The sequence below is a fragment of the Agromyces solani genome (genome assembly GCF_058349925.1).
Genome location: NZ_JBYRER010000003.1, coordinates 111,564 through 168,927 on the forward strand (window position 1 = coordinate 111,564; position 57,364 = coordinate 168,927).

Annotated in this window: 48 protein-coding genes (2 of these 48 only partly in view); 21 read left to right on the top strand and 27 right to left on the bottom strand. The window is 72.0% G+C overall.

Translation table 11 applies throughout. From position 1 onward, the window contains the following. Positions 1–497, top strand: partial view of a hypothetical protein gene (locus AC3RJ7_RS13005; RefSeq protein ID WP_491456277.1) — the end only. It extends 703 nt beyond the left edge of the window; only the last 497 of its 1,200 coding nucleotides appear in the window; the start codon falls outside the window, past its left edge; the stop codon is at positions 495–497. Positions 498–658: 161 nt separating this feature from the next. On the opposite strand, the gene AC3RJ7_RS13010 is transcribed toward AC3RJ7_RS13005, so the two are convergent. The 7 genes from AC3RJ7_RS13010 to AC3RJ7_RS13040 all read right to left on the bottom strand — a co-directional run bounded on the left by AC3RJ7_RS13010 (position 659) and on the right by AC3RJ7_RS13040 (position 8,737). After that, positions 659–1,153 (bottom strand): FBP domain-containing protein, encoded by a 495-nt coding sequence (locus tag AC3RJ7_RS13010; protein ID WP_491456278.1) that lies wholly within the window; start codon positions 1,151–1,153, stop codon positions 659–661. 39 nt (positions 1,154–1,192) lie between these two features. Further along, complete coding sequence (locus AC3RJ7_RS13015) at positions 1,193–2,011, bottom strand: hypothetical protein (RefSeq protein ID WP_491456279.1); 819 nt, start codon at positions 2,009–2,011, stop codon at positions 1,193–1,195. Positions 2,012–2,076: 65 nt separating this feature from the next. Continuing rightward, complete coding sequence (locus tag AC3RJ7_RS13020) at positions 2,077–3,444, bottom strand: aminotransferase class V-fold PLP-dependent enzyme (RefSeq protein WP_491456280.1); 1,368 nt, start codon at positions 3,442–3,444, stop codon at positions 2,077–2,079. A gap of 110 nt (positions 3,445–3,554) precedes the next feature. Continuing rightward, on the bottom strand, positions 3,555–4,979 hold the full coding sequence (locus AC3RJ7_RS13025) for an NtaA/DmoA family FMN-dependent monooxygenase (RefSeq protein ID WP_491456281.1): 1,425 nt from the start codon (positions 4,977–4,979) through the stop codon (positions 3,555–3,557). A 416-nt stretch (positions 4,980–5,395) separates the two neighbouring features. Continuing rightward, positions 5,396–7,366 carry a DEAD/DEAH box helicase gene (locus tag AC3RJ7_RS13030; protein ID WP_491456282.1) on the bottom strand — a complete coding sequence of 657 codons (1,971 nt, stop codon included), beginning with the start codon at positions 7,364–7,366 and terminating at the stop codon, positions 5,396–5,398. 99 nt (positions 7,367–7,465) lie between these two features. After that, positions 7,466–8,110 (bottom strand): hypothetical protein, encoded by a 645-nt coding sequence (locus AC3RJ7_RS13035; RefSeq protein ID WP_491456283.1) that lies wholly within the window; start codon positions 8,108–8,110, stop codon positions 7,466–7,468. 207 nt (positions 8,111–8,317) lie between these two features. After that, entirely contained in the window at positions 8,318–8,737 is a 420-nt protein-coding gene (locus AC3RJ7_RS13040; RefSeq protein ID WP_491456284.1) for a hypothetical protein, read from the bottom strand. Between the two features lie 105 nt (positions 8,738–8,842). Here AC3RJ7_RS13040 and AC3RJ7_RS13045 point away from each other — a divergent pair, with 105 nt between their 5' ends. The 4 genes from AC3RJ7_RS13045 to AC3RJ7_RS13060 all read left to right on the top strand — a co-directional run bounded on the left by AC3RJ7_RS13045 (position 8,843) and on the right by AC3RJ7_RS13060 (position 14,343). Next, entirely contained in the window at positions 8,843–10,168 is a 1,326-nt protein-coding gene (locus AC3RJ7_RS13045) for an MFS transporter (protein WP_491456285.1), read from the top strand. Further along, positions 10,165–12,129, top strand: coding sequence for a glycoside hydrolase family 2 protein (locus AC3RJ7_RS13050; RefSeq protein WP_491456286.1), 1,965 nt, complete (start codon positions 10,165–10,167; stop codon positions 12,127–12,129). The genes AC3RJ7_RS13045 and AC3RJ7_RS13050 overlap by 4 nt, the downstream gene beginning before the upstream one ends. A gap of 67 nt (positions 12,130–12,196) precedes the next feature. Beyond that, positions 12,197–13,231: a DUF2804 domain-containing protein gene (locus AC3RJ7_RS13055; RefSeq protein WP_491456287.1), complete on the top strand. Its 1,035-nt coding sequence runs from the start codon at positions 12,197–12,199 to the stop codon at positions 13,229–13,231. Further along, the gene (locus AC3RJ7_RS13060) at positions 13,228–14,343 is read left to right on the top strand and encodes a LacI family DNA-binding transcriptional regulator (RefSeq protein WP_491456288.1); all 1,116 of its coding nucleotides are present in this window, start codon (positions 13,228–13,230) and stop codon (positions 14,341–14,343) included. The genes AC3RJ7_RS13055 and AC3RJ7_RS13060 overlap by 4 nt, the downstream gene beginning before the upstream one ends. An 82-nt stretch (positions 14,344–14,425) precedes the next feature. Here the strand turns inward: AC3RJ7_RS13060 and AC3RJ7_RS13065 are convergent, their stop codons facing one another. Genes AC3RJ7_RS13065 through AC3RJ7_RS13075 form a run of 3 tightly spaced genes read right to left on the bottom strand, consistent with a single transcriptional unit; the run spans position 14,426 to position 17,735 of the window. Next, complete coding sequence (locus tag AC3RJ7_RS13065; RefSeq protein WP_491456289.1) at positions 14,426–15,559, bottom strand: DmpA family aminopeptidase; 1,134 nt, start codon at positions 15,557–15,559, stop codon at positions 14,426–14,428. Next, a complete protein-coding gene (locus tag AC3RJ7_RS13070; RefSeq protein ID WP_491456290.1) occupies positions 15,556–16,233 on the bottom strand; it encodes a TetR/AcrR family transcriptional regulator in 678 nt (225 codons plus the stop codon). Before AC3RJ7_RS13070 ends, AC3RJ7_RS13065 begins: the two co-directional genes overlap by 4 nt. Beyond that, positions 16,233–17,735: an APC family permease gene (locus tag AC3RJ7_RS13075; protein WP_491456291.1), complete on the bottom strand. Its 1,503-nt coding sequence runs from the start codon at positions 17,733–17,735 to the stop codon at positions 16,233–16,235. The genes AC3RJ7_RS13070 and AC3RJ7_RS13075 overlap by 1 nt, the downstream gene beginning before the upstream one ends. A gap of 313 nt (positions 17,736–18,048) precedes the next feature. Between AC3RJ7_RS13075 and AC3RJ7_RS13080 the strand changes: the two genes are divergently transcribed. Together AC3RJ7_RS13080 and AC3RJ7_RS13085 are read left to right on the top strand one after the other, a co-directional pair. Next, entirely contained in the window at positions 18,049–19,560 is a 1,512-nt protein-coding gene (locus AC3RJ7_RS13080) for an APC family permease (protein ID WP_491456292.1), read from the top strand. Beyond that, positions 19,557–21,602: a primary-amine oxidase gene (locus AC3RJ7_RS13085; protein ID WP_491456293.1), complete on the top strand. Its 2,046-nt coding sequence runs from the start codon at positions 19,557–19,559 to the stop codon at positions 21,600–21,602. Before AC3RJ7_RS13080 ends, AC3RJ7_RS13085 begins: the two co-directional genes overlap by 4 nt. 714 nt (positions 21,603–22,316) lie before the next feature. On the opposite strand, the gene AC3RJ7_RS13090 is transcribed toward AC3RJ7_RS13085, so the two are convergent. Continuing rightward, a complete protein-coding gene (locus AC3RJ7_RS13090) occupies positions 22,317–23,240 on the bottom strand; it encodes a LysR substrate-binding domain-containing protein (protein ID WP_491456294.1) in 924 nt (307 codons plus the stop codon). 119 nt (positions 23,241–23,359) lie between these two features. Between AC3RJ7_RS13090 and AC3RJ7_RS13095 the strand changes: the two genes are divergently transcribed. The 9 genes from AC3RJ7_RS13095 to AC3RJ7_RS13135 all read left to right on the top strand — a co-directional run bounded on the left by AC3RJ7_RS13095 (position 23,360) and on the right by AC3RJ7_RS13135 (position 32,983). Continuing rightward, positions 23,360–24,751, top strand: coding sequence for a flavin-containing monooxygenase (locus tag AC3RJ7_RS13095; protein ID WP_491456295.1), 1,392 nt, complete (start codon positions 23,360–23,362; stop codon positions 24,749–24,751). Next, entirely contained in the window at positions 24,748–25,212 is a 465-nt protein-coding gene (locus tag AC3RJ7_RS13100) for a RidA family protein (protein WP_491456296.1), read from the top strand. The genes AC3RJ7_RS13095 and AC3RJ7_RS13100 overlap by 4 nt, the downstream gene beginning before the upstream one ends. Next, positions 25,209–25,895, top strand: a complete 687-nt coding sequence (locus AC3RJ7_RS13105; protein ID WP_491456297.1) for a DUF1028 domain-containing protein — start codon at positions 25,209–25,211, stop codon at positions 25,893–25,895. The genes AC3RJ7_RS13100 and AC3RJ7_RS13105 overlap by 4 nt, the downstream gene beginning before the upstream one ends. Next, positions 25,888–27,078, top strand: a complete 1,191-nt coding sequence (locus tag AC3RJ7_RS13110; RefSeq protein ID WP_491456298.1) for a M20 family metallopeptidase — start codon at positions 25,888–25,890, stop codon at positions 27,076–27,078. The genes AC3RJ7_RS13105 and AC3RJ7_RS13110 overlap by 8 nt, the downstream gene beginning before the upstream one ends. Continuing rightward, entirely contained in the window at positions 27,075–28,568 is a 1,494-nt protein-coding gene (locus AC3RJ7_RS13115; RefSeq protein WP_491456299.1) for an aldehyde dehydrogenase family protein, read from the top strand. Before AC3RJ7_RS13110 ends, AC3RJ7_RS13115 begins: the two co-directional genes overlap by 4 nt. Positions 28,569–28,687: 119 nt before the next feature. Continuing rightward, complete coding sequence (locus tag AC3RJ7_RS13120; RefSeq protein ID WP_491456300.1) at positions 28,688–29,245, top strand: hypothetical protein; 558 nt, start codon at positions 28,688–28,690, stop codon at positions 29,243–29,245. A gap of 32 nt (positions 29,246–29,277) precedes the next feature. Next, entirely contained in the window at positions 29,278–31,347 is a 2,070-nt protein-coding gene (locus AC3RJ7_RS13125; RefSeq protein WP_491456301.1) for a sensor histidine kinase, read from the top strand. After that, complete coding sequence (locus AC3RJ7_RS13130) at positions 31,340–31,999, top strand: response regulator transcription factor (protein ID WP_491456302.1); 660 nt, start codon at positions 31,340–31,342, stop codon at positions 31,997–31,999. The genes AC3RJ7_RS13125 and AC3RJ7_RS13130 overlap by 8 nt, the downstream gene beginning before the upstream one ends. A gap of 231 nt (positions 32,000–32,230) precedes the next feature. After that, positions 32,231–32,983 (top strand): hypothetical protein, encoded by a 753-nt coding sequence (locus AC3RJ7_RS13135; protein WP_491456303.1) that lies wholly within the window; start codon positions 32,231–32,233, stop codon positions 32,981–32,983. Positions 32,984–33,138: 155 nt separating this feature from the next. Here the strand turns inward: AC3RJ7_RS13135 and AC3RJ7_RS13140 are convergent, their stop codons facing one another. From AC3RJ7_RS13140 to AC3RJ7_RS13180, 9 genes are all read right to left on the bottom strand, one after another. After that, positions 33,139–34,647 carry an agmatine deiminase family protein gene (locus AC3RJ7_RS13140; RefSeq protein WP_491456304.1) on the bottom strand — a complete coding sequence of 503 codons (1,509 nt, stop codon included), beginning with the start codon at positions 34,645–34,647 and terminating at the stop codon, positions 33,139–33,141. 54 nt (positions 34,648–34,701) lie between these two features. Next, complete coding sequence (locus AC3RJ7_RS13145) at positions 34,702–35,730, bottom strand: agmatine deiminase family protein (protein ID WP_491456305.1); 1,029 nt, start codon at positions 35,728–35,730, stop codon at positions 34,702–34,704. Between the two features lie 205 nt (positions 35,731–35,935). Next, positions 35,936–36,568 (bottom strand): TetR/AcrR family transcriptional regulator, encoded by a 633-nt coding sequence (locus AC3RJ7_RS13150; RefSeq protein WP_491456306.1) that lies wholly within the window; start codon positions 36,566–36,568, stop codon positions 35,936–35,938. An 11-nt stretch (positions 36,569–36,579) separates the two neighbouring features. Continuing rightward, the gene (locus AC3RJ7_RS13155; protein ID WP_491456307.1) at positions 36,580–37,425 is read right to left on the bottom strand and encodes an ATP-binding cassette domain-containing protein; all 846 of its coding nucleotides are present in this window, start codon (positions 37,423–37,425) and stop codon (positions 36,580–36,582) included. Beyond that, on the bottom strand, positions 37,422–38,408 hold the full coding sequence (locus tag AC3RJ7_RS13160) for an ABC transporter ATP-binding protein (RefSeq protein ID WP_491456308.1): 987 nt from the start codon (positions 38,406–38,408) through the stop codon (positions 37,422–37,424). Before AC3RJ7_RS13160 ends, AC3RJ7_RS13155 begins: the two co-directional genes overlap by 4 nt. Next, positions 38,405–39,274, bottom strand: a complete 870-nt coding sequence (locus tag AC3RJ7_RS13165; RefSeq protein WP_491456309.1) for an ABC transporter permease — start codon at positions 39,272–39,274, stop codon at positions 38,405–38,407. Before AC3RJ7_RS13165 ends, AC3RJ7_RS13160 begins: the two co-directional genes overlap by 4 nt. Beyond that, positions 39,271–40,215, bottom strand: a complete 945-nt coding sequence (locus AC3RJ7_RS13170) for an ABC transporter permease (RefSeq protein ID WP_491456310.1) — start codon at positions 40,213–40,215, stop codon at positions 39,271–39,273. Before AC3RJ7_RS13170 ends, AC3RJ7_RS13165 begins: the two co-directional genes overlap by 4 nt. 3 nt (positions 40,216–40,218) lie before the next feature. Then, complete coding sequence (locus tag AC3RJ7_RS13175) at positions 40,219–41,739, bottom strand: ABC transporter substrate-binding protein (protein WP_491456311.1); 1,521 nt, start codon at positions 41,737–41,739, stop codon at positions 40,219–40,221. A 180-nt stretch (positions 41,740–41,919) separates the two neighbouring features. Beyond that, on the bottom strand, positions 41,920–42,966 hold the full coding sequence (locus AC3RJ7_RS13180) for an aldo/keto reductase (RefSeq protein WP_491456312.1): 1,047 nt from the start codon (positions 42,964–42,966) through the stop codon (positions 41,920–41,922). A 117-nt stretch (positions 42,967–43,083) separates the two neighbouring features. Between AC3RJ7_RS13180 and AC3RJ7_RS13185 the strand changes: the two genes are divergently transcribed. After that, positions 43,084–43,500 (top strand): DUF7882 family protein, encoded by a 417-nt coding sequence (locus AC3RJ7_RS13185; RefSeq protein ID WP_491456313.1) that lies wholly within the window; start codon positions 43,084–43,086, stop codon positions 43,498–43,500. 42 nt (positions 43,501–43,542) lie between these two features. On the opposite strand, the gene AC3RJ7_RS13190 is transcribed toward AC3RJ7_RS13185, so the two are convergent. From AC3RJ7_RS13190 to AC3RJ7_RS13205, 4 genes are all read right to left on the bottom strand, one after another. Further along, complete coding sequence (locus tag AC3RJ7_RS13190) at positions 43,543–43,911, bottom strand: putative quinol monooxygenase (protein WP_491456314.1); 369 nt, start codon at positions 43,909–43,911, stop codon at positions 43,543–43,545. Then, on the bottom strand, positions 43,908–44,702 hold the full coding sequence (locus AC3RJ7_RS13195; protein WP_491456315.1) for an ATP-binding cassette domain-containing protein: 795 nt from the start codon (positions 44,700–44,702) through the stop codon (positions 43,908–43,910). The genes AC3RJ7_RS13190 and AC3RJ7_RS13195 overlap by 4 nt, the downstream gene beginning before the upstream one ends. Beyond that, complete coding sequence (locus AC3RJ7_RS13200; RefSeq protein ID WP_491456316.1) at positions 44,699–45,775, bottom strand: ABC transporter permease; 1,077 nt, start codon at positions 45,773–45,775, stop codon at positions 44,699–44,701. The genes AC3RJ7_RS13195 and AC3RJ7_RS13200 overlap by 4 nt, the downstream gene beginning before the upstream one ends. Positions 45,776–45,889: 114 nt before the next feature. Next, positions 45,890–46,984, bottom strand: coding sequence for a substrate-binding domain-containing protein (locus AC3RJ7_RS13205; protein ID WP_491456317.1), 1,095 nt, complete (start codon positions 46,982–46,984; stop codon positions 45,890–45,892). Positions 46,985–47,125: 141 nt separating this feature from the next. Between AC3RJ7_RS13205 and AC3RJ7_RS13210 the strand changes: the two genes are divergently transcribed. The 4 genes from AC3RJ7_RS13210 (at position 47,126) to AC3RJ7_RS13225 (ending at position 53,356) form a co-directional block, all read left to right on the top strand. Continuing rightward, the gene (locus AC3RJ7_RS13210) at positions 47,126–48,157 is read left to right on the top strand and encodes a LacI family DNA-binding transcriptional regulator (protein ID WP_491456318.1); all 1,032 of its coding nucleotides are present in this window, start codon (positions 47,126–47,128) and stop codon (positions 48,155–48,157) included. 3 nt (positions 48,158–48,160) lie between these two features. Beyond that, the gene (locus tag AC3RJ7_RS13215; protein ID WP_491456319.1) at positions 48,161–49,165 is read left to right on the top strand and encodes a PfkB family carbohydrate kinase; all 1,005 of its coding nucleotides are present in this window, start codon (positions 48,161–48,163) and stop codon (positions 49,163–49,165) included. A 333-nt stretch (positions 49,166–49,498) separates the two neighbouring features. Then, entirely contained in the window at positions 49,499–52,426 is a 2,928-nt protein-coding gene (locus AC3RJ7_RS13220; RefSeq protein ID WP_491456320.1) for a GH32 C-terminal domain-containing protein, read from the top strand. Between the two features lie 132 nt (positions 52,427–52,558). After that, positions 52,559–53,356, top strand: coding sequence for a DeoR/GlpR family DNA-binding transcription regulator (locus tag AC3RJ7_RS13225; RefSeq protein ID WP_491456321.1), 798 nt, complete (start codon positions 52,559–52,561; stop codon positions 53,354–53,356). Between the two features lie 11 nt (positions 53,357–53,367). On the opposite strand, the gene AC3RJ7_RS13230 is transcribed toward AC3RJ7_RS13225, so the two are convergent. The 3 genes in view from AC3RJ7_RS13230 to AC3RJ7_RS13240 are tightly spaced (at most 28 nt apart) and all read right to left on the bottom strand, a layout consistent with a single transcriptional unit that may run on beyond the window. Then, the gene (locus AC3RJ7_RS13230; protein ID WP_491456322.1) at positions 53,368–55,002 is read right to left on the bottom strand and encodes a fucose isomerase; all 1,635 of its coding nucleotides are present in this window, start codon (positions 55,000–55,002) and stop codon (positions 53,368–53,370) included. A 28-nt stretch (positions 55,003–55,030) separates the two neighbouring features. Beyond that, a complete protein-coding gene (locus AC3RJ7_RS13235) occupies positions 55,031–56,530 on the bottom strand; it encodes an FGGY-family carbohydrate kinase (protein WP_491456323.1) in 1,500 nt (499 codons plus the stop codon). A 17-nt stretch (positions 56,531–56,547) separates the two neighbouring features. Continuing rightward, positions 56,548–57,364: the 3' portion of a class II fructose-bisphosphate aldolase gene (locus tag AC3RJ7_RS13240; protein WP_491456324.1), read on the bottom strand. Its footprint extends 143 nt past the window's final position; the window shows 817 of its 960 coding nt (coding positions 144–960); the start codon falls outside the window, past its right edge; it ends in the stop codon at positions 56,548–56,550.

The following is a 57,364-nucleotide window of genomic DNA, read 5'->3' on the forward strand; positions in this document are numbered from 1 at the left end:
CCGACCTGCAGGGCCGGCTCGACGACGCGAACGCCCAGCTCGACGAGGTGAAGGCCGACCTTGCCGAGGTCTCGGCGGACCTGATCCCGGTGCAGAACCAGGTCATCGACCTCCTGCTGAAGAACCTCGCCCTGCAGAGCGAGGTCACCTCGCTCAAGGGCCAGATCAGCACGCTCAAGGCGCAGGTCGCCTCGCTCACGAACTACAAGAACACGCACCACACGGCGGACGGCACGTACATCGGCTGGTCGCGTGCGCTGCTCTCGTCGGACCCGGTCGCGGGCAAGACCGTCGGCGTGACGAAGCTCGGCACGCTCGCCACGGCGACCTCGGTGAAGTACCAGTGGTACCTCGGCGGCAAGGCCGTCTCGGGTGCGACGAAGTCGACCTACCTGGTGCCGTCGACGGCGAAGGGCAAGTCGGTCTCGGTGAAGGTCTGGGGCACGACCAAGTACATCTCGTACTCGGTGCAGTCGAACACGATCAACGCGCGATAACCCGACGCAGTCGAACGGTGGGCGGTCCTTCGGGGCCGCCCACCGTCGTTTCCCCGGAACGACGCACCGGCGGGAGGAGTCCGCACGATCGGGAGGATGGTTCGGGCGGAACGACCTCCGATCGTGCGATCTCCGCCGATCCACGCGACGGCTCGGCCGGCCTACCCGCCGAGCACGTCGGCGACGAACGCCTTGGTGCGCCGCGCGAGTCCCTCGATGCGCTCGAGCTCATGGGCGCTCGGCAGCACCTCCGAGGGTGCCGGGGGGCGGCCGAGCCGCACCGTCTCCTGGCACGCGAGGTCGCTGCAGATGTAGGTGCCGACGCTGTCGCCGCGCTCACCCGCCTCGCCCGCGCGCCGCGCCGAGAACAACGCAACCTGATCGCCGGGCTGATGGGTGTGGCAGAGGTTGCACACGGCCGCACGATGGCGGGAGCCCGTGCGCGCGGACGCGCGGAGCACGACGCCGGCGACCTCGCCGTCGAGTTCCGTGACGAGGTAGCCCCGCTCGGCGATGCGCGGGTCGCGCCACGCGAACGCGTCGAGGTGCGCCCACTCGGCCACGAAGAACTTCACCGGCAACGACAACTGGGCGAGCTCCACCTGGCTGGCGTTGCCGAGCGCGGCCTTGACCTCGGACTCGACCAGTGGCTGCATCGGTCTCCCCTCGTGCGACTCCCCCAGTCTACGAACGGCTCATTCCCCGCGGTCCGACGACCACTCCTCGTACGTCATCCGGTTGTCCTCGGGCGGGTCGATCATGACGAGCTCCCACTCGACGCCCTCGGCGTCGGGCAGCCACGACACGATGACGACGTCGCGCTCGCCCGACCCGCCCGGCCGGTGCCCGCCGAGCTCCGTCGCCGCGTACTGCACCGCGATGCCGTGTTCGGCGAAGCGCTCGCGCGACGCGCACTCGCCGCGTTCGACGAGGTTCGTCCCGCCGATCGGGATCACCGAGAGGCAGACCTGGTCGGCGCCGTTGAGGTACACCCAGAACCCGCGACCGAACAGCTCGTCGAGCTTCCGCACGGTGTCGGCCTGGGCGCCGAGGGCGACGACGAGGCTCTCGTCCTCCGGCTCCTGCGGGCGGTCGAACACCGCGAGGCCGCGCGGCGGCGTGAGCGCCCCGACGAGCGCGCCGGCTCCTGCCGCGACGAACGCGCCGAGCACGCCCGCGATCGCGAGTGCGGCGGGCCATCGCGGTCGCCGCCGTGCGGACCCGGCCGTCGCCGCAGCGGAACCGCCCGCGCCGTCCGGCGCGTCGCCCGGATCGCCGGCGTTCGGCACCGACCCGGCGACGACCGCAGGCACTCCAGCGCCCGACCGCGGGGCTGCGTCATCGACCTCCGCGCGGGATGCCTCGGCGCGCCGCTCCTCGGCCCGCCGCGCGAGCTCCGCCTCGACCCGTTCGAGTTCGGTCGCGGCATCCGTCTCGTAGCCGCCCGGCGTGCCGTAGACGACGCGCCGAAGCACGTCGGCGCGCCCCTCGAGTTCAGCATCGTCGCCCGTCACGGGAGCCTCCGCTCCCGACGCTAGCCCCAGGCGAACGACGCGGCCAGCCCCCGTTGACGGGCGGCTCAGGCGAGGTCGAACACGGGGCGCGGACGGTCGTCGACGAGGGGGTGCCAGCCCTCGGGTCCGCGGTCGTACGCGTGCGCCGGCCCGTCGGCGACGAGCTTCGCGAGGGCGGCCAGGAACCGGTCGACGTCATCGGCCGTCGACCCGGCGCCGAGGCTCGCGCGCAGCCCGTTCGCGCGGCTGCCGACCCGGTCGAAGAACGGGTGGGCGCAGAACCGGCCGGCGCGCACGGAGATGCCGTGCTCGGCGCCGAGGGCGGCCGCGAGCAGGCCGACCGAGCCGTGCTCGAGCTCGATCGTGGCGATGCCGAGGCGGTCGTCGATGTCGTCGAACCCGCGCACGACGCGGATGCCGCGCTGCGCGGCGAGCCCCGCGTGCAGGCGGTCGGTGAGCGCGCGCTCGTGCGCCTCCCGGGCCGGCTCGCCGAGTCGCTCGAACTCGGTCAGCGCCCGCGCGATCGCGACGATGCCGACGACGTTCGGCGTGCCGGCCTCGTGGCGGGCGGCACCGTGCTTCCATTCGACGCCGTCGAGTCGAACGGTCTCGACGGCGCCGCCGCCCGCGAGATGGGCCGGCGCCGCATCGAGCCAGTCGGCGCGACCCACGAGGGCCCCGGCGCCGAACGGCGCGTAGGCCTTGTGACCCGAGAAGGCCAGATAGTCGATGCCGGATGCCTCGAGCGAGACCCGGCGGTGGGGCAGCAGTTGCGCCGCGTCGACGGCGATGCGGGCACCGTGCGCGTGAGCGAGCCGTGCGAGCCGGTCGATCGGCAGCACCTCGCCCGTGACATTCGACGCGCCCGTCACGGTGAGGAGCGCCGCCGGACATCGGGCGAGCTCGGCGTCGAGTGCGTCGAGGGTCGCGGCGATCGTCGGGCGGGCGACGACGACGCGGCGGGCGTCCTCGCGCCACGGGAGGAGGTTGGCGTGGTGCTCGAGGTCGAGCACGACCGTGTCGCCGGGCACCGCGGCGGCGAGCAGGTTGAGCGCGTCGGTCGTGTTGCGCGTGAAGACGACCTGGTCGTCGTCACGGGCGCCGACGTGGCGGGCGACGGTCGCGCGGGCGCTCTCGACGAGCGCGGTGGTCTGCTGCGAGGGGTAGCCGGTGCCGCGGTGCACGCTCGCGTAGTACGGCAGCACGCGGGCGACCTGCTCGGCGACGACGGTGAGCGCAGGTGCCGAGGCGGCGACGTCGAGGTTGACGTGCCGCACCGTGCGGCCGCCGAGCACGGGCACCTCGAGTCCGGCGTCGGCGAGCGGGGCGAGCGGGGCGAAGCCGTCGGGAAGCGCGGGTTCCGGGCCGGCCAGCATGCTCGCCGCCTCCGACGTGCGCGCGGGGCGGACGGCGGCCTGGTCGGTGGCGATCACTGGACTCTCCTCGGTGCGATGGTGGGTCGAGGCTACGAGCCGCCCGTGACCGCCTCAACCCTCGATGTCGCGGGCCGTCACGGCGCGCAACATTCGGACACATGGCTCGGTCAGATCATCCAGGCGTACGAGGGATCGACCGGACGATCGAGACGCGGCGCCCCCGAGAGGTGGACGTTCGCGGGCCGATCGATCCCGAGGTGCTCGCGCAGCGTCGTGCCCTCGTACTCGGTCGGGAACGCCCCGCGCCGCTGGAGTTCGGGCACGACCCCCAGTGCGAACGCCTCGAACTGCGCCGGCTGGATCGCGGAGAGGACGTTGAACCCGTCGACCGCTCCGGCGTCGGCCCACGCCTCGAACTCGGTCGCGATGTCGTCGGCCGTGCCCACGACCATCGACGCGTTCACCGATGCCGCAACGACGAGGTGCCTGAGCGTCGGCGGTCGCTCGCCGGAGGGGCTGCGACCCGTGCGTTCGGCGACGATCTCGACGAGCTCCTGACCGAGCTCGCTGAACTCCGCGACGAGCAGTGGCGTGACCCCGCGGTCGGGCGAGAGCCCCGACACGTCGACGCCGAGCAGCGTCGACAGCTGCGCGAGCGACCGGTTCGCGGGGAACGCGGCGGGCGGGCCGTCGGGCCAGTCCTCGGCGATCTGCACGAGCTCGCTCAGCTCGTCGGCGATCGTCTGCGCGTGCTCGCGCGTCTCGCCGACGATCGGGAGCACGGGCGCGATGACCTTGAGCGTGCGGTCGTCGCGACCCGACTCGAACGCGAGGGCCCGCAGCTCCTCGCGGACCTGCACGGCGTGGCCGAGGTCGCCGACCGCGACGAGCGCGACGTCGGCGTTCTGGGCGGCGAACAGCCTCGAGCGAGGCGACGTTCCGGCGTGCACGATCGGCAGATGCCCCTGCACCGGGCGGGTCACGTTGAGCGGGCCGCTCACGCTCAGGTGGTGTCCGTTGAAGTCGGTCGCGTGCAGCTTCGACGGGTCGAGGAACACGCCCGACGCGGCATCCGCGATGATGGTGTCGTCTTCGAACGAGTCCCACAGGCGGCGCAGCACGTGCTCGAACTCGACCGCGCGGTCGTAGCGCGACTCGCTGGCGGTGTGGAAGTCTCGCCCGTGGTTCGCGGCGGCGCGGGGCTCGGCCCCGGTGACGAGGTTGAGACCCGCCCGGCCGGCGCTCAGCAGGTCGAGCGACGCGGTCGCCCGCGCGAGCGTGTACGGGTCGGAGTAGCTCGTGTTCGCCGTCGCGATGAGTCCGATGCGCTCGGTGACGCCGGCGAGGTAGGTGACCGCCGAGAGCGGGTCGACGCGCGCGACGAGGTACGGGTCGCGGTACTCGAGGTCGTGCCCCGTCGCGAGCCAGTCGCCGAAGAAGAGGTAGTCGAGCCGGGCCCGCTCGGCGACCTCCGCCGCTCGGCGCAGCACCGCGGCATCCCCCCGCGGGTCGCGATGCGCCCCCGGATAGCGCCAGCCCGACGGGTACGCGCCGATCGCGCGCACCATGGCGCCGATGATGAGCCGTGTCATGTTCGACCTCCCGGATCCGACGCTAGGGAGGGCGGCCGGTGCACCGCGAGCCCGCCCGTCACACGGGGGAACCGGGTGTCACACGAGGTCACGGGGACCCGCGCGGGCGAGGTCGGCATGCGCGGTCGACCACCGTCGGGGCGGACCGCGCCGGGGCCGCCGCCGATGACGTCGTCAGCGCACTCCGCGCCATCGGGCAGGCGGCCGAAGCGGGCGCCCCGAGCACATAGCTGTTACAGGACCATCCGTTCGGCACCCTCGCATTCCGGGGTGCCGGACGGCTCATCCTGTACTGGTGCGATGGATGCCATCACGAGGGCAGCCCGCACCGCTCGCAGGAGTATCCGTCCGGCACTCCCGCATGCGCGAGTGCCGCGCGGCTCATCCTGTACTTCGGCCGGCGGATCCCGCGATCGTCAGTCGCGCGACGAACCGTGCCGCGGCTTCCGGGGCGGACGGTCGTCGCCGTCGGTCCCGCGGCTGCCCCGGTCGTCGCGGTCGTACCCGCGCGAACCGCGGTCGCGGTCGGAGCCGCGGCCGCCGCGGTCGCGGTCGTACCCGCGGTCGCGGTCGTACCCGCGGCCGCCGTCGCGCCCGCCCCGGTCGCGGTCGTAGCCGCCGCGCGACGATCCGCCCTTGTCGGGCCGCAGGTCGATGAGCTCGCCCGAGATGCGCGTGCCGGCGAGCCGGTCGAACACGTCGCGGGGCAGGTCGGCGGGCAGCTCGACGAGTGAGAAGTCGCCGCGGATCTGGATCTTGCCGAACTCCTCGCGACGCAGGCCGCCCTCGTTCGCGAGCGCGCCGACGATCTGCCGGGGGTCGACGTGCTGGCGTCGCCCGACCGAGATTCGGTAGTTCTTGAACGGCGGGTGCGAGTGACGCCGGTCGGAGCCGTCGCGCTCGTACCGGTCACGACCCCGTTCGCCCCGGTCACCCCGGTCGTACCGGTCGCCGCGCGTGTCGCGCGCCCCACGGTCCCGATCCCGGTCGCGGTCGAACCGCGCCGGCCGCTCGGGCTCGGGCTCCATGAGCAGCGGCGACTCGCCCTGCGCGACCACGGCGAGCGCGGCGGCGACGTCGGTCTCGGGCACGTCGTGGTGGCGCACGTAGTGCGCGATGATGTCGCGGAACGCCTCGATGCGCTCGGCCTCGCCGAGGGCCGCCGTGATGCGGTCGTCGAAGCGCGCGAGGCGGGTGACGTTGATGTCCTCGACGCTCGGCAGCTGCATCTGGGTGAGCGGCTGCTTCGTCGTCTTCTCGATGCGGTTGAGCAGCCCGCGCTCGCGCGGCGTGACGAAGCTGATCGCGTCGCCCGAGCGTCCGGCGCGGCCCGTGCGGCCGATGCGGTGCACGTACGGCTCGGGATCGGTCGGGATGTCGTAGTTGACGACGTGCGAGATGCGCTCGACGTCGAGGCCTCGCGCCGCGACATCCGTCGCCACCAGGATGTCGAGCTTGCCGCTCTTCAGCTGGTCGACGGTGCGCTCGCGCTGGGCCTGCGCGACGTCGCCGTTGATGGCGGCGGCCGAGTAGCCGCGGGCGCGGAGCTTCTCGGCGACCTCCTCGGTCGCGTTCTTCGTGCGGACGAAGATGATCATGCCCTCGAAGTTCTCGACCTCGAGGATGCGGGTGAGCGCGTCGATCTTCTGCGCGTGCGCGACGAGCAGGTAGCGCTGGGCGATGTTCGCCGAGGTCTGCGTCTTGGCCTTGACGGTGATCTCTTCGGGGTCGTGCAGGTACTGCTGCGACATCCGCCGGATCGCGTGCGGCATGGTCGCCGAGAACAGGGCGACCTGCTTGTCGTCGGGGGTGTCGGCGAGGATGGTCTCGACGTCCTCGGCGAAGCCCATCTTGAGCATCTCGTCGGCTTCGTCGAGGACGAGGTACTTGAGCTCCGACAGGTCGAGGGTGCCCTTGTCGAGGTGGTCCATGATGCGACCGGGGGTGCCGACGACGATGTGCACGCCGCGGCGCAGCGCCGAGAGCTGCACGCCGTAGCCCTGGCCGCCGTAGACGGGCAGGATGTGCACGCCGCGCAGGTGGGCGGCGTACTTCTCGAAGGCCTCGCAGACCTGCAGCGCGAGCTCGCGGGTCGGGGCGAGCACGAGCGCCTGCGGGGTCTTCTGGTCGACGTCGAGCCGGTCGAGCACGGGCAGCGCGAAGGCCGCCGTCTTGCCGGTGCCGGTCTGCGCGAGGCCGACGACGTCGCGCCCCGAGAGCAGGGTCGGGATGGTCGCCGCCTGGATCGCCGAGGGCGTCTCGTACCCGACGTCGTCGAGTGCGCGGAGCACGGCGTCACCGAGACCGAGGTCCGCGAACGTGGTCGTGGGGGTCGCGGCGGGCTCCTCCGGAGCCGCGGCCTCGACGGGGGCATCGCCTGTGGTCACCCTTCAGGGTACCGCCCGACCCCTGCGCAGAACCTGAGTCGGGCTCGGGGATGCCGCGTGGCCGGCGCCGCGCGCCGTGCGATGCGGACCGGAGACGGCTCAGCCCTTGGGCTTCTTCGGCCCCTGGCCCCGGCCCGGGTGCTCGTCCTCGGGGTCGGGAGTCGGTTCGGGCGTCGGCTCGGCCGTCGCGGTCGGCTCGGGCTCGGCGGTCGGGTCTGCGGTGTCGTCGCCGGGTGCGCCGTCGTCGGGCGCGGTCGAGGGCGACGGGCCGGCGGGCGGCGTCGCGGTGGGCAGGATCGGCGGATACGCCCGGGACGTGGGCGGCGTGCTCGGCGTGGGCCGCGGCGATTCGACGACCGGGGCGGCCTCGTCGACCTGCCCGACCGATGAGCCGATGACGGCGACGGTGCCCCCGAGCATGACGACGGCGACGAGAGCGGCGCCGACGATGACGACGACCTGCCGGTGGCCGCGGGCCCAGAGCGCGGCCGGCGCGAGTGCGCGTCCGACGGGTGCGAGCCGCGGGCGCAGCCAGGCCACCGCCCGGCCGAGCTGCGGCACCCGTTCGGGGAGCGATCGGAACCACGCGCCGAGCGAGGCGGCGCGTGCGACGAGCCAGACGGTGACCGTGGCGGCGAACGTCGTGACCGGGCCGAGCAGGGCGGCGCCGAGCGTCGGCTTCGGCGCGGCTCGTCGGCCGCGCGGACGGCGCAGCGGCTCGTCGTCGGGGTGCTCGTCGGTCACGGGGGTGCCTCGGGTGGTGCTCGGGTCGGTCGCACGTCGGATCGGTCGGAGCCGCACGGCCCGGATGACCCGCGAACGGGGGACGTTCCCATAGAGGATAGGCGGTGACCGCGTTCGCCGCACCTCGACCGGGTCGATCGGCCCCGGCGGCCGGCGGCCCGCGGCGGGTCGGGGTTCCCTGGGGCGGGGCCGATCAGGCGGAGGCGATCAGGCGGAGGCGATCAGGCCGTAGATGAGCGAGCCGAACTCCTGGATGAGCGCCATCGCACCGATCGTCGCACCGATCGCGCCGTAGACGCGGGTGGCACCGCCGCGCACGAAGGCGACGACGCCGATCGAGATCGCGGCGAGCGCGAGCACGACCATGATCGCGGCGGTGACGAGCGAGACCGTCGAGTACGTCGAGAAGTCGGCCGAGCGGATGATCGACGCGGTCACGAAGATCATGACGAAGTCGAGCACGACGATGAGGATGCCGAAGACGAGCGCGACGACGCCGACGGGCTCCGTCCGGCGGGGGTCGGCGGTCGGCCTGCGGGCGGGCGCCGGGGTGGTGGCCGGCGGGGAGACCGGCGCCGAACCGGGCGCGGGCGCGGGCATGCCGTGGGCGGGTTCGGGGCTGCTCATGCGGCCACCCTAGCGGGCGGCGGCGCGGGGCGGCGCGGGCGCTCCGCGGCTGCTAGGGTTCGAGGTGGTTTCAACGTTGAAACCATGTCGAGAGAACCGAGGACGATGACGACCCGAACCGACCCCGACACGGCGCACGTCGCCCGTACGGCGCACCCCCTCGGCGCCCGCACCTGGGCGGCGGTGATCCTCGTCGGGCTCGTCGGTCAGCTCGCCTGGGTGATCGAGAACATGTACCTCAACGTGTTCGTCTACGACACGATCTCGACCGATCCCGCCGTGCTGGCCGTGATGGTCGCCGCCAGCGCCGTGGCCGCGACGGTCGCGACGCTCGTCGTCGGCGCCTGGTCCGACCGGCTCGCCCGCCGCCGCGAGCTCATCGCCGCCGGGTACGTCGCGTGGGGCGTCGTCACCGCGACCTTCGGTCTCGTCGGCGCCCCGGATGCCGCAGCCGAGGCGGCCCCGGGCGCGATCGCCGCCGTCATCGCCATCATCGCGCTCGACTGCCTCATGAGCTTCATCGGCTCGGGCGCGAACGACGCGGCGTTCGGCGCCTGGGTGACCGACTCGACCGTGCCCGCCAACCGCGGCCGGGTCGACGGATGGCTCGCGACGATGCCCCTCGTCGCGATGCTGCTCGTGTTCGCCGTGCTCGATCCGTTGACGCAGACCGGGCAGTGGGCGGCCTTCTTCGCGCTCGTCGGCGGCGCGACCGCCGCGACCGGCGCGGCCTCGTGGTTCCTCGTGCGCGACCGCGGGGTGGCGCCGCGGGAGACGGGCGTCTGGCGGTCGGTGGTCGACGGCCTGCGCCCGTCGACCGTCCGACGCGAGCCGGCGCTCTTCATCACGCTCGCGATCTGGTGCGTCGTCGGCGTGAGCTCGCAGGTGTTCATCCCCTTCGTGCTCATCTACCTGCGGTACTCGCTGCAGCTCGCCGACTCGGCGATCGTGCTCGGCCTCGTGCTCGTGCTGGCGTCGGTGCTGAGCGTGATCGGCGGTCGCATCATGGACCGGGTCGGCAAGGAGCGCTACCTGCTGCCCGCCGTGGCGGTGTTCGCGGTCGGCCTCCTCGCGATGTGGTTCGTGCGCGACTTCGCCGGAGTCGTCGCGGCCGCGACGCTCATGATGGCCGGCATGATGTCGTCGATCGCGGCCGTGTCGGCGATGACGCGCGACTGCACGCCCGCCGACCGCGCGGGCGGGGTGCAGGGTGCGCGCATGATCATGGCGGTCATGCTGCCCATGGTGATCGGGCCGGCGATCGGTGCCGTCGTCGTCTCGGGCGCCGCCCACGGCTACGTCGAGCTCGGCCAGGAGCGCCCCGTGCCCGGCGCCGAGATCTTCCCGGTCGCGGCCGCCGTGCTGCTGCTCGTGCCGGTGCTCGCGATGCTGCGCCGGCGGGTGCTGCGAACGGCGGCGCTCGCCGGATGAGCGGCTTGCGAGACGGTCGCTCCGCTGCCCGCTCGACCCGATCGGGTGCGCTCCGCACGTCATGGGCCGACGAGGTCGACCCCGGCGCCGTCCTCCCGGACTATCCACGGCCGCAGCTCGCGCGCGACAGCCACCTGAATCTCAACGGCTGGTGGGAGCACGCGTTCACCGCCGACGGGCGACGGCCGGCGACCTGGGCCGGCCGCATCCTCGTGCCCTTCTCCCCCGAGACCGAGCTCTCGGGCGTCGGCCGGCAGCTGCAGCCGGGCGAGCACCTCTGGTACCGGCGCACGGTGCGCCTGCCCGACGGGTTCCTCCTCGACCGCGTCATCCTGCACTTCGGCGCCGTCGACCAGCGCTGCCGCGTCTTCGTCGACGACGTGCTCGTCGCCTCGCACGAGGGCGGCTACCTGCCCTTCTCGATCGACGTCACGGACCCGATCGCCGACGGCGAGGAGCACGAGCTCGTGCTCGACGTCGTCGACCCCAGTGATTCGTCGTTCCACTCGCGCGGCAAGCAGTCGCTCAAGCGAGGCGGCATCTGGTACACCGCGCAGTCGGGCATCTGGCAGCCGGTCTGGGTCGAGTCGGTGCCCGACCTGCACGTGCGGCAGCTCGACCTGCGCCCGAGGCTCGACGAGGAGACGGTCGAGGTCGTCGTCGAGGCATCCGCACCGAACGAGCCGCGAACGGGCGACGCGACGGGCGCGACCGACCCGGCCGGCCCGCCGCGCGCGATCGTCGTGCTGCTCGACCACGGCCACGAGGTCGCCCGCGCCGAGGGCCCGGCGGGCACGACCCTCGTCCTGCCGGTGCCCGAGCCCCGGCGATGGAGCCCCGACGACCCCTTCCTCTACGACCTCGAGGTGCGCCTCGGCGACGACCGGGTTCGCAGCTACGTCGGGATGCGCTCGGTCGGCGTCGCGCCCGACGCGTTCGGGCGGCCGCGGCTCGTGCTCAACGGCGAGCCGGTCTTCCACGCCGCCGTGCTCGACCAGGGCTACTGGCCCGAGGGGCTCTACACTCCGCCGTCCGATGAGGCGATGGTGCACGACCTCGCCTCGATCAAGGCGCTCGGCTTCAACGCCGTGCGCAAGCACATCAAGATCGAGCCGCTGCGCTGGTACCACCACTGCGACCGGCTGGGCCTGCTCGTCTGGCAGGACATGGTCAACGGCGGCCGGCGATACAACCCCGCGGTCATCACGGCGCCGGTCAAGCTCCCGGTGCGGCTCGACGACCGCAGGCACCGGTTGTTCGGCCGGCAGGATGCCTCGGGGCGGGCCGAGTTCGCGGCCGAGCTCGAGGCGACCGTGCGGTTGCTGAAGAACGCGCCGAGCGTCGTCGTGTGGGTGCCGTTCAACGAGGGCTGGGGGCAGTTCGACGCGCTCGACGCGGTCGAACGGGTTCGGACGATCGACCCCGACCGCGTCATCGACCACGCGAGCGGCTGGCACGACCAGGGCGGCGGCGACCTCGAGAGCCAGCACGTCTACTTCCGCCGGTTGAAGCCCGGGCGCGACTGGGGCCGCGACGGGCGCGCCGTCGTCGTCTCGGAGTACGGCGGCTACAGCCTGCGGCTGCCGGGCCACGAGTTCTCGCCGAAGGAGTTCGGCTACCGGCGCTACCGCTCGATCGAGGCGCTGACCGACGGGTTCGTCGAGCTGCACCGCCGGGAGGTGCTGCCCGCGATCGCGGCCGGGCTCTCCGGCATCGTCTACACGCAGCTGTCCGACGTCGAGGACGAGCTCAACGGGCTGCTGACCGCCGACCGCACCGTCGTGAAGGTCGACGCCGACCGCGTGCGCGCCGTCATCGACGAGCTGTTCGCCGAGTTCGCCGCGGTGACGGCGCCGTCATCGGCTGGGGCGTCGCCGTCGGCGTCGGCGTCCGCGTCGGCTTCTGCCGAAGCATCCACCTCGCCCGGCGCGTCGCCCCCGCCCGGTGAACCAGCCGACTGAACCCCGCGCACGGACCCGCCCGCCCGAACCCCCACCCGCCCCCGCGACAACCCGAGAACGGAACCCCATGGCCCGCACCATCGTCGAGCGCGAAATCACCGCGCCCGTCGCCCTCTGCCGACCCGACGGCCGCCTGAACCGCGACGCCGTCGGCTGGACCCGCACCCCCCTGCACGACACCTCGGGTATCGACGGCCGCCGCGTCTGGGGCCGCAACAAGCGCTGGGAGTACTGGGCGGTCACGACGCCGACGCACGTCATCGCCCTCACGGTGTCGTCGATCGACTACGCGGCCGTCCACGCGATCCTCGTGCACGACCGGCGCGACGCGTCCACGATCGACCGCTCGGCGATCGCGCCGCTCGGCTCGAGCGCGAAGCTGCCGGCCTCGCTCGGCGACGGCCCCGCGCGGGCCCGCACCGCCTCGATCGAGATCGACATCGAGGAACTGCCCGAGGCCGTCGGCACGCGCCTGCGCGGCACCGCCGACGGCGTGCGGTTCGAGATCGTCGCGCACCGACCGGCCGGGCACGAGAGCCTCGGCGTCGTGGTGCCGTGGTCGGACCGCCGCTTCCAGTACACCGTGAAGGACGTCGCCCGCCCCGCGACCGGCTGGCTCGAGGTCGGCGGTCCCGGCGGCGAGCCGGGCGAGCGAACCGACCTGCCCGAGGGTGAGAGCTGGGCCGTGCTCGACCACGGCCGCGGCCGCTGGCCCTACCGGATGGTGTGGAACTGGGGCGCTGCCTCCGGCATCGTCGACGGCCGCACGATCGGCCTGCAGCTCGGCGGCAAGTGGACCGACGGCACGGGCTCGACCGAGAACGCCGTCGTCGTCGACGGCCGGCTGCACAAGATCAGCGAGGAGCTGGACTGGGACTACGACGTGCAGGACTGGCTCTCGCCGTGGCACATCCGCGGCGAGCACGCCGACCTCTGGTTCGAGCCGTTCTGGGACCGCGTGAGCGCGACCGAGCTCGTCGTCTTCGGCTCGCACGGACACCAGTGCTTCGGCCACTACTCGGGCTGGGTCGACGCGGGCGGCGAGCGCATCGCCGTCGACGGGCTGCTCGGCTGGGCCGAGGACGTGAGGAATCGGTGGTGAGCGACGCAGCGGGCGCGTCGGCCCCGAACGCATCGCCGGCGCGGGCGGGGCGTCGTTCGACCGGGCCGACCCTCAAGGATGTCGCGGCCATCGCGGGCGTCTCGTACCGCACGGTGTCGAACGTCATCAACGGCCGCGCTCCGGTGAGCGCCGCGACGCGGCAGAGGGTCGAGGCCGCGATCGCCGAGGTGGGCTACCGCCCCCAGCTCGCCGCGCGCCAGCTGCGCGTCGGCCGCAGCAACCTGCTCACCCTGTCGGTGCCGTTCCTCTCCCTGCCGTACTTCGCCCAGCTCGCGCATGCCGTCGTCGGCGCGGCCGAGCGAGTCGGGTACGACGTCGTCGTCGACGAGACCCACGGCGACCCCGCCCGGGAGCTGCGGGCCGCCGAGGGCTTCGCCACGATGCTGACCGACGGGATCGTGCTGAGCCCGATGTCGCTCAGCGACGCCCAGCTCGACGCGGCGCGCGGCACCACCCCGCTCGTCGTGCTCGGCGAGCGCATCCGCGGCGCCCGCGTCGACCGGGTCGTCGTCGACAGCGTGGTCTCGTCGCGCGACGCGACGGCCCACCTCATCGGGTCGGGCCGCCGCACGCTCGGCTTCCTCGGCACGGTTCCGGATGCCTCGTCGGGGGCCGCCGCGGCCGACCTCAGGCTCGAGGGATTCCGGGAGGCCCTGCGAGCGGTGGGGCTCGAGGCCGATCCGCGACACGTGCTCGAGGTCTCCCCGTGGGATCCGGCCTCGCCCGACGGCGACTACTCGCGCGAAGAGGGCTACGCGCGGGTGCGGACCCTGCTCGACGGCGCCCGTGGCGCCGACGGCCTCGGCGGGCTCGACGGGCTCGTGTGCGCGAACGACCTGCTCGCGATCGGCGCGCTGCGCGCCTTCCGCGAGGCGGGGGTCGACGTGCCCGGGCAGGTGGCCGTCGTCGGCTGGGACGACTCCCCCGAGTCCGCGTTCGCCTCACCGGCGCTCACGAGCATCGCCCCCGACCTGGGCGAGATCGCCCGCCTCGCGGTCGCCTCGGTGCTTCGTCTCGTCGACGACCCGCATTCGCCGCCCCGCGTCGAGCAGGCGCCGTACCGGCTCGTGGTCCGCGCGTCGGCGCCGTAGCGAGGCGCCTCGAGCACGGCACGAGGGGCAGGGGTCATGGGTCGCGCGGTGATGCGGTCACGCGGTCACCGCGGTCGCGCGGTCACGCTCCGGTGAACGCCGCCCGAACCTCGTCGTGCGGCAGGGCGTGGCTCACGTGTCCGTCGCGGCCGACCGTGTCGCGCGCCGCGACGAGGGCGTTGAGCACAGCCTCCTCCGTCGCCTCGACGACGGCCTCGTAGAACGGGTCGATGCTGCCCCATGCGACATGCTCGAGCTGCTCGGTCCGGATCTCGCCGTGACCCATGCGCGAGGCGAGCGCCCCCTCGTTCGCGGTCGATAACGCGAGGAAGATGTCGCCCGAGAAGTGGCTGCCGGTCGTGCCCGTGCGGGCGAGCCCGAGCGGCACCCGGCGCGCGAGCGCCCGGCACTGGTCGGGCAGCATCGGCGCGTCGGTCGCGACGACGACGATGACGCTCCCCGCACCCCCGGCGGCGGGCCCGGCCGTGCCGGTGTCGCGCTCGAACCAGTCGGTCGTCTCCAGCGGGTTCGGCGCGTGCGAGTCGCGGCCGAGCGCCCGCCCGGCGACACGCAGCTCCTTGCGCGAGCCGAAGTTCGCCTGCAGCAGCACGCCGACCGTCCAGCTCCGCGCCCCCGAGCGGACGACGCGCGACGCGGTGCCCGTGCCGCCCTTGAACCCGTAGCAGTTCATGCCCGTGCCGCCGCCGACGTTCCCCTCGGCGATCGGGCCCGTGGCCGAGGCATCCAGCGCCTCGATCGCATGCTCGGGGGTGACCGTGTCGGCGTTGATGGAGTTCAGGTAGCCGTCCCACGTCTCGCCGACGACGGGCAGCATCCACTGCGCGGCGGTCACGGGGTCGTGCTCGGCCAGCCACCGGTCGATGCCGCGGTGCACGGCGCCGACGGCGTGGGAGTTCGTGATGGCGATCGGCGTCTGGAACTGGCCGGCCTCCTCGATCCAGCTGCGGCCGGTCAGCTCGCCATTGCCGTTGAGCACGGCGATGCCCGCCGCGCACGGCGACCCCGGCGCGGCCGAGCCGCGCGGCAGGATCGCGGTCACCCCGGTGCGCGCGACGACCGGTTCGTCGGCGACGACCGTGGCGTAGCCGACCTCGAGGCCGGGCACGTCGGTGATCGCGTTCCACGGCCCGGGCTCGCCGTCGAACGGGATGCCGAGGTCGCGGGCGCGAGGTGCTGCGGCGGGGCGGTCGGTCACTGCGGATCCTTCGGTGATTCGTCGCGGTCGGAAGCTGCATCGGCCTCGCTGTGGGCCTCGCCGGCCTCGCCGGCGGCATCCCCGCCGAGGTCGCAGTCGAGCGCGAGCTCGGCGTACCGAACCGTGCACTCGAGGTAGCGACCCCGCTCCCAGTTGTCGGGGTTCAGCAGGTAGAGGTCGTACGCGTCCTCGAGGGCGACGAGATTCGACGCGATCATGTCGGCCGGCATGCGCGGGCGGAACGCGCCGAGCGCGACGCCGACCTCGATGTTCGTGCGGTAGAGGGCCACCTGGCGCTCGAGCAGCACAGCCATGTGCAGCCGGTACTGCGGGTGGTCGCGCAGGGTGGCGGATGCCTCGTACGTGATGCGCAGGTCGTCGCTGATGACCTCGGGGATGCCGGCCTCGATGGTCGCGCGCAGTCGCTCGACCGGATCGGTGATGCCGTCGACGAGCGCGTGACGGCGCTCGATGAACTCGTCGATCGCGCCGCGCACGGCGGTCTCGACGAGGTGGTCGAAGCTGTCGAAGTGGTAGAGCACGCTGCCCGAGCTCACCTCGGCCCGCTCGGCGACCGACCGCACGCTCGCGCCGGCGATGCCGCGCTCGCTGATGACCTGGCTCGCCGCGCGGAGCAGGTCGCGTTTGCGCTGCTGCACCTTCTCTGCCGCCACTACTGGACCTCCGCGTTCTCCGGTTCGACCCTGGTCTCCGGTGCTACGACGGTAACCGACTGGGTGAGGGCGGCGTAGCGCTCGGGCGAGCGGCGCTGCATGACGAGGCCGACGACGATGCCGACGACGAAGACGAGCGGCACGCACCCGATCAGGGTCCAGTTCACGACGGGGTCGGTGAAGCCCGAGACGAGATCGAAGTTGGCGATGATCACGACGAAGGCGACGAGCAGCCCGACCGCGCCGAGCACCGGTGCCACGAGGACGCGCCACACGCCGTAGCCGCGGCGGTCCTTCCAGAAGAAGCCGATCACCGAGACGGCCGCGACGCCCTGGGCGAAGATGAGGCCGGCGACGCCGATGGCGTACGTCCACAGGCCGAGCCCGAGGAACGGGTCGGCGCCCGAGAGCGCGCCCGCGAGCACCGCGATGAGGCAGATCACCGTGAGCGCGAGGCTCGCCACGTGCGGCGAGTGCATGCGCGGGTGGGTGCGGGCGAGCGGTGCGGGCAGCAGGCGCTCGCGGCCGAGCGAGAACAGGTACCGCGAGCAGGCGTTGTGGAAGGCGAGCGTGCAGGCGAAGAAGCTCGTCACGATGAGCACCTCGAGCACGACCCCCGCCCAGGCGCCGAGCGCGTTCTCGCCCGCGATGAACTGCATCTCCTCGAAGTTCTCCGAGTTCGCGAGGGCGATCACGCCGTCGGCGCCGAACGCGACCGTCAACGTCCAGAACGTGAATGCGTAGAAGAGGCCGAGGAACGCGATCGCGATGTAGGTCGCCCGCGGGACCGTGCGGTCCGGGTCCTTCGCCTCCTCGGCGTAGATCACGGTGCCCTCGAACCCGAGGAACGCGCCGAAGCCGAACACGAAGAGCGCGCTCGCGCCGGCGGCGAAGAACACGTTCTCCGGGTCGAACGAGGCGGCGGTCGCCTCGCCGATCGTCGCGCCGTTCTGGAAGATGATCGCGACGGCGATGATGAGCAGGATGGCGATCTCGGCGCTCAGCAGCCCGGCGAGCACCTTCGCGCCGACGTCGATGCGCCGGTAGCCGAGGTACCCGATCGCGAGCAACGAGACGACCGACCACACGCCCCACGGCAGGTCGAGCCCGAACAGGTTCGCGAACGTGAGGTTCGCGTAGAAGCCGAGCAGGGCGTAGAAGCAGATGCAGAGGAAGGCGTAGGCGACGATCGTCGTGAAGGCGACCCCGATGCCCACGGGCTTGCCGAGGCCCGCCGCCGCGTACGCGTAGAAGGCGCCCGTGTTGCGCACGAACCGCGACATCGCGGTGAACCCGATCGCGAACAGGATGAGCACGACGCCGCTCGCGAGCATCGCTCCCGGTGCGCCGACACCGCCGACGAGGAACGCCAGCGGCGCGGAGCTCACCGCGACGGTGAGGGGCGCGGCTGCGGAGACGACGAAGAAGACGATGTCGAAGGTGCCGAGCCTGCCTTCGGCGAGGGCGCCGTTCTGGGCGGCATCGGCGGGAGTGGTGGTCATGTGGGGGAACCTCCTTGGCACAGCATTGTGAGATGAGGACTGAACAACCGTATCGTTTTCACGTCCCGTGTCAAGCAATGCTTGATATGGATGCCTCAAGCAGGGCTATACGACTGTGCAGAGCCAGCCTCGCCTCGAATGTATCCTCCGCTCGAGGCATCCCTATCAATTGAATTGATCTGCTGGACCGAAGACATGTATTGGCGCGATCGAGCCCGCTGCGCTTGACTCGTCTCGCGATCGGTCGACCCGGCGCGACGAAGCGTCGCCGGCCCGCGAATCCCCCGAGCCATGACGGACAGAGGAGTCCTCGATGAGCGTGCAACTGGAGACCTCGAACTTCCGCGCCCAGCATTTCCGCAAGACGCTGGGCCGCGCCGACATCGTGCTGATGTCGATCAGCGCGATCATCGCCATCGACACGATCGCCCTCATCGCGGGCGCCGGCGCCGAGGCGTTCACCTGGACGCTCGTGATCGGCATCACGTTCCTGTTCCCGTACGCGCTCGTCATCGCCGAGCTCGGCAGCGCCTTCCACGAGGAGGGCGGCCCGTTCGTCTGGGTGCGCCTCGCGTTCGGCAAGCTGACGGCGGCCGTCGCGACGATGTTCTACTGGATCACCAACCCGCTGTGGATGGGCGGTTCGCTCGTCTTCATCTCGGCGGCTGCCTGGGACGCGTACATCTCACCGCTCGCCCCCGGCAGCGTCGGCGACTACGTGTTCAAGATCGCGTTCATCTGGCTCGCGATCGCGACGGCCGTGATCGGCCTGAACTACGGCAAGCACATCCTCGCGGCCGGTGCCATCGTCAAGGTGGGGCTGCTCGCGATCTTCGTCGTCACGGTCGTGCTCTACGGCCTGCAGTACGGCATCAACGGCTTCGCCGCGGGCGACTTCTCGCCGACGACGGCCGGGTTCCTCGCCGTGACGCCCGTCATCCTCTTCGCCGTCGTGGGCTTCGAGGCCCCGAACGGCGCAGCCGAGGAGATGCGCAACCCGCAGCGCGACGTGCCGCGGGCGATCGCCGCCTCGGGCACGATCTCGATGCTCTGCTACCTCGTGCCGATCTTCGCGCTGCTCGCCGTCGTGCCCGCCGACAAGATCGAGGGCGCCGGCGGCTTCCTCGAGGCGCTCCGCGAGGTGTTCAAGGTCTACGGTGGAGCCTCCGAGCCGGTGATGGCCGTCGCGGCGCTGCTCTTCGTCTTCATCGCCTTCACGCAGGCGAGCGCCTGGATGATCGCCTCCGACCGCGTGCAGGCCGCCGCCGGCGCCGACGGCGCGTTCTTCCGCTACTTCGGCAAGTTCTCCGAGCGACTCGGCACCCCCGTGCGCATGAACCTGCTGAGCGGCATCGTCGCCACCGTCTTCTGCCTCGCGGCGACCGTGCTGCTCGAGGGCAGCGCAGCGACGATCTTCACGATCGTGCTCATCGTCGCCATCTCGACGCTGCTGCTCTCGTACCTCGTGATCTTCCCTACCGTCGTCGTGCTGCGACGCAAGTACGCCGACGTCGAGCGCCCGTTCCGGGTGCCGGGCGGCAAGGCCGGCCTCTGGGTGTCGTTCGCCCTCATCTACGCGTGGGTGCTGCTGGGCTCGTGGGTCGCGGTCTTCCCCGGTACGCTCGAACCCCTCCTCGGCCTCGAGTACGACTTCGTCGACATCTGGGGCGTCGACCGGCTGACCTTCGAGCTCTTCACGGTCGGCACCCTCGTCGTCATCGCCCTGCTCGCGATCGTCGGCTATGCATGGCAGCGCCGCCGCGACCGGGCCACCGACCTCGACGTGATCGACGAGCTCGACGCCCTCGAGAAGACCGCCTCATGAACTCGAACACCCTGATCGACCTGGATACGGAGAACACAGTGACCGACCTCGCCACCCCGACCCTGCGGCGGGTGCACCCGCTCGACCCGCTCGGTGCCGACGAGATCCTCGCCGCGCGCGACCTGCTCGTGGCCGCGGGCCGGCTCGGTGCGACGGTCCGCGTCGCGTACCTCTCGCTGAAGGAGCCCGCGAAGCGGCTCGTCGCGGCCGCGTTGGCGGCCGAGGGCGCACGGGGCTCGGATGCCGCGGATGGGGCCGTACGGCATGGCGACGCGCCGCACCGCGAGGCCCGAGCCATCCTGCTCGACACCGCGACTGGCGAGACCACCGACCTCGTGCTCGACCTCACGGCGAGCGCGATCACCGCGTCGGTCGCGGTCGACCCGGCGGTCACCGGGCAGGCCCCCGTGCTGCTCGAGGAGTTCGACGCGATCGAGGAGATCCTCGCCGCCGACGAGGGCTGGATCGCCGCCCTCGCCTCGCGCGGCCTCACGCCCGAGCGGGTGCGCGTCGCCCCGCTGTCGGCGGGCATCTTCGACTATCCCGGCGAGGAGGGCAAGCGTCTGCTGCGCGGCCTCGCGTTCGTCGAGCGCGAGCCCGGCGACTACGCGTGGGGCCACCCGGTCGACCAGCTCGTCGCGTTCGTCGACATGATCGAGCGCCGCGTCGTGCGCATCATCGATGACGGCCCGGCCGAGATCCCGCTCGACAACGGCAACTTCGAGGACCCCGAGCTCACCGGCCCGCTGCGCACCGACCTCAAGCCGCTCGTCATCACCCAGCCCGAGGGGCCGAGCTTCACGCTCGACGGCAACGTGCTCAGCTGGCAGAAGTGGGACCTGCACGTCGGCTTCGACGCGCGCGAGGGCCTCGTGCTCAGCCGCATCGGGTTCGACGACCGGGGCCGCCGCCGCTCGATCATCGACCGCGCGTCGATCGCCGAGATGGTCGTGCCCTACGGCGACCCGGCGCCGTACCGCTCGTGGCAGAACTACTTCGACACGGGCGAGTACCTCGTCGGCCGCGACGCGAACTCGCTCGAGCTCGGCTGCGACTGCCTCGGCGAGATCACCTACCTGACGCCGGTCGTCGCCGACGACTTCGGCAACCCGCGCGAGATCCCCCAGGCGATCTGCATCCATGAGGAGGACTTCGGCCTGCTCTGGAAGCACACCGACGGCTGGGCCGGTCATAAGTCGACCCGCCGCCAGCGCCGCCTCGTGGTGAGCTTCTTCACGACCGTCGGCAACTACGACTACGGCTTCTACTGGTACTTCTACCTCGACGGCACCATCGAGTTCGAGGCGAAGGCGACGGGCATCGTGTTCACCGCGCGGTACCCGGGCGAGGGCTACCCGTACGCGTCCCAGATCGCGCCCGGACTCGCCGCGCCGTACCACCAGCACCTGTTCTGCGCGCGACTCGACATGGCCGTCGACGGCGACGCGAACGCCGTGCACGAGCTCGACCTGCAGCGCGTGCCGAAGGGCGAGGGCAACCCGCACGGCAACGCGTTCACACGCTCGCGACGGGTGCTCGCGAGCGAGGCCGAGGGGCGGCGCAAGGCCGACGGCTCGGTCGGCCGGGTGTGGGAGATCGTCAACACCGAGAAGACGAACGTCGTCGGCGAGCCCGTCGCGTACACGCTCTTCCCCGAGGGGCAGCCGACGCTCGCCGCCGCCGACGATTCGTCGATCAGCCGTCGCGCGGCGTTCGCGACCGAGCACCTGTGGGTGACCCGCTACGCCGAGGACGAGCGCTACCCCGCCGGCGACTTCGTGAACCAGAGCATCGGCTCGCCGGGCCTGCCCGAGTACGTCGCGGCCGACCGTTCGATCGACGGCGAAGACGTCGTGCTCTGGCACAGCTTCGGCCTCACCCACTACCCGCGCGTCGAGGACTGGCCCATCATGCCGGTCGACTACACCGGCTTCACGCTGAAGCCGACGGGCTTCTTCGACCAGAACCCGGCGCTCGACGTGCCGCCGTCGCAGCCCGCCAAGGGCCACTGCGGCGCCGACGGCGACGCCTGCCACTGCTGACCGCGGACGCGGCGACCCGAGCGGCGGGTCGGCGGGTGTTCACTCCCCGTCGGCCCGCCGCACCGTCGACTAAGACCGGAGAATCCGACACGCGCGCCCGTATTCCGGCCCACCCGCCGAAATATCCTGCACAAGGCCGCGGATGCCGCCACCAACGCCCGCCACCAGCCGCATCTGGCCGCCCGCCCTCCGCACAAAACAGGACAATCCGACACGCACCCCCGTATTTCGGCCCACCCGCCGAAATATCCTGCACAAGGCCGCGGATGCCGCCACCAACGCTCGCCACCAGCCGTGTCTGGCCGCCCGCCCTCGGCACAAAGCAGGACAATCCGACACGCGGGCCCGTATTTCGGCCCACCCGCCGGAATATCCTGCACAAGGCCGCGGATGCCGCCACCAACGCTCGCCACCAGCCGCATCTGGCCGCCCGCCCTCGACACAAAACAGGACAATCCGACACGCACCCCCGTATTTCGGCCCACCCGCCGGAATATCCTGCACAAGGCCGCGGATGCCGCCACCAACGCTCGCCACCAGCCGTGTCTGGCCGCCTGCCCTCGGCACAAAGCAGGACAATCCGACACGCGGGCCCGTATTTCGGCCCACCCGCCGAAATATCCTGCACAAGACCCGGGATGCCGCCACCAGCGGGACGCGGGACGCGGGACGCGCCATCGCAGTCGACCGCCCAGCCGCGCGGCCGCCCTGCACTTACGTCCGCGGCGTCCCGAACAGCTCCCGCGCGAGGGTCGCGACGACCCTCGCCCGTGCGGTCGGGCGCACGCCGGCGACGCGCACGAAGCACACGTCGAGCGGCGGCACGTCGTCGGCGATGGGCAGCGCACGGAGCTCGCCGCCGTCGTAGGTCTGCGGCGAGCGCGGCACCTGGTTGAGGATCGAGTACCCGTGCCCGCGCGCGACGAGCGATCGCACGGTCTCGTAGCTGCGCGAGCTGTACCGGATCTGCGGCTCCACCCCCGCCCGGTCGAGCATGCCGAGGAAGTACTCGCGCGAGTGCGGCATGTCGAGGAGCACGAGGTCGAGCCCGGCGAGGGCGGCGAGCTCGACGCGGTCGCCCGCGGCGAGCGGGTGGTCGGCGGGCAGGATCACGTGCGGCGGTGCGGCGAAGAGATGGTCGAACGAGAGGTCGTGCAGCTGTCCGAAGTCGTAGGCGATCGCCGCCTCGACCGAGCCGTTGAGCAGCATCGCGACGGTGCCGTCGGCGTCGGCCTCGATGACCTCGATGCGCAGGTTCGGATGCTCGGCCTCGACACGGGAGATGAGTGTCGGCAGCACGAACGGCGCGAGCGTGACGAAGCAGGCGAGCCGCAGGGTGCCGCGCACGTCGTAGTGGTGCCCCCGCACGGCCTCGGCCATCTCGTCGACCTGTCCGAGCAACGAGTGCGCGTCGCGCAGCAGCTGCTCGCCGGCTTCGGTGAGGGCGAGCCCCTTGCTGCGCTGCCGCACGAAGAGCTGCACGCCGAGGGTGCGCTCGAGCTGCGCGATGGCGGTCGAGACCGCCGACTGGGCGACGTGCAGATCGACGGATGCCTCGGTCATCGACCGCTTGGTCGCGGCGGCGACGAAGTACCGCAGTTGCACAAGGGTCAGGTCTGATCGGCCGAGTCGAGCCATGCGACGAGTGTATCAATCCAGCTGATGCACTGGCTCAGCATTCTCTGGTTTACAGATATTGCGGCTTTTCCTAGCCTGAAATCCACCGGTGAAGGCGCCGGTCGGAATGGAGTTTCGGGATGTCGAGTCACGAGGTCGACGTGGTCGTCGTCGGCGCAGGTCAGGCGGGGATCGCGATGAGCGAGCACCTGGGCGCACGCGGCGTCTCGCACGTCGTGCTGGAGCGCGACCGGATCGCCGAGCGGTGGCGCACCGGGCGCTGGGACTCGCTCGTCGCGAACGGCCCGGCCTGGCACGACCGGTTCCCCGGGCTCGAGTTCGAGGGCCTCTCCCCCGACGCGTTCGCGTCGAAGGACCGCGTCGCCGAGTACTTCACCGAATACGCGCGATCCATCGCGGCCCCGATCCGCACGGGCGTCGAGGTCGTCTCGGTGCGGCGGCGCGACGGCGCGCCCGGCTTCGACGTCGAGACGACCGACGGCTCGTACGTCGCCCGCTTCGTGGTCGCGGCGACCGGCCCCTTCCAGAAGCCCGTCATCCCCGATCTCGTGCCCGCGACGAGCCCCGTGCACCAGCTCCACTCGAGCTCGTACCGCAACCCGCAGCAGCTGCCGGCCGGCGGCGTGCTCGTCATCGGCGCCGGCTCGTCGGGCGTGCAGATCGCCGACGAGCTGCGCGACTCGGGCCGGCAGGTGCACCTCGCCGTCGGCCCGCACGACCGGCCGCCGCGCGCCTACCGCGATCGCGACTTCTGCTGGTGGCTGGGCGTGCTGGGCAAGTGGGATGCCTCGGCTCCCGCCGCCGGCGCCGAGCACGTGACGATCGCGGTGAGCGGTGCGCACGGCGGCCGCACGGTCGACTTCCGCAAGCTCGCCGCCGACGGCATCACGCTCGTGGGCCGCGCAGCGGCGTACGACGACGGCGTCATGCGGTTTTCCCCCGACCTCGCGGCGAACCTCGCGCGGGGCGACGCCAACTACCTGTCGCTCCTCGACGAGGCCGACGCCTACGTCGAGCGCAACGGCCTCGACCTGCCCGAGGAGCCCGAGGCCCGCGTGCTCGGCCCCGATCCGGCGTGCGTGACCGACCCGGTGCTCGAGCTCGACCTCGCCGCGGCCGGCATCACGTCGATCGTATGGGCGACCGGGTTCGCGGTCGACTACGGCTGGCTCGAAGTCGACGCGTTCGACGAGCGCGGCCGCCCCCGCCACCAGCGCGGCGTCTCGGTCGAGCCGGGCGTGTACTTCCTCGGGCTGCCGTGGCAGTCGCGCCGCGGATCGAGCTTCATCTGGGGCGTGTGGCACGACGCCAAGTACCTCGCCGACCAGATCGGCATCCAGCAGAGCTACCGGGCGTACGACGAGGCGGCGTCGGCAGCCTTGGGCGCCGGCGACGCGGCATCCGCCCCGGAACCCGCAGGCGCCGTCGAAGCGGATGCCGCTGCCGAAGCCGCACCGACCGCCGACGCCGCACCCGCCGACGCCCTCACCACGACAGGAGCCCTCCGTTGACCACGCACACCCGCATCCGGCCCTTCAACACGAAGGTCACCTACCCCGAGCAGAACCTCGACAACGACCTCTGCCAGGCCGTCGTCGCGGGCGGCGTCGTCTACCTGCGCGGCCAGATCGGGCAGGATCTCGAGACGCGCGAGTCGGTCGGCATCGGCGACGTCGAGGCGCAGGCCGAGCAGGCCATGGCGAACATCGCGATGCTGCTCGAGGAGGCCGGGTCGTCGCTCGACGACATCGTGAAAGTCGTCGTCTACCTCATCGACCCGCGCTACCGCGAGCCGGTCTACCGGGTCATGGGCAGGTGGCTGCAGGGCGTCTTCCCGGTGTCGACGGGGCTCGTCGTGAGCGCGCTCGCGCGCCCCGAGTGGCTCGTCGAGATCGACGCGACCGCCGTCATCAGCGGCTCCCGCGCCGCGTCCGCCGGCACAGCCGACGACACCGAGGGCGGCGCGGCATGACCTTCTCGATCGTCGCCAGGGATGCCTCGGGCGCCATCGGCTCCGCGATCAGCTCGTCGTCGCCCGCGGTCGCGGCCCGGTGCGTGCACCTCGCCGACGGCATCGGCGGCGTCAACTCGCAGAACGTGACCGACCCGCGGCTCGGGCCCGCCGTGCTCGAGCGGCTCGCGGCCGGCGACTCGGCGGCCGAGGCGCTCGCCGCGGTCGTCGACGGTCGCGAGCACGTCGAGTTCCGGCAGCTGCTCGTCGTCGACGCCGAGGGCAGCACCGCCGTGCACTCGGGGCAGCGCGCGCTGGGAGTCTTCGCCGACGCGCAGGCGACCGGGGCCGACGGCGAGGGGGTCGCCGCGGGCGGCAACATGCTCGCCTCGGCCGAGGTCCCGCAGGTCATGGTCGACGCGTTCCTCGCGAGCGAGGGCGACCTCGAGGTGCGGCTCGTCGCCGCGATGCGCGCCGCGATCGACGCGGGCGGCGAGGCCGGACCCGTGCACTCGGCGGGCCTGTCGGTCGTGCGCGGCAACGGCTGGCGGGTCACCGACCTGCGCGTCGACTGGGTCGACGACGACCCGATCGGAGAACTCGAACGACTCGTCGAGGTGTGGCTGCCGCAGCGCGACGACTACGTGACGCGCGCGCTCGACCCCTCGGCGGCGCCGTCGTACGGGGTGCCCGGCGATGAGTGAGCCCGTCGCCGCGATGAAGCTGGCGGCCGACGCGGCGGTGGCCGAGGCATCCCCCTCGCTCATCGCCCTCTCGGAGACGCTGCACGCGCACCCCGAGACGGCGTGGCAGGAGCACCGCGCCGCCGGCTGGGTCGGCGACGCGCTCGACGCGGCCGGGTTCCGGGTGACGCCCGCGTACCTCGGCTACGAGACGGCCCTGCTCGCCGAGGCGGGCTCGGGCCCCGTGACGATCGGCATCATGGCCGAGTACGACGCCCTGCCCGGTCTCGGGCATGCGTGCGGGCACAACCTCATCGCGGCGAGCGCGGTCGGCGCGGGGCTCGCGCTCGCGCGGGTGGCCGACGAGCTCGGCATCACGGTGCGCGTCTACGGCACGCCGGCCGAAGAGGGCGGCGGCGGCAAGATCGAGCTCATCGAGGCGGGCGCGTTCGGCGACCTCGACCTCGCGATGATGGTGCACCCCGGCCCCGTCGACGTCGCCGAGGCACGCCCGTTCGCCGTCTCGCACAGCCACGTCGCCTACGACGGCGTCTCGGCGCACGCGGCGGCCTACCCCGACGAGGGCGTCAACGCGAACGACGCGTTCGTCATCGCGCAGGTCGCGATCGGGATGCTGCGCCAGCAGCTGCCCGCCGACACGAGGGTGCACGGCATCCAGACCGTCGGCGGCTTCGCGCCGAACGCGATCCCCGAGCGCACCGAGGGCCGCTGGTACACGCGCGCGAACACGCTCGCCGAGCTCGAGGTGCTCGAGGAGCGGGTGCGCCGCTGCTTCGAGGCGGGCGCGCTCGCGTCGGGGGCGAGCCTCACGATCACCCCCGAGTCGAAGCCGTACGCCGAGTTCCGCACCGACGAGCGGGCGCTCGCGGCGTACCGGGCGAACGCCCTCGACCGCGGGCGTGTGTTCGCCGACCCGCTCGTCGCGGGCCGCATGAACCGCGCCTCGACCGATATGGGCAACGTGTCGCAGCTCGTACCGGCGATCCACCCCTACATCGGGGTCGACTCGCTGCCGCACACCAACCACCAGAAGGAGTTCGCGGCGGCCTGTGTCGGCGCCGCCGCCGAACGCGCCCTCGTCGACGCCGCCGCGCTCATGGCGTGGACCACGATCGACGTCGTCACCGCGAACGCCGCCAGCCCGAACACCCCCGCCTCGAACACCCGGGAGCACGCATCATGACCACCACCGACCGCGCCACCGACTGGGCGGCGCGCAGCCGCGAACTCGCCATCGACGGCCGCGCCGTCATCGACGGCCGCCGGGTGGATGCCGCGGAGGGCGGCACCCTCCCCGTGATCAGCCCGGGCTCGCTCGCCCACCTGGCCGACCTCGCCGCCGGCACCGAGCGCGACGTCGACCTCGCGGTCGACCACGCCCGCCACGCCTTCGACGACGGCAGGTGGAGCCGCATCGACGCCGCCGAGCGCGGCCGCGTGCTCGTGCGCCTCGCCGACCTCATGATGGAGCACCTCGACGAGCTCGCCCTCCTCGAGACGCTCGACTCGGGCAAGCCGATCGCGCAGACCCGCGTCGTCGACGTGCCGGGCGCCGCAGCGACGTTCCGCTGGTACGGCGAGCTCGCCGACAAGCGCTTCGACGAGATCCCCTCGACCCCGCCCGGCTCGACGGCGCTCGTGCGCCGGGTGCCGCTCGGCGTGGTCGGCGCCATCGTGCCGTGGAACTACCCGCTCGAGATCGCCGCGTGGAAGCTCGCACCCGCCCTCGCCTCGGGCAACTCGGTCGTGCTGAAGCCGGCGACCGAGACATCCCTCACGGCCCTGCGGCTCGCCGACCTCGCACTGGAGGCGGGCATCCCCCCGGGCGTGCTCAACGTCGTCCCGGGCCGCGGCTCGACCGTCGGCGGGCGCATCGCCCGTCACCCGGGCATCGACGTGCTCGCCTTCACCGGATCGACCGCCGTGGCGAAGCAGCTCATGGTCGACGCCGGCACGTCGAACATGAAGCGCGTCGCGCTCGAGGCGGGCGGCAAGAGCTCGAACCTCGTGTTCGCCGACGCCGACCTCGAACTCGCCGCGGCGAAGGCCGCCTTCGGCGCGTTCTACAACCAGGGACAGGTGTGCTCGGCGAACTCGCGCATCCTCGTCGAGCGAAGCGCGCACGACGAGTTCGTGCGGCTGCTCGCCGAGGCATCCCGCGCGTACGAGCCGAGCGACCCGCTCGCGGGCGCCGACGGCAACGGCAGCCTGATCAGCCGGGCCCACGCCGACGAGGTCGGCGCGGCGATCGCGCTCGCGGCCGGCGACGGCACCCTCGTGGCAGGCGGCGAGCGCGTGACGATCACGGGATCCGACGCGTACCTGCGCCCCGCGATCGTGACGGGCCTCGGCGCCGACCACGAGCTGCACCGGGTCGAGGTGTTCGGCCCGCTCGTCGCGGTGCTGCCGTTCGACGGCGAAGACGAGGCCGTGCGCCTCGCGAACGCGACCGACTACGGGCTCGCCGCGTCGTTGTGGACGACCGACCTCGGCCGCGCGCACCGCGTCTCGGAGCGGCTCGTCGCCGGCACGGTCTCGGTCAACACGGTCGACGCGCTCGGCCTGACGACGCCGTTCGGCGGCTTCCGCCAGTCGGGCTTCGGCCGCGATCTGTCGCGCCACGCCCTCGACAACTACACCGACTGGAAGACGACGTGGTTCCAGTGGGCGTGAGCCGCCGGCTTCCTGCAGGCACGGGCAAGGCCTCGACGGGCACGGACAAGACCGGGCCGGGTGCGGGTGCGAGGCTGGCAACCTGCCACCGACCCTCGAGCTGATTCCGTGAACCACCCATGACCACCATCACCGCCATTGCCCGCGGCGAGCGCGCGCGCGTTCACGACGAGCGAGCGGGTTCGCAACCGCTCGCTCGTCGCGGGCTCGCGCACTCGCCGTCGATGCGTGCGCGCAGGGCAGCGCCGGCGCTGCGGGCCGTGCGGGCCGCGATCACCGCGATCGCGCTGGTCTGCGTCGGCCTGCACGCCTGGCTCGCCGTCGCGGCGCCCGACTGGCGCGCATTCGCCATGCTGGGTCTCGCCGCGGCGTGCGCCGCCTGCCTGCTGCACCGGAGCGAGGCATCCCCGCCCTCGACCGGCGAGTGGGGCGTGATGGCGGTGGCCGCGCTGACGATGCTCGTCATCCACCTCACGGGCGCCGCGGCCGGGGGCGGGCATCACGCCGCCCTCGCGAGCCCTGGCGACGTGGATGCCTCGGCCGCGGGCCCGGTGGGCGCGGTGCACGCCGTCGCGGTCGTCGTGGCCGTGGTCGAGCTCGGCATCGCGATGCTCGCGCTGCTGGTCTGCGGGGTGCGGCGGCGGGCCCACCGCGAGAGCGGGACACCGGTCCCGTGACAGCGGGACATCGGAGCTGAGAGCATGTTCCGATGAACCGCGCCCTGGCCTCGAGCCGAATCGCCGCCGCCGTCGCGATCGGCATCTCGCTCGTGGCCGCGGTCGTCGCGATCGCGCTCGATGTCGCCGTGCTGTCCCACCACTCCGAACCGCCGCTCTCCTCGGGCTGGTCGGGTGTGCTCCCGGGCGTGGCGATGCTCGTGCCCGGGTGCCTGCTGCTCAATCGGTTGCCGTGGCATCCGATCGCGGTCGTGCTCGTGGGCTTCGGCACGCTGTGGGTGCTCGACGGGCTCGCGTCGGCGGCGGTGAACTTCGCCTGGTTCTCCGACCGCGACGCCTGGTGGGCGGTGCCCGCGTTCTGGTTCTTCAGCCGGCTCGGGTCGGTGCTGATCTTCCCGATCGTGCTGATCCTGCTGCTCTTCCCCGACGGGCGTCTGCGCCACGGCGCCTGGCGTGCCGTGTCGATCGTCGCGATCGTGCTCGGCCTCGTGATGCCGTTCGCCTTCCTGTTCGCCCCGGCCGAGGCGCTCGTCGCCGACGACCCCGCCCGCGCGGGCCAGCTCGCCGCGTTCGAACCGGTCCAGGCCGTGCGACTGCCCCTGCCGGATGCCGCGTGGGTGGCGATCCTCGCGGCGTCGCTGCCGTGCCTGGCGCTGAGCCTCGTGCTCGCACTGGTCGTCTGCTTCGGACGACGGTTCGGCGCGTCCGCCGAGGAGCGCGCCCAGCTCCGCTGGCTCGTGTGGGCCGGGATCGTGTTCGTCGGCGCCCTCACGATCTACCCGCTCGTGCCGACGGTGGTGGTCGACGTGCTGCTCTCGGCCACGATCGGGCTCATCGGAGCCTCGATCGTGATCGCCGTCACCCGCTACCGCCTCTACGCGATCGACCGGCTGCTTCCGTGGACGATCGTCTACGCGGTGCTCATCGGCGCGATCGTGGTCGTCGACGTGCTCGTCGTGGTCGCCGTCGGCAGCGCAGTCGACGACCGTGCGGCGATGCTGCTCGCGGCCGTCACCGTCACCGTCGTGTACGCACCGCTGCGTGGGCGGCTGTTCGCATTCGCGAGCCGGCTCGTGAACGGTCGCCGCGGCGACCCGTACGCGGTCGTGTCCTCGCTCGGCGACCGGCTCGAGCGCTCCGCCGACACCCGCTCCCAGCTCGGCGACCTCGCCTCGGCGATCGCCGAGGCGTTCGCGTCGCCGTACGTCCGGGTCGAGCTCGACCGTCCCGGCGACGATCCGCTCGTCGCCGAGCACGGCGCACGTTCGGGCGACGTGGTCGACGTGCCGATCGACCACGCCGGCGCCGTCATCGGCCGCATCCGCATGGAACCCGGGCGCCGTCCCGTGGCATCCGATCGCGACCGGCGGCTGCTCGGCGACCTCGTGCGTCTCGCCGCGGCATCCATCCGGAACGCCGAGCTCGGCCGCGAGCTGCAGGCGATCCGCGAGCGCCTCGTGCTCGCCCGCGAGGAGGAGCGCTCCCGGCTGCGTCGTGAGCTCCACGACGGGCTCGGCCCGCTGCTCGGCGGCGTCAAGCTCCGCCTCGAGACGGCCAGCAACATCGCCCGGCGCGATCCCGACCGCTCGCTCGCGCTCGTCGACGCAGCGATCGACGACCAGGCCGAGGTCATCGACGAGATCCGCCGCATCGTGCACGACCTGCGCCCGCCGGCGCTCGACGACCTGGGGCTCCTGCAGGCGCTCGAACAGCAGGGCGCCCGGCTCACGGGCGGCGGTCTCGCGGTCGACGTGTCGGGCGAGGTGCCCGACGGGCTTCCGCCGGCGGTCGAGGTGGCGGCGTACCGCATCGCGTCCGAGGCGCTCACGAACGCGCACCGGCATGCGGATGCGCGCCGGGTGCGCGTGCGCCTCTGGCGCGACGGGGGGATGCTCCGCCTGGAGGTCCGCGACGACGGCGCCGGCATCCCGGCCGACGCCGTCGGCGGCGTGGGCCTCCGCTCCCTCCGCGAGCGCGCGGCCGAGCTCGGGGGCTCGGTCCAGATCACCGACGGCGGGGACGGCGGTACCGTCGTCCGCGCGGCCCTGCCGTTGGCCCACGCCACGACCCGAGCCCCCGAGGAGGCCACCGCCGATGTCTGAGGAACCGATCCGCGTCCTGGTCGTCGACGACCATCCCGTCTACCGCGACGGCCTCTCGATGCTGCTCGAATCGATGGACGGCGTCGAGGTCGTCGGCACCGCCTCGGACGGCGAGGAGGCGCTGGAGGTCGTCGACGACGCCGACGCGGACGTCGTCGTGATGGATGTGCAGATGCCCAGGCTCGACGGCATCGCCGCGACGAGGGAGATCACGTCGCGGCATCCGCACCTCGCGGTCGTCGTGCTGACGATGTCGGAGGACGACGCGACCGTCTTCGCGGCGATGCGCGCCGGAGCCCGCGGGTACCTCGTGAAGGGGGCGAGCCAGCACGAGATCCTGACCGCCATCCGCGCGGTCGACCGCGGTGAGCTCGTGTTCGGAGCCGCGATCGCGCGCCGGGTGGCGGAGTTCTTCGCCGCCGGGGCGGTGACGGCGCAGGCGCCCGAGGCGTTCCCGCAGCTCACCGCGCGCGAGCGCGAGATCCTCGACCTGCTCGCCGCCGGGCGGGCGAACCCGCAGATCGCCCAGGCGCTCTTCCTCTCCCCCAAGACTGTGCGCAACAACGTGTCGAACATCTTCGCGAAGCTCCAGGTGGCCGATCGCGCCGAGGCGATCGTGCGCGCTCGCGAGGCGGGACTCGGGCTCGCCTGACCACCGCGCTGTCGGTGGGATGCCGCGGCTGAGGCCGCGTCGACGGGTGGGATGCCGCGGCCGAGGCCGCGTCGACGGGTGGGATGCCGCGGCCGAGGCCGCGTCGACGGCCGGGCGTCGGATGTCCCGGGCACCGGAGGGACATCCGCGGGACGCCGCACCCTGTGGGCCCGGGGCGCGCCCCCGGGAATCTGGGATCACCGACCCGGAACACCACGAAAGGCAACCGACATGGATCTCTTCGCCCCCACCTCCGCCGAACCGGCACCCGCACCCGCACCCGCACCCGCACCCGCCGACGGCGTGACGGCCGCGCCCGCCGCATCCGGCCACCCGGCCGGCCGAGACCGCGGTACGGCCGACCTCGGCCCCGTGCACCCGAACCGGCTGCAGCGCATCGGCGGCGCCGGTCTCATCGCCGCACCCCTGCTCTTCACGGCCGGCTTCCTCACCTCGCCCGCGCAAACCTCGCCCGGCAATGCCGGCTACATCGAGTCGCTCGCCGCCGACCCCGCGCTCAGCCTGTGGTCGGCGAACCTGCTGCACTACGGCTGGGTCGCGCTCGCCTTCGGCGCGATCGCGTCGCTCGGCCTGCTGCGCGGCCGGCGCGGCCGGGTGTTCCTGCCGATCGCCGCCGTGATCACCCTGTTCGGCGCGATCCAGATGTCGGGCCTCCTGCTGTCGGACTGGTTCCTCGTCAGCGCCGGCAACACGCTCGCGATCGAGGACGCCGCCGCGATGGATGCCGCGGCGAAGGAGTGGACGGTCGCCATCTGGCAGTTCTCGGGCATGGGGGCCGCGCTCCTCGGCATCGGCCTGCTCTCGCTCGCGCTCGCCCGTGCCAAGGCCGTCTCCTGGTGGATCGCCCCGCTCGGCCTCCTGCCGTGGGTGGTCCCGATGTTCGGGCCGATCGGCGTCGTGCTCTCGCTCGTCTGCTACGCGCCGCTGCTCGTCGCGGGTGTCCGCCTCGTGGCCGCGAAGTAGGACGCACGGATCGAGCGGGGGCCGCGGCGCGAGCCGCGACCCCCGCTCGTGCTCCGCTCGCGGCGGCGTTCGCCCCCGTGCATGGCTGCGGCCGCGGCATCCCCCGTGAATGCCGCGGCCGCGGTCGTGCGCGCGGGCATGCCGCCCGCGCAGGTTCAGACGACGGTGAACGTCGCGCTCTTCGCGAGCCGCGTGAGGCCGTCGTCCGCGAAGAAGCGGAAGTCGTAGGTTCCCGCCGTCGACGGTGCCGTGAACGAGACCGTCGCGGACGTGAGGCCCGTCGCCGGCGGCGTGTACTGCCCGTTGAGGTACTTCTCGACGTAGCCGCCCACGCTGTCGGCGTCGGTCGCGCGGTACAGGCCCACCCAGTCGCGCCGGTTGCCCGGTCCGTTCGCGACGACGGCGCGGATCGTGCCGCCCCGGCTCACCGAGGTCCGGTCGGCCGTCACGGTCGGTCCGACCGGCGTCGGGGTCGGCGTGGGCGTCGGCGCCCCGGCAGCCAGCGGCTCGTCCATCGTGACGCAGTGCGCGCCGCCGCCGCCTTCGCCCATGAGCACGTCGAGGTTCAGCTGCACGCACGGGCGGCCGAAGGCCGCGGCGAGCGCATCGCGGGCCGCGGCGTCGGTCGTGGGGTCGCCGAATTGCGCGGTGATGACCGAGCCGGCCGACACGATGCAGTTCAGGTAGCCGTCGAAGAACGTCGACTGCTTGGCGGCGGGGATGCGCGGGAGCGACGCGGGCCCGTAGATCGTGGTGACCTGGAGCTGCCGGCCCTTCGCATCGGTGGCGGCCGCGAGCCGGTCGCGGGTCGCGATCGCCGACTGCGACCAGATCGTCGACGGCCGCGCGGGGTTGCTGAGCTGCACGATCACCTTGCCGGGGCCGGTGAAGAGCACGGTCGCGTCGATGTGGTCGTCGGTGATGTCCTGGCCGGAGACGCCCTGGCACCAGATCATCTTGGAGGCGCCGTAGACGCGCAGGAGCTCGGCCTCGATCTGCGCCTCGGTCTTGCCGGGGTTGCGGGCCGAGTCGACCCACGAGCTGCGGTTGGCGATGAGCGTGCCGTCGCCGTCGGCGATGACGCCGCCGCCCTCGCCCGTGACGTTCGCCGCGGTGAAGGCGAAGCCGTTGTACGCGGCGATCCGTTGCGCGACCAGCGAGTCCTTGGCATGGGTCTGCTCGTTGCCCCAGCCGTTGAAGTTGAGGCCGATCGCATCGATGCCGCCGGCGCCGTCGGTGCGGAAGACCGCTCCAGAGTCGCGCATCCAGCAGTCGTCGACCGGGATGGAGCTGATCACCGTCACGTTCGAGCTGACCTTGCTGCGCGCCGCGGAGGCCGCGGTCGAGCCGTCGGCGCACATGATCACGGGCGTCGACTTGACGATCTCGTTGGCGATCTTCGCGATGTCGCCCTGGATGCCGGGCAGCAGTGCACTGCCCCAGATCGCGGTGCTCGACGGCCACGCCATCCAGATCCGCTTCAGCGGGCCGGCCTCGCCGGGCACCGCGAACGGGCCGGCCGCCTGCGCGACATCCATCGTCGTCAGGGCGCGCACGCCGGGCGCCGCCACCGCCAGGCCGGCTGCCGTGACCCCGGCGAGCGCCAGGAACCGTCGGCGCGGATGGCCCTCGAAGGTCGTCTGTTCACTGCGGTGTTCGCTCATGGTCGATTCCTTCTCTCTGTCGTACGGGCTTGCTTCGTTTCGAGGCGGGTCGGTCTACGCCGCGGCGAGGCCGGCCGGAACCTGCTGGGTGATGCAGTGCGGGCCGCCGCCGCCGAAGGCGATGGTGGCGCCGGGCACGCCCACGACCTCGCGGTCGGGGTAGACGCCGCCGAGGAAGGCGAGCACGTCGTCGTCGCGGCCGTCGTCGCCGACGGGCACGATCACGGCGCCGTTGGCGAGGTAGTGGTTCGCGTACGAGACCTCGGCGTCGAGACGGGGGTCGAGGAAGTCGATCTCGAGCGCACGGCCGGCGGCGTCGCGCGACTGCCGCAGGCGGTCGAGATTGGCCCGGGCGCGCTCGTACTCGGTCGACGCCGGGTCGGACGGGACCTCGAGCAGCACGCGGCCGGGGGCGACGTACTGGGCGACGCCGTCGATGTGGCCGTCGGTGCCGGCGGGGCCGACATCGAGGCTGTGCCCGAACGGCAGCCAGGTCACGGCCCTGACGCCGAGGTAGTCCTTGAGGCCCTGCTCGATCTCGGCCTTGGTGAGGTGCGGGTTGCGGTTGGGGTTGAGCAGGCACTGCTCGGTCGTGAGGAGGGATCCCTCGCCGTCGACGAAGAAGGCGCCGCCCTCGAGCACGAACGGGGCCCGGAAGAGCGGCACGCCGAAGTGCGCGGCGAGGCGGTCGGGGACGAGCTGGTCCTGGTCGTGCGGGTGCCAGCGGCCGCCCCACGCGTTGAAGCCGAACTTGACCGCCGCGACGTGCCCGGCCGCGTTCGTGACGAAGGCCGGGCCGCTGTCGCGCGCCCAGGAGTCGTCGACGGGGACCTCGAGCGGCTCGACACCGGCCCCGCAGAGGTCGACGACCTCCTGGGCGAGGCCGGGGTTGCACAGCATCACCACCGGCTCGAAGGCCGCGATCGCCCGGGCGACCGCCGCGTAGTCGTGCTTCGCCTGGTCGAGCCGCCCCTGCCAGAGCTCGCGGCGGGCCGGCCACACCATGATGCAGGCGGCGTGCGGCGACCACTCGGCCGGCATCGAGTAGCCGGCCTCGGCCGGCGTGGGCGTCGTCTCTGACACGGAAGTTCCTCCATCGGTTGCGTGGCGATACCGATATTTTGGATGACATCCAATTTTAACGCAAGCGCGATCGCAGAACGAGGTCGGTCGGTACGGGCGACGAGCTGGCGCGCCGAGGATCAGGCCGGCCGGATGCCGCGGCAGAGGTCGCCTCGAGAGGCCGGCACGCACGTTCGGATGCCCCCGGTCGAGGCGCGGCGAACGGTCAGGCGCAGTCGATCGGCGCCTGCGCGCCGAGAAGGCCGGCGCTGGCGCGCAGGCACAGGTCGAGCATTCTCGCCCGGTCGAAGTCGGGCGCACCGACGGTCAGCTGGATCGACAGGCCGTCGATCGTCGCGGAGATGAGCTGGGCGGTGTCGTCGAGGTCGTCGAACGAGAACGCGCCCCGCTCGCGGCCGTCGGCGAGCACGCCGATGAGGATCTGCCGCCAGCGGTCGTCGAGCTCGTTGTGCACCCGGGCGACGGTGTCGTCCGTCGCGGCGTCCGACCAGACCTGGAACCAGAGGATCCAGCCCGCGTCGCCGCGCTCGTTCGCCGCCGAGAGCTCGATGAGTCGCTCGAGCCGCGCCCACGGATCGTCGAGCCCGGCGAGCTCGGCCTCGGCCTGCTCGACGAGCGCCTCCTCACTCTGCCGGATGGCGAGCATGAGGAGCTCGGTCTTCGACGGGAAGTAGTAGGTGACGTGGCCCGGCGTCATGCCGGCGCGCTCGGCGACATCCGAGACGCGGACGTTCGCGAGGCCGAGCTCGGCGATGGCCCGACCGGCAGCCTCGACGACGAGCTCCTCGCGGGCCTTGCCCTTCGCCCGCCGCCCCGTGGTCGTCGTTTCCTCACCCATCGCGCACCATCCTAGTGATCGGCGCCTCCTCCGCGGCGGCGCGCGGCACCGGCGGTCGAGGCCGCCCCGGCGAGGCGAGGCGCGGCGCCGAGCAGCGCCGCCGTGTAGGGATGTCGCGGGCTGGAGAACAGCTCCTCGGTCGGCCGGTCCTCGACGATCCGGCCGCCGTTCATCACGACGACCCGCTCGCTGATGTGGCGCACGACGGCGAGGTCGTGCGAGATGAAGAGCAGCGTGAGCCCGAGCTCGTCGCGCAGCTTCTGGAGCAGGTTGAGGATCGCCGCCTGGACGGAGACGTCGAGCGCGGCCACCGATTCGTCGGCGATCAGGATCTCCGGTTCGAGAGCGAGCGCCCGGGCGATGCCGACCCGCTGCCGCTGCCCGCCGGAGAGGCGGCGCGGGTACGCGTCGAGGAGGGACGTCGGCAGCTCGACGAGGCCGAGCAACTCCTCGGCACGACGCTGCACCCCGTCGGCCGGCACCATGCGGTGCACCCGCAGCAGTTCACGCAGGGTCTGCCCGATCGTCATCGACGGGTTGAGCGAGGAGCTCGGGTCCTGGAACACCATCTGGATGCGGCGGGTCTCCTGCCGGGAGCGATGCGGTCGCAGCGGCTCGCCGTCGAGCACGAGCTCGCCCGCCGAGAGCGGAACCAGCCCGACGATCGCCTTCGCGAGCGTCGACTTCCCGCAGCCCGACTCGCCCACGATGCCGACCGACGAGCCGCGCTCGACCACCAGGTCGACCGAGTCGATGGCGTGCACGACCGGCACGGGCCGGCGGCGCAGGCGCGCGAACAGCGCCGAGCCGGTGCGGTAGCCCACGGTGAGGCCGCGGGCCTCGAGGAGGGTGGTCATGCGCTGGCCTCCAGCAACTGCTCGGGATGGATGCACGCGGTCGCGCGGCGATCGTCGCCGACGAGCTCGTAGGGCGCCGTCCGGCAGTCCTCGCGCGCGAAGCGGCAGCGCGCCGCGAACCGGCACCCCTGGGGGAACCTGCGGGGGTCGGGCGGGGAGCCGGGGATCGTGGCGAGCGCGTCGTCGCCGCCGTGGAACGACGGCGCCGAGGCGAGCAGCGCCGCCGTGTAGGGGTGGCGCGGCGAGCTGAGCACCTCGCCGACCGGGCCGGTCTCGATGATCCGGCCGGCGTACATGACCGCGACCCGGTCGCAGACCTCGGCGACCACGGCGAGATCGTGCGAGACGAACACCATGGCGAGCCCCCGCTCCTCGCGGAGCCGGCGGAGCAGGTCGAGGATCTGGGCCTGGATGGTGACGTCGAGCGCCGTGGTCGGTTCGTCGCAGAGCAGGAGTTCGGGCTCGGTCGCGAGGGCCGCCGCGATCATGACGCGCTGCCGCAGGCCGCCCGAGAGCTCGTGCGGCCACATCCGGGCGCGACGATCGGGCTCGGGGATGCCGACGCTCGCCATCAGCTCGACGACGCGTCGGCGCACCTCGCCGCGCGAGAGCCGGCGGGTGCCCCGGCCCCGCGCGCGGACGGCCTCGCCGATGAGGTCGCCGACGCGCATCGTCGGGTTCAAGGCGGTCATCGGCTCCTGGAAGACCATGGCGACCCCGTGGCCGCGAGCATGTTCGACATCGCCGCTGATCTCGCCCCGCTCGAAGGCGAAGCGGATCGAGCCATCGGCCGAGCCGCCGGGCGGCAGCAGGCCGAGCACCGCCCGCAACGAGAGGCTCTTGCCCGATCCCGACTCGCCGACGATCCCCAGCGACTCACCGGCCGCGACCTGGAACGAGACGCCGTCGACGGGCGTCACCGTCCGTCCGCCGAGCCTCAGCCGCACCTGCAGGTCGTCGACGCTCAACACCGTACGGGTCATTTCCTCGTCCATTCCTCGATGCCCTCTCCGATGAGGCTGAGCCCCAGCCCGAACCCGACCACGACGAGTCCGGGCACGGTCGACAGCCACCACTGCTCGCGGATGTACGGCTGGCCCGCCGCGATCATCGCGCCCCACTCGGGCGTCGGCGCCTGGATGCCGAGGCCGAGGAACGACAGCGCGGCGAGGCCGAGGGTCGCCCCGACGACGTCGGCGGGCAGGTACACGATGCTCTGTCCGACCGAGTTCGGGAACACATGGCGCCAGAGCACTCGTCGCGCCGGCAGGCCGGAGGCCCGCGCGGCGGCGACGTAGTCGAGGCTCCGCACCCGCAGCACCTCCGTGCGGATCAGGCGCGCGTACGCGACCCAGGCGATGAGCGTGAACGCCACGAGGATCGAGACCACGCCGGGGCCGAGCACGAACACGAGCGCGATGATGAGGATGTAGGTCGGGAACGCCTGCACGACGTCCGAGACGCGCATGATCGTGCCGTCGACCCAACCGCCGCGGAACCCCGCGATCGCGCCCAGGAACGTGCCGAGCACCGCGGGAAGCGCCGCCCCGAGGAAGCCGACCAGCAGGTCGACGCGCGACGCGTAGACGAGCCGCGAGAGCACGTCGCGCCCGAGCTCGTCGGTGCCGAGCAGGTGGGCCGGGCTCGGCGAGGCCAGCGCGTCGACGATGTCCTGCTCGAGCGGGTCGTACGGGGCGATGAACGGCGCGAACAGGGCGACGAGGACGTAGGCGACGACGATCGCCGCGCCGATCCGCACTCGCCGAGGCATCCGCCCGCGTTCGACGCCCGCGACCGCGTGGCTCGGGCCCGCGTCGATCGCGACGGCCGTCGCCGCGCCGGCGCTCATGACTCGACCTCCAGCCTCGGGTCGGCGATCGACGTCACGATGTCGGCGATCAGGAACACGAGCACGACGACGACCGCGAACAGCAGGGTGTAGCCCTGGATCGACGGGATGTCGCGCTGGCGCGCCGCGAGGACGATGCCCTGGCCGACGCCCGGGAGCGCGAACGTCGTCTCGATGACGACCGCACCGAACAGCAGGTAGCCGATGTTCAGCGCGAGGATCGAGATCGTCGGGGGCGCGGCGTTGCGGAGCACGAACCTCGACATGACCCGGTTCCGGCCGACGCCGAGCGACTTCGCCGTCGTCACGTGCTCGGCGCCGAGCACGGTGATGATGCTCGCCCGGAGGCTGCGCACCTGCAGCGGGGCGATCGAGAGGGCGAGCGTGAGCGCGGGCAGCACGATCGAGCGCAGGTGCTCCGCCGGCGTCGACCCGAACCCGCCCACCGGGAACCATCCCGTCGGCAGCGCCACCGTGAGGATGAGGATGATGCCCACCCAGAACGACGGCATCGCGAGCGCGACGAGGCCGAACCCGCGCGTCGCGTGGTCGAACGCCCGATCGGGCCGGCGCGCCGAGGCGATGGCCAGCGGCACGGAGATCAGGAGCGAGAACAGGGCGCCGAACCCGAGCAGCCAGATCGTGACGGGGAGGCGTTCGGCGATGATCCCGGAGACCGGCTCGTTCGACTTGTACGAGTAGCCGAGGTCGCCGGTGAGCACCTCCCCGACGTAGCGGAAGTACTGCACGATCGCGGGATCGTCGAGCCCGAGCTGTTCGCGCACCTGCTGGAGTTCCGCCTCGGAGGCCCGCAGGCCGACGACGAGCCGGGCGGGGTCGCCCGGGGTCACCTGGAGGATGAGGAAGACGAGGAGCACGATGCCGAACAGCAGCGGTATCGCGAGCGCGAGGCGCTTGCCGACGAAGAGGTACCGCTCCATGCGCTACTCGCCGACCTTGATCGTGTCCCAGTAGTACATGCCCCACGGTGCGGCGGCGAACCCCGTGACGCGGTCGCTCACACCGTGCAGCACCTGGAACTCCGACAGGCTGACCGCCTGCGCGTTCTCGAGCGCCTCGTTCTGGACGGTCTCGACGATCTTCTGCTTCTCGGCGGGCGAGTCCGTCGCCGCGTAGTCGAAGAACTGCTGCTCGACCGTGCCGGTCTCGAAGCCCGTGAACAGCCACGACGTGCCGAGGATCCAGCCGAGCGGGTCGACCACGTCGGGCGAGACGGCGCCGTAGGACCAGAGCACGAGGTCGGCGTCGAGCCCGTAGGCGCGGCTCAGGAAGGCGCCCGTCTCGAGCCCCGTGAGCTCGAGGTCGATGCCGATCTCGGCGAGGTTCGCCTTGAGGATCTGGGCGACGAGGTGATCGGTGGCGTTGGCCGCGTCGTAGACGACCTCGAGCTCGGTGACGCCGGCTCCCGAGGAGTCGAGCAGTTCCTTCGCGCGGTCGAGGTCCATCGCGAACGGCGCATCGGTCGGCGGCGCCCAGTTGGCGAGGTTCGGGGGGATGATTCCGCGCGGCGTGGAACCGTAGCCCTTGAAAGCGCCCTCGGTGATCGAGTCGTAGTCGATCGCGTACGCGATCGCCTTGCGGAGGTCGGGGTCGTCGAGCGGGGCCTTGGTCGTGTTGAAGCTCAGGTGCTCGACCTGGCCGACCGGGAGCGCGACCAGCGCATCGCCGTACTGCTTGGCGTCGCTCGCCCCGACGTACTCCGAGATGTCGACCTGTCCGGCCTGGAACTGCGCGCCGCGCTCGGTCGCGTCGGGGAGGACGTCGATGACGACCTCGTCGACGTGCGGCCGGCCCGGCTGGTAGTAATGGGCGTTCTTCTCGAGGGTGATCCGTCCGCCCGGCGACCAGTCGACGACCGAGAACGCGCCGGCACCCACCGGCTTCTCGAAGTACTCCTCCCTCGTCTTCCCGCCGAAGTCGGCGGGGAAGATCGCCGACGACGCCCAGGTCATGAGGACCGGAAGGGTCGAGTCGGGCTCGGCGAGCGCGAACACCGTCGTGCGGTCGTCCGGGGTCGAGACGTCCGTGATGTTCGCGTAGAGCGCGCCGTAGTTCGCCCCCTCCGCCCAGACGCCGGCGGAGAACGCCACGTCGGCCGACGTGAGCGGGGTTCCGTCGCTGAACCGGGTGTCGTCCTGCAGCACGAAGGTCCAGGTCAGGGCCGCCGGGTCGTACGTCCACGACTTCGCGAGGCCCGCCTCGACCTCGGTGCCTTCGGCGTTGAAGCGGAGCAGCGGTTCGAGCACGCCCTGCAGGGTCTGGTAGGTGGCGTAGGCGGCGGCTTGGTCGGGGTCCCAGCCGTCGAACGATTCGGCGCGGGCGACGTGCAGCGTGCCGGTGTCGGCGGGGCCCGAGCCGCCGTCGCCCGGGCTGCACGCGGCGAGCGCGGCGACCAGTACGGCAGCGGCCAGCGCCGCCGAGATCTTCGTCATGGAGGGGGCCATGAGGACTCCTGTCCCCGATGACGGCGTCGTCATCGTCAGAAAATTGGATGTTATCCAAATATCATCGTGACGATGCTCCGACTTGTCAACATCCGTCCCTGCCGAGCGGGTTTCCGGGCGCGCGAAAGAGGCGCGCTCCCGATGGGGAGCACGCCTCTCGTTCCGACCCGACCGGCCGGCTCAGTCCGCGTCGGCGGTCTCCCCCGCCGGCGCCGCGAACTCCTCGAGCGCCTCGACGACCTCGGCGGCGAGTTCGGCCTTGCTCGCGGCGACCGCGTCGTCGACCTGCTCGGGCCGCGACGCCCCGATGATGGCCGTGGTCACCGCCGGGTTGCGCAGCACCCACGCCACGGCAAGCTGCGGAATCGAGAGACCCGCCCGCTTCGCCACCCCGTCGATGCCCCGGATGCGACGCAGGTAGTCGTCGGTGAGCGCCGACCCGTCGAGGAACCGGCTGTCGGCCGCCCGCGAGTCGGCGGGCACCGTGCCGTCGAGGTACTTCGCCGTCAGCAGCCCCTGCGCGAGCGGGGAGAACACCGCGCTGCCGACCTGCAGCTCCTCGAGCAGCGGGAACAGCTCGGCCTCGGGCGTGCGATCGAACAGCGAATAGCGCGGCTGGTGCAGCAGCAGACGCACGCCCTCCCCCGCCAGGAGGTCGTGCGCCCGGCGCGCGAGCGGCGCCGGGTAGTTCGAGATGCCGACGTAGAGCGCCTTGCCGCTGCGCACGATGTCCACGAGCGCCTGCATCGTCTCCTCGAGCGGCGTGTCGGGGTCGACCCGGTGCGAGTAGAAGACGTCGACGTGGTCGGTGCGCATGCGGGTGAGGCTCTGCTCGAGCGATCGGACGAGGTACTTGCGCGACCCGCCGTCGCCGTACGGCCCCGGCCACATGTCGTAGCCCGCCTTCGTCGTGACGAAGAGCTCGTCGCGGTAGCGCCCGAGGTCGGTCTCGAGGACGTTGCCGAACGTCGTCTCGGCGGCGCCGTAAGGCGGCCCGTAGTTGTTCGCGAGGTCGATGTGCACGACGCCGCGATCGAACGCGTGCAGCAGGATGCGTCGCCGGCTCTCGAACGAGCGATCGCGGCCGAAGTTCTGCCACAGCCCGAGCGAGACGCGCGGCAGCGGCACGCCGCTCGCGCCCGCCCGCCGGAACGGCACGTCGTCGTAGCGGGTCGCGGCAGCCGTGTGCGGGGTCACGAGTCGGGGGTCGTCGGCGGAGATGGGCATGGGGCTCCTCGGCATGATGGGGTTCACCGAGACGCTACTGGAGACGGCCGACGACGCGACCTGGCCGCACCCCCGAAAGGGGTACAGATCGCGCTGATTTCTGATTATCATCCCGGCATGGGAACTCTGTATTACGGCGACTCGCAGACTCCTATCGGCATCGAGGATCGCGCACTCGCCCATCTGAAGGTTGCACTCATCACCAAGCTCCGCCGTGGCGAGAGCTTCACGCTCTCGTGGCAGCACCCCGACGACCAGCCCCGCGGCCGGTCGACGATCTGGATGCACCCGACCATCCCGTTGCGGTTCGTGTTCGACGCCCCCGAGCGCCCCGAACTCAACAAGGAGTGGGTCAACGACCTCATGATGTCGGCCAACTCGACCGGCGGCGTCCAGCTCGTGCCGGAGCACCTCGCCACCGGGCCGATCCAGACCGTCCCCGACCGGCCGCCCGGGCCCGGGGTCGACGTCCACGAGCTCGTCGGCTCGGTGCGGCTCGACCCTGCGAAGGCAGACGCCTCGCCCACGTCGTGACCTGTACCGCCCGACCTGGCCGACGGGGTCGGACGGCCGAGGTCAGGCGAGCTGCTGCACGAACGTGAGCTGCGAACCGTCCTCCTCGATGAGCGGGCCGAGCGCGGCGTTGAAGGGCGCGCCGTACGGCGCGGCGAGGTGATCGGCGAACGCCGAGGCATCCCGATACGTCTCGGTCACGATGAAGCGGCGGCGCACCGGCGCCGGGCCCGGGGTCACCGCCAGTGCCGTGCCCGCGTCGAGCACGGGCGCGCTCGCGACCCTGAGCGGCGTGAACTCGAGGCATCCCGGTTCGCGTCGCACCTCGACGGTGAGCGCGAGGAGGAGGCGCTCGACCTCCTCCTCGCGCCCGGGCAGGGCGGTGAACTCGGCGACGAGCCGCACCGGCGCCGCGGCATCCCGGTCGGTCACGCCGTCGCCGCGCCCGTCATGATCGCGACCGCGTCGGTCATCGAGTGCGACTCGGGCGTGATCGTCGCGGCGCGCTTGCCGAGCCGCTGGACGTGGATGCGGTCGGCCACCTCGAACACGTGCGGCATGTTGTGCGAGATGAGGATCACCGGGATGCCCTGGTCGCGCAGTCGCTTCACGAGCTCGAGCACCTGGTTCGACTCGCGCACGCCGAGCGCGGCGGTGGGCTCGTCGAGCACGACGACCTTCGAGCCGAACGCCGCGGCCCGGGCGACCGCGACCGCCTGGCGCTGGCCGCCCGAGAGGTTCTCGACCGGCACGGTCACGTCCTGCAGGGTCGAGATGCCGAGCGAGGCGAGCTGCTCGCGCGCCTGCCGGCGCATGCCCTTCTGGTCGACGACGCGGAACACCGAGCCGAGGACGCCCTTCTTGCGCACCTCGCGACCGAGGAACAGGTTGGAGGCCACGTCGAGTGCCGGCGAGACCGCGAGGTTCTGGTACACGGTCTCGATGCCGGCCGCGCGGGCGTCCTGCGGGCGCTTGAAGTGCACGGGCCGGCCGTCGAGCAGCAGTTCGCCCTCGTCGGGGACGTAGGCGCCCGTGAGGCACTTGATGAGCGTCGACTTGCCGGCGCCGTTGTCGCCGATGACGGCGAGCACCTCGCCCGGGTAGAGCTCGAGGCTGACGCCGTCGAGCCCGACGACCCGGCCGAAGGTCTTCACGAGGCGCCGGGCCTGCAGCACGGGCGTGCGGGTCTGGGTTCCCGACGATGCGGGGGTTGCGGTGGTCATTTGCGTACCTTCCGGATCCACTGGTCGACCGAGACGGCCACGATGATGAGCACGCCGACCGCGAACGTCTGCCAGAGCACGTCGAGCCCGGCGAGCGAGAGGCCGTTGCGGAACACCCCGACGATGAGCGCGCCGAGGAGGGTGCCCCAGACGGTGCCGCGACCGCCGAAGAGGCTCGTGCCGCCGATGACGACGGCGGTGATCGAGTCGAGGTTGAGCTCGGCGCCCGCGTTCGGCGAGGCGGCGTTGGTGCGCCCGATCTGGATCCACGCGGCGAGCGCGAGGATCGCCCCGGCGGCGAGGTAGACGCTGAGGAGCACGCGGCTGACGCTGATGCCGGCGAGGCGCGCGGCCTCGGGGTCGTCGCCGACCGCGTAGACGTGGCGGCCCCAGGCGGTCTTCGACAGGATGAAGGCGATCGCCACGTAGAGCAGCAGCATGAGCAGCACGCCGACGGTGAAGTTGACGCCGCCGATGTCGAACGTCGACCCCGTCCAGGTGAGGAGCTCGGGCATCTCGCCGCCGCGCACCGTGGCGCCGCCAGAGTAGAGCAGCGTGAGCGCGACGAAGATGCTGAGCGTGCCGAGGGTCACGATGAAGGGCGGCAGCTTGAGCCGGGTGACGAGCACGCCGTTGAGGGCGCCCGCGGCGAGCCCCACGACGAGGCCGAGCAGCAGCGCGATGACCGCTGGAATGCCCTGGTTCACCGCCGTCTGCGCGATGACCATCGAGCTCAGCACCATGGCCGCGCCGACCGAGAGGTCGATGCCGGCGGTGAGGATCACGAGGGTCTGGGCGACGGCGAGCGTGCCGACGACGGCGACCTGCTGGGTGATGAGGGAGAGGTTCGCCGGGTTGAGGAACCGGTCGTTCAGGATTCCGAAGACGATGACGGCGATCACGAGCACGATCGCCGGGCTGATCGCGGGATAGCGGTGCAGGACGTTGCGGATTCGGCTGAGCGGCGTGGAGCGGTCGAGGAACTCCTCGGCCAGGTCGAGCGCCGAGGTCGGCGGCCCGCTGGTGGGCTGGGCCGGCGCCGCGGGCGCCGGTTCGGTGGTGTGCTGACTCACGTTTCTTACTCCGTCGTGTCGGTGGGGGCGGTGAGGATCGGTGCGGGCCGGGGAGGAGCGGGATGCCGGGGCATCCGTCACCCGACCCGCACCGGGCTCAGGCGGCCGGGGCGATCAGCCCCAGCAGATCTCGCCGGCTTCGGCGGTGTCGATCGAGTCGACGCCGTCCTGGGGGTCGTCGGTCACGAGTTCGACGCCGGTGTTGAAGAAGTCGAGGCCCTCGCTCGTCTCGGGCTTCTCACCGGTCTCGACGAGGTCGAAGATCGCCTGCACGCCGAGGTCGGCCATCTTCACCGGGTACTGCTGGCTCGTGGCGTCGATGATGCCGTCGGCGACGTTCTGCACGCCGGCGCAGCCGCCGTCGACCGAGACGACGATGAGGTCGTCGGTCGCGCCCGCGGCCTTGAACGCCTCGTACGCGCCGTAGGCGGCGGGCTCGTTGATCGTGTAGACGACGTTGATGTCGGGGTTCTTGCTCAGCAGCGTCTCGGCGGCCGTGCGGCCGCCGTCTTCGGCGCCCTGGGATGCCTCGTTGCCGACGATCTCGTACTCGCCGCCCGAGTAGCTGCCGGTCTTCGCCTCGTCGCCGTTCTTCTCCGAGTCGGCGAGGTCGATGCCCATGCCGTCGAGGAAGCCCTGGTCGCGGGCCCAGTCGACCGAGACGACCTTGTCGTCGAACAGGTCGATCATGGCGATCGTCGCCTTCTCGCCGTCGAGCTTCGCCGCGGTCCATTCGCCGATCTTCTGGCCGGCGAGGAAGTTGTCGGTCGCGAAGGTGATGTCGACGGCCTCGGGGTCGGCCGGCGGGGTGTCGAGCGCGATGACGTAGAGGCCCGCGTCGCGCGCCTTGATCAGCGCGTCTTCGACCGCGGGGCCGTTCGGGGTGATCAGGATGCCCGCGTCGCCCTTCGAGATCGCGTTCTCGATCGCCTGGATCTGGGTGTCCTCGTCGCCGTCCTCCTTGCCCGCGGCGAGCGTGAGGTCGACGCCGAGCTCGTCGGCCGCCTCCTTCGCGCCGTCCTGCATGGCGACGAAGAACGGGTTCGTCGTCGTCTTCACGATGAGCGAGACGCCGATCTCGTCGTCGGAGCCCGAACCGGTCGAGCCGCCGCTCGAGGCACAGCCCGTGAGGGCGAGTGCGGCTGCCGCCGTGATCGTGATGCCGGCGGTGAGTCGACGGCGGAGCCCGCCGCGTGCTGCGTGATTCATCGATGAATCTCCTCTGGTGTGGGGGGACCGTTGCCCTCCTGACAACGATGTCAACCGTAGGTTTAGTCGATGTCGGTGTGTATAGTCAAGTCGAATCCGTACATTCGAGACCAAAAGGTGACACCGTTGTCAAATACCGCGATGGACGAAGGGCCGCGCTCCCGGCCGACCATGCGCCATGTCGCCGCCCTCGCCGGCGTCGGCATCAAGACCGTCTCGCGAGTCATCAACGGCGAACCGAACGTGAGCGCCGCGACCATCGCCAAGGTGCGCGAGGCCGCCCGCACGCTCGACTACCAGCCCGACCTCCACGCCGGCAACCTGCGCCGCGCCGACGGCCGAACCCGCACGCTCGGTCTCCTCGTCGGCAGCGTCGACAACCCGTTCGCCGGGGCCGTGCACCGCGCCGTCGAAGACGTCGCCCTCGGCCGCGGGGTCGCGGTCTTCGCCTCGAGTCTCGACGACGATCCCGACCGCGAGCAGGCGACCGTCTCGGCGTTCCTCCGCCGCCGGGTCGACGGCCTCATCCTCACGACCGTCTCCGACAGCCAGGCCTACCTCGCACCCGAGCAGCGCCGCGGCACGCCGATCGTGTTCGTCGACCGCGAGCCGGCCGGCCTCTCCTCCGACGTCGTCGTGAGCGACAACGCCGACGGCGCCGCCGCCGCGACCCGCCACCTCATCGAGCGCGGCCACCGCCGAATCGCCTACCTCGGTGACCGCGTCCGCATCCAGACGGCGCGCGAGCGCCGTCGCGGCTATCTCGAGGAGCTCGGCCGGGCCGGCGTGGCCACGCGCGATCTGCCGATGATCGACGAGCTCCACGACGAGGCATCCGCTCGCGAGGCGACGCTCGCCCTCTTCTCGCAGCCCGACCCGCCCACGGCGATCTTCTCGAGCCAGAACCTCGTGACGATCGGCGTGATCCGTGCACTCCGCGAACTCGGGCGGCATCGCGACACCGCACTCGTCGGGTTCGACGACGTGCCGCTCGCCGACCTGCTCGAGCCCGGTGCCACGGTCGTCGCACAGGACCCGTACGCGATCGGCCGCGTCGCCGCGGAGCGCGTCTTCGCCCGCCTCGACGGCGACGACTCGCCCGCCACCCGCACCGTCATCGCGACCGAGCTCATCGAGCGCGGCAGCGGCGAGATCCCCCCGCGGGCGGGCTGACGGGTGGCCGAGCAGGCACAGGCGACACGCCGCACGCGGGTCACCGTCATCGGCGACGCGCTCATCGACGAGCTCCGCGACCCGAAGGGCTCCCGCGAGTTCGTCGGCGGCGCGGCGCTCAACGTCGCGGTCGGCCTGTCGCTCCTCGGCGACGAGGTGACGCTCGTGGCGATGGTCGGCGACGACGAGCCGGGCCGGCGCATCCGCGCCTTCCTCGACGACTACGGGGTGCGGCTCGTCGCGAGCCCGTCACCGCGCGGCACCTCCCGCGCGATCTCCGACCGCCGCGAGGGCGAGCCGCGCTACGAGTTCAACGAGGCGGCCCGACACCGCGCGCTGCGCTTCGACGGGGCGACCCTCGCCGCGATCGACGGGGCCGATCTCGTCGTCGTCAGCTGCTTCCCGTTCGACGACGCCGGCCAGGTCGCCGCGCTGCGCGCCGCGATCGCGCGCAGCGCCGAGCGCCTCGTCGTCGACGGCAACCCCCGCGCCGGCATGCTGCACGACCGCGCCGCCTTCGCGGCCGCGTTCGAGGACGTCGCGGCGGGCGCCCTGCTCGTGAAGGTCGGCGACGAAGACGCCGAGCTGCTGCTCGGTGAGGGCCTCGAGGTGTTCGTCGAGCGGCTACGCGCTGCATCCTCCCGCCAGTCGGCGGGCGGCAGCGACACGGGCTCGACATCCCCTGACCCGGATGCCTCGCGCCCACGCCCCCTCGCCGTGCTCGCGACCGCCGGCCGAGACGGGGCCGCCGTGCACCACGGCGACCTGCACGTGCGCGCCGGTATCGTGCCGCTGCCGGGACCGGTCGTCGACACGATGGGTGCCGGCGATGCGACCCTGTCCGCCATCGCGCACCACGTCGGCGCCCGCGGGCTGCCCGACGACGAGGCATCCTGGTCCGTCGCGCTCGACGCGGCGATGACGATCGCGGCCGCGACCGTGCGCCACGAGGGGGCGCTGCTGCGCGTGCCGCACGCCGTCGGACCGCCCGACACGATCGGCAGCTGAGCCGCGCCGGCCTCCCCTCACCGACGAGCCGCACGACCGGAGCCCGCCACCGCTGACCTGCCACTCGGACCTGCCACTGCTCGGGCGCGGGCCACCGTATCCGCACCGCGCGACACCCGCACTCGAGTCCGCGCCGTGGGACGGCGCGCGCGATGAGACCGCACCGCGCGACCCGTCGGGCGACGCCGCACGACAGGTGTCGCCTCGCGCTTGCATTGTCCGGTCGACACTGCGTAGCATCGCCGACGTTCGATTGACAACGATGTCACTTCGGTGACGAGTTCCGCGCAATGAAGGGCGATTCAACCGATGACGACGGTATCAAGATTCCGTTTGGCCGCAGTCGCGGCCGTGACCGCGGCGGGCTGCACGCTCGCCGCCGCCGCGCCGGCGCTTGCCGAGACGGCACCCGACCCCGCGAGCGAGCAGTACCGCCCGTACCTGCACTTCTCGCCCGAACGCAACTGGATGAACGACCCGAACGGCCTGGTCTACGAGGACGGGACGTGGCACCTGTTCTTCCAGCACAACCCGAGCGGCACCCGCTGGGGCAACATGAGCTGGGGCCATGCGACGAGCACCGACCTCGTGCACTGGGAGGAGCAGCCGCTCGCGATCCCGCAGACCTTCGACGGCTCGGGCGTCGCGATCGAGGACATCTTCTCGGGCTCGGTCGTCGTCGACGAGGAGAACACGACGGGCTTCGGCACCGCCGACGACCCGCCGCTCGTCGCGATCTACACGAGCGCCTACACCGGCGCCCACCCGACCCACGCGGGCAAGCAGGCGCAGTCGCTCGCCTACTCGCTCGACCACGGGCAGACGTGGACGAAGTACGAGGGCAACCCGGTCTACGACCGCGACTCGGCGAACTTCCGCGACCCGAAGGTGTTCCGCTACACGAACCCCGACACCGGCGAGTCGTACTGGGTGATGGCCGCGGTCGAGGCGACGAGCTACCAGGTGATCCTCTCGCGCAGCGACGACCTCAAGACCTGGACCGAGCTCAGCACGTTCGGCCCGGCGAACGCGACCGGCGGCATCTGGGAGTGCCCCGACCTGTTCCCCCTCGCGGTAGACGGCGACCCGGCGAACACCAAGTGGGTGCTCGTGGTGAACCTCAACCCGGGCGGGCCGAACGGCGGCTCGGGCGGCCAGTACTTCGTCGGCGACTTCGACGGAACGACGTTCACCTCCGAGAGCACGGTGAGCGCCGACCAGCTGCCCGAGGGCACGCTGTTCGCCGGCTTCGACGACGGCAGCTACGAGGGCTGGACCGTGAACAACGAGCCCGGCAACTGGAAGAACGGCCCGTGGGGCGAAGCCCCCGCCGCAGGAACCCTGCCCGGGCAGAACCCCGTGTCGGGCTACATCGGCGCCGGCCTCGTCAACGGATTCAACGACGGCGACTGGCCCGTCGGCACCCTCGAGTCGCCGACCTTCACCGTCGAGAGCGACGTCGTGAACCTGCTCGTCGGCGGCGGCAACCACCCGCACGTCGACGGCGCGCAGCTCGGCAACGAGCCGCCCGCGGGCCGCACGCTCTTCGACTTCGAGCTGCCCGACGGCACGACGCTCGCCGACAGCGGCTGGGAGATCACGGGCGACTTCGCGACCGACCCGGCCCGCAACCCCTCGACCGCGGGCGGCGAGTACTTCCTCGGCGCGAAGCGCATCAACACGTGGGAAGGCGGTCCGAAGGGCGACGACAACGTCGGCGACCTCACGTCGCCCGCGTTCACGATCGAGCCCGGTGAAGCGCACCTGAGCTTCCTGCTCGGCGGCGGCAAGCGCACCGACGGGTCGCTCGAGGTGCAGCTCGTCGTCGACGGCGAGGTCGTGCGCGCGGCGACCGGCCCCGAGGCGGGCGCCCTGAACTGGCGCAGCTGGGATGTCTCGGAGTTCGCCGGCCGCGAAGCGAGGCTGCGCGTGCACGACGCCGCCACGGGTGGCTGGGGGCACCTCACCGCCGACCACTTCGTGCTCGGCGCCGAGCCCGCGGTGGTGCGCTCGGATGAGACGACCGTCAACCTCATCGTCGACGGCGAGGTCGTGCGGTCGGCGACCGGCACGAACAGCGAGGGCCTCGATTGGCGCAGCTGGGATGTCTCGGAGTTCGCCGGGCGCGAGGCATCCGTTCGCATCGTGGACAACAACCGGTCGGGCTGGGGGCACGTGCTCGTCGACCAGGTGATGTTCTCCGATGCCTCGGCGACGCCGCGCATCGAGGGGTACGACTGGCTCGACTGGGGCCGCGACTACTACGCCACCGTGTCGTTCAACGGCGCGCCCGACGACCGACGGGTCATGCTCGGCTGGATGAACGACTGGGACTACGCCCAGGACATCCCGACCGGTTCCTGGCGGAGCGCGATGGCGCTGCCGCGCGAGGTCGCGCTCGTCAGCACCCCGAAGGGTCCGCGCCTGACGCAGCAGGTCGTGCCCGAGTTCGCGCAGCTCGAGCAGGACGACCGCATCTACACCGACCCGGCCGGTGCCGCCGGCGGCCGGGCGATCGGCTCGGGTGCTGAGACCCTGCCGATCGCGGGCGACCGGGTGCGCATCGACGCCATCATCGACCCCGGCACAGCGGATGCCGCGGGGCTGACCGTGCTCGGCGACGACGAGTCGGCGACGCGCATCGGATACGACGCGCGATCGAGCCGGCTGTTCGTCGACCGCCGCGACTCGGGAGTCACCGGCTTCCACCCCGGCTTCGCATCGATCGACGACGTCGCCGTGCCGCTCGCCGACGGCCGCATCGCCCTCACCGTCTGGGTCGACCGCGCCTCGGTCGAGGTGTTCACGGCCGACGGCCGCACGACGATCACCGACCAGGTCTTCCCGAACGCCGGGGCCGACCGAATCGGCCTGTTCGCCGACGGCGGCGAGGCGACGCTCGAGTCGCTCACGGTGACGCCGCTCAACGGCGCGATGTGGAAGGAGGCGGGCGCCGACGACGCGACCGCGGCACCGCCCGCGGCCGAGGTCTCGGCGCTCACCGGGCCGCGCCGCGGCCCCGACGCCGACGGCGACTTCGATCTCAAGGTGAAGACGGGCAGGGGCGAGCCGACCACCGTCGTGCGACTGCTCGAGGACGGTCGCGTGATCGATCGGACCTACCGCGACGCCGACGCCGAACGGGTCGTCACCTTCTCGATCTCCGGTGCCGCGGCAGGCGAGCACCGCTACGCCGTCGAGCTCGAGAACTCGGCCGGGGTGACCGACGGCGGCGAGATCACGGTGCACGTCGCCGGATGAGACCGGGTGGGGCGCCCGCCGTGCTGACCGGGCGCCCCGCCCAACCCCTGGCGATTCGGCCGTGGGTCGCAGCGGGTCGGTTTGCGGTGCCGACGGATTGACAAAAAAACGCAAGCGGCACATGATCGCTTCGTGTCGAACCCCGGTCCCGGTCTGCTCCCCCAATCACGGCGGGAGAAGATCATGTCGCTCATCGAGCAGCACGGCTTCGCCCGCGTCTCCGATCTGAGCCGATTCCTCGGCGTCTCCGAGGTGACGATCCGCTCCGACCTCGATGCGCTCGCCGAGACGCGGGTCATCCAGCGCGTCCATGGTGGAGCGATCGCCGGATTGCGCTCACGGGCGCTCGAGCGCCCGTTCGAGAAGTCGATGATGACGAGCGTCGACGAGAAGAAGCGGATCGGACGGGCGGCCGCCCAGATGGTGCGCTCGTACCAGGCGGTGATCCTCGACGTCGGGACGACGACGACCGCGGTGGCGCGATCGCTTGCCGCCCGCGAGGACATCTCCGACGTCGTGATCATCACGAACGCCTTGAACATCGCGCTGGAGTTCGAGAAGGCGATTCCGCGGTTCACCGTGATCGTGACCGGCGGCACGCTCCGGCCCGAACAGCACTCGTTGGTCGCGCCGCTCGCCGACATGCTCTTCGACCGCATGCAGGCGGACATCGCGTTCATCGGATGCACCGGCGTTCAGGTCGATGTCGGCGTGACGAACGCCAACGTGCCCGAAGCCGACATGAAGCGCCGCATGCTCGAAGCCGCCCACCGGGGCGTCATCGTCGCCGACAGCATGAAGCTGGGGGTCACCCAGCTCAGCCGGGTCGCCCCGCTCTCGGACATCGACACGCTCATCACCGGCGTCGAAGCGGACGCCGCCCAGCTCGAGGCGTTGCGCGGCGCAGGCCTCGAGATCATCACCGCCTGACGCGGGTCGGGTCAGAGGTTCACGCGGCCCACGAGGTTCACCTTGACCCCGATCTCGTCGAGCATCGCGGCCTTCGCGGCCAGCGCCCGGTCGGCCATCTCGGCATCGGGCGCGTAGACCAGCTGCGCGTGGTTGGCCTTGTGCCGGGCCATGAACTGGTCGCGGGACACGTCGTGGAGCACGACGTGGGCGATCGGCCACTCGGGGTTGGTCGCGTTCTTGCGTCGAAGGGTCTCCTCCTCCGGCAGCTCGACGACCGTCCCGCGGAAGACGTCGGCCTGCAATATGCCGTCGGCGATGAAGACCCTCGAGATCACGACCTCACCGGGCTTGCTCACCCCGTTGATCGTCGACCCGCCGGCCGGGAAGAACACCGGGCTCTGCCGCCATCCCTCCGCGTTCTGCCAGCCGCCGAGGTGCGAGTCGGGCACGGAACCCGAGATCTCGTACACCCAGACGAACCGACCGCCGTACTCGTCTCCCCATCGCACGTCATGCAGGGTGTTGTCGGGCACGAGCCCCATGGCGCGCCACACCCGGTCGGTGATGAGCGCATCGACGGCGACGCCCTCGTCGGCCTCGTTGAAGTGCGGGAACGCCCGCCCGGCGAACAGTTCTCGCTCGCCGTCACGGGAGCGGACCGGGGGCCTGTTGGTCGAGTTGAGCACGCCCTCCGCGAGGTCCGACGCCGGGACGAGGTCCTTCAGACCCTGCTGGTACTGGATGCCGATGGCGTCCAGGCCGAAGTCGTCGGCGATCCGCAGTGCCGCGATGTACATCTTCATCTGCCAGCGGACCTGCGCCGGCGTGAGTTCGGTGGCCTCGTCCGAACCGAACACGAACGTCATCCCCTGCTCGGTGAGCCACGCGGTCGCGACGTCGGCCTCGTCGTCGGTGACGGTGAGCATCTCCGCGTAGAGCGCGGACTGCGACAGGCGCTCCTTGTAGATGCCGATCGGATTCAGGAGCTCGTCGTCGAAGATGGCGTTGTACATGCCCATGCATCCCTCGTCGAGGACGCCGATGATGGCCTTGTCGGCGAGCAGCTCCCGGCCGAGCGCGCGACCGAGGGCGACCTCGTCGGTGTCGGGCAGCTCGGGGAGCTCCCGCACGTGCGAGGCATCGTGCGTGATGATCCCGGTCTCGGTCCACTCCCGCAGCCCCGCCTTGAACCAGTCGTCCGTGAAGTCGACGGACCAGATCGTGGAGTACGGCTTGCCCATCTTCGTCAGCCCGGCGTTGAGCCCGAGCAGCCCGACGAGCCCGGGCCAGTCCCCAGCGAAGTTGGCGACCGTGAGGATGGGACCCCGGTGCGTGCGGAGGCCGGCGAGCACGTGGTGCGAGTACTGCCAGACCGCCTCGGCCACGATCAGCGGCGCATCGACGGGGATCGTCTTGAAGACCTCGAGGCCCATCCGCTGGCTCCGGATGAACCCGTGACCGAGTTCCGGATCGACGTCGTTCGCGCGCGTGACCGTCCAGCCGAGGTCGGCGAACGCCGCGGTGACGTCGGCCTCCATCTTCGCCTGCGTCGCCCAGCCGGCCGTGTTGGCGGACTCGCGCAGGTCTCCACTCGCGATGAGGTAGGCCGTCTTGGGCGCTGGGGCCGGCCGCTGCGCGACGGTGGGAAGGGTGTACGTCGTCATGGTTGCTTCCTCCTGGTGGGGTCGCCGGTCAGGTGTCTCGACGGCTCTGCCGCGCGGCGAGCCGGTGTGCGATGGTCTTGGTGGAGTCGTAGAGCTCGAGGTACAGCCCGAACAGTTCGTCGTAGTCGTCCCGCCGACCCGGATCGGGGCGGATGGTCGTGACCGGGGGGTTCCAGGTCGAGAGGTCGGGCGCCGGGCCGACGAGCCCGGCGGCGAGCACGGCCGCACCGTAGCTCGCGCCGACGGTCGTACCCGGTACCTCCTGCTCGAGGCCCGTGACATCCGACACGATCTGGAGCCACAGGCGGCCGAGCGTGCCTCCGCCCACGGCCACGATCCGTCGGATGTCGGCGCCGGCCGCGCGCATGGTCTCGACATTGTGGCGGACGCCGAACGCCGTCGCTTCGAGCGCCGCGCGGTAGAGATCGCCGCGCGAGTGGCTCAAGGTGAGCCCGGCGAGCACGCCGCGGGCGTCGGGATCCTGGATCGGCGTGCGCTCACCGGCGAAGTACGGGAGCATGAGCAGCCCGTTCGCGCCGGGGGGCGAGAGTTCCGCCTCGCCCAGGAGCGCCGCATAGTCCGCACCGACCAGTTCCTTCAACCAGGCGGTGATCGCCCCTGAGGTCGCCAATCCGCCCGCGAGGTTTCGGGATCCGGGGAAGGCGCCGGCCGTCGTCCACATCGACGGCGTGCGGAGCGTCTGCTCGCCGGTGGCGATGAGGAACATCGTGGTTCCGTACATGAGCATCAGGTCGCCGTTCTCGTGCGCCCCGACGCTGACGGCCTCCGACCAGGCGTCGATCGTGCCCGTGATGACCGGAGTTCCCTCGCGCAGGCCCGTGATCGCTGCGGCGTCCGCGGTGACCGTTCCGGCCGGGTCGCCGGCCCATCGGAGCCGAGGCGGCTCGATTCCGGATGCATACCGGAGCCACCAGTCCTCGCGCCACTGCTCGCGCTCGATGTCGTAGAGCGGCGAGCACTGGCTGGCCGATTGGTGGTCGAGCACGTAGGCACCGGTCAGCTTGCGTGCCAGCCAGGATGCGGGCATGAACAGGCGGCGTGCCCGTCGGCGAGCGGCCGGCTCGTGGTCGTGGATCCACTGGAGTTTCGGTCCCGCTGCCTGCGTGGTGAGGGTCGAGCCCCCGACGCGCACGATGTCGTCGACGCCGAGCTCGGCGGTCATCGACGCGATCTGTTCGGTCGCTCGCGTGTCGACGCCGTACAGGATGGCGGGACGGACCGGCTCATCGTCCTCGTCCGCGAGGAGCACGCACGGCCCCATCCCACTGACCCCTACCGCGGCGATCGACTCCGGGGGCGTTCCGGACTCCGCGATCAGACGCCGGGTGAGGCCGACGAATTCGTCCCACCAGACGTCCCCGTCCATCTCGACCCATCCGGGCCGCGGGCGGCTCACCTCGTGGTCGACGCTCGCCGTCGCGAGGACCGCGCCGGACTCGGTGTCCACGAGCACGCCCTTCGTGCTCGAAGTGCCGATGTCGACACCGATGACGAAGTTCGGCGGCATGTGCTTCTCGTCTCCAGTCAGGATGTTCGGCCCACCGAGCCGAACTCGATCATCCGTCGCGTCACCATCGTCTGGAACGCGCGGTTGGCCGGCGCCACGAGGGCGCTCGGTTCCACGACCTCGGGGTGCGCTGCGAGGAACTCCCGCAGCGCAGCGGTCCATGCGAGGTGCGAGTCCGTTCCCTGGTTGATCTTCCGGATACCCGTGGCGATCCCGTCGGCCTTCTGCTCGGGCGAGATCCCATAGGAAGGCCGGACGAGTCCGCCGTTCGCGTTGATGACGGCGACGGCCTCGGCCGGTACCGACGAAGATCCGTGCAGGACCAGGTACGTGTCCGGCAGTCGGTCCTTGATCTCCTCGATCAGCGCGACGCGTAGGCGCTGTCCGCCCTCGGCGTCCGTGAACTTCACCGAGCCGTGGCTGGTGCCGACCGCGACCGCGAGCGCATCGACCCCGGTGAGCTCGACGAAGCGCTCGGCGGTCTCGGGGTCGGCGAACACGATCTCCTCGAGGGTCCCGGTGACCCCGGCCTCCGCGCCGCCGATCGTGCCGAGTTCGCCTTCGACGCTCACGCCGGCGGGATGCGCGAGCGCGACGACGCGCTGCGTGAGCGCGACGTTCGCATCGAACGATGCCGGCTCGTCCGTCTCGGGATCGCGGCTGGCATCGATCATCACGCTCGAGAAGCCGTGGTCGATCGCGCGGGCGCAGTCGTCGAACGTGCGGCCGTGGTCGAGATGCAGCACCGCGGCGACGGACGAGTAGTCGTCGATCAGCCGGCGGAGCCGGTCCCACCAGCGGGACTCGTCGTCGTAGGCCGACATCCCGGCGATG

What these genes read in the sequence shown, in the direction of transcription:
- AC3RJ7_RS13135 (WP_491456303.1), top strand. Translation starts at nt 32,231, where the DNA reads ATGGATCTCTTCGCCCCCACCTCCGCCGAACCGGCACCCGCACCCGCA.
- AC3RJ7_RS13040 (WP_491456284.1), bottom strand. Translation starts at nt 8,737, where the DNA reads ATGAGCAGCCCCGAACCCGCCCACGGCATGCCCGCGCCCGCGCCCGGT.
- AC3RJ7_RS13010 (WP_491456278.1), bottom strand. Translation starts at nt 1,153, where the DNA reads ATGCAGCCACTGGTCGAGTCCGAGGTCAAGGCCGCGCTCGGCAACGCC.
- AC3RJ7_RS13090 (WP_491456294.1), bottom strand. Translation starts at nt 23,240, where the DNA reads ATGGCTCGACTCGGCCGATCAGACCTGACCCTTGTGCAACTGCGGTAC.
- AC3RJ7_RS13170 (WP_491456310.1), bottom strand. Translation starts at nt 40,215, where the DNA reads ATGGAGCGGTACCTCTTCGTCGGCAAGCGCCTCGCGCTCGCGATACCG.
- AC3RJ7_RS13230 (WP_491456322.1), bottom strand. Translation starts at nt 55,002, where the DNA reads ATGACGACGTACACCCTTCCCACCGTCGCGCAGCGGCCGGCCCCAGCG.
- AC3RJ7_RS13080 (WP_491456292.1), top strand. Translation starts at nt 18,049, where the DNA reads ATGAGCGTGCAACTGGAGACCTCGAACTTCCGCGCCCAGCATTTCCGC.
- AC3RJ7_RS13175 (WP_491456311.1), bottom strand. Translation starts at nt 41,739, where the DNA reads ATGGCCCCCTCCATGACGAAGATCTCGGCGGCGCTGGCCGCTGCCGTA.
- AC3RJ7_RS13095 (WP_491456295.1), top strand. Translation starts at nt 23,360, where the DNA reads ATGTCGAGTCACGAGGTCGACGTGGTCGTCGTCGGCGCAGGTCAGGCG.
- AC3RJ7_RS13115 (WP_491456299.1), top strand. Translation starts at nt 27,075, where the DNA reads ATGACCACCACCGACCGCGCCACCGACTGGGCGGCGCGCAGCCGCGAA.
- AC3RJ7_RS13195 (WP_491456315.1), bottom strand. Translation starts at nt 44,702, where the DNA reads ATGACCACCGCAACCCCCGCATCGTCGGGAACCCAGACCCGCACGCCC.
- AC3RJ7_RS13160 (WP_491456308.1), bottom strand. Translation starts at nt 38,408, where the DNA reads ATGACCCGTACGGTGTTGAGCGTCGACGACCTGCAGGTGCGGCTGAGG.
- AC3RJ7_RS13185 (WP_491456313.1), top strand. Translation starts at nt 43,084, where the DNA reads ATGGGAACTCTGTATTACGGCGACTCGCAGACTCCTATCGGCATCGAG.
- AC3RJ7_RS13125 (WP_491456301.1), top strand. Translation starts at nt 29,278, where the DNA reads ATGAACCGCGCCCTGGCCTCGAGCCGAATCGCCGCCGCCGTCGCGATC.
- AC3RJ7_RS13210 (WP_491456318.1), top strand. Translation starts at nt 47,126, where the DNA reads ATGGACGAAGGGCCGCGCTCCCGGCCGACCATGCGCCATGTCGCCGCC.
- AC3RJ7_RS13140 (WP_491456304.1), bottom strand. Translation starts at nt 34,647, where the DNA reads ATGAGCGAACACCGCAGTGAACAGACGACCTTCGAGGGCCATCCGCGC.
- AC3RJ7_RS13180 (WP_491456312.1), bottom strand. Translation starts at nt 42,966, where the DNA reads ATGCCCATCTCCGCCGACGACCCCCGACTCGTGACCCCGCACACGGCT.
- AC3RJ7_RS13055 (WP_491456287.1), top strand. Translation starts at nt 12,197, where the DNA reads ATGGCCCGCACCATCGTCGAGCGCGAAATCACCGCGCCCGTCGCCCTC.
- AC3RJ7_RS13150 (WP_491456306.1), bottom strand. Translation starts at nt 36,568, where the DNA reads ATGGGTGAGGAAACGACGACCACGGGGCGGCGGGCGAAGGGCAAGGCC.
- AC3RJ7_RS13025 (WP_491456281.1), bottom strand. Translation starts at nt 4,979, where the DNA reads ATGACACGGCTCATCATCGGCGCCATGGTGCGCGCGATCGGCGCGTAC.
- AC3RJ7_RS13165 (WP_491456309.1), bottom strand. Translation starts at nt 39,274, where the DNA reads ATGAGCGCCGGCGCGGCGACGGCCGTCGCGATCGACGCGGGCCCGAGC.
- AC3RJ7_RS13105 (WP_491456297.1), top strand. Translation starts at nt 25,209, where the DNA reads ATGACCTTCTCGATCGTCGCCAGGGATGCCTCGGGCGCCATCGGCTCC.
- AC3RJ7_RS13075 (WP_491456291.1), bottom strand. Translation starts at nt 17,735, where the DNA reads ATGACCACCACTCCCGCCGATGCCGCCCAGAACGGCGCCCTCGCCGAA.
- AC3RJ7_RS13085 (WP_491456293.1), top strand. Translation starts at nt 19,557, where the DNA reads ATGAACTCGAACACCCTGATCGACCTGGATACGGAGAACACAGTGACC.
- AC3RJ7_RS13120 (WP_491456300.1), top strand. Translation starts at nt 28,688, where the DNA reads ATGACCACCATCACCGCCATTGCCCGCGGCGAGCGCGCGCGCGTTCAC.
- AC3RJ7_RS13205 (WP_491456317.1), bottom strand. Translation starts at nt 46,984, where the DNA reads ATGAATCACGCAGCACGCGGCGGGCTCCGCCGTCGACTCACCGCCGGC.
- AC3RJ7_RS13130 (WP_491456302.1), top strand. Translation starts at nt 31,340, where the DNA reads ATGTCTGAGGAACCGATCCGCGTCCTGGTCGTCGACGACCATCCCGTC.
- AC3RJ7_RS13155 (WP_491456307.1), bottom strand. Translation starts at nt 37,425, where the DNA reads ATGACCACCCTCCTCGAGGCCCGCGGCCTCACCGTGGGCTACCGCACC.
- AC3RJ7_RS13050 (WP_491456286.1), top strand. Translation starts at nt 10,165, where the DNA reads ATGAGCGGCTTGCGAGACGGTCGCTCCGCTGCCCGCTCGACCCGATCG.
- AC3RJ7_RS13110 (WP_491456298.1), top strand. Translation starts at nt 25,888, where the DNA reads ATGAGTGAGCCCGTCGCCGCGATGAAGCTGGCGGCCGACGCGGCGGTG.
- AC3RJ7_RS13235 (WP_491456323.1), bottom strand. Translation starts at nt 56,530, where the DNA reads ATGCCGCCGAACTTCGTCATCGGTGTCGACATCGGCACTTCGAGCACG.
- AC3RJ7_RS13045 (WP_491456285.1), top strand. Translation starts at nt 8,843, where the DNA reads ATGACGACCCGAACCGACCCCGACACGGCGCACGTCGCCCGTACGGCG.